The 56,429-nt window shown below is 69.6% G+C and carries 55 protein-coding genes, 1 tRNA gene and 1 other RNA gene (1 of these 57 running past the window's edge); 19 read left to right on the forward strand and 38 right to left on the reverse strand.

The window, feature by feature from the left end; all coding sequences use genetic code 11:
* A protein-coding gene (locus C7H75_RS16805) for a TetR/AcrR family transcriptional regulator (RefSeq protein WP_005518942.1) crosses the window boundary here: on the forward strand, positions 1-412 show its 3' portion. 212 nt of this gene lie to the left of the window's left edge; 412 of the gene's 624 nt are visible here — the last part of the coding sequence; the start codon falls outside the window, past its left edge; its stop codon occupies positions 410-412.
* A gap of 9 nt (positions 413-421) precedes the next feature.
* Positions 422-1,231: an META domain-containing protein gene (locus C7H75_RS16810; RefSeq protein ID WP_069856596.1), complete on the forward strand. Its 810-nt coding sequence runs from the start codon at positions 422-424 to the stop codon at positions 1,229-1,231.
* A 10-nt stretch (positions 1,232-1,241) separates the two neighbouring features.
* Here the strand turns inward: C7H75_RS16810 and C7H75_RS16815 are convergent, their stop codons facing one another.
* From C7H75_RS16815 to C7H75_RS16865, 11 genes are all read right to left on the reverse strand, one after another.
* Positions 1,242-2,075: an NmrA family NAD(P)-binding protein gene (locus C7H75_RS16815; protein ID WP_013416649.1), complete on the reverse strand. Its 834-nt coding sequence runs from the start codon at positions 2,073-2,075 to the stop codon at positions 1,242-1,244.
* A 4-nt stretch (positions 2,076-2,079) separates the two neighbouring features.
* The gene (locus tag C7H75_RS16820; protein ID WP_081120569.1) at positions 2,080-4,035 is read right to left on the reverse strand and encodes a hydantoinase B/oxoprolinase family protein; all 1,956 of its coding nucleotides are present in this window, start codon (positions 4,033-4,035) and stop codon (positions 2,080-2,082) included.
* Entirely contained in the window at positions 4,032-6,134 is a 2,103-nt protein-coding gene (locus C7H75_RS16825; RefSeq protein ID WP_013416651.1) for a hydantoinase/oxoprolinase family protein, read from the reverse strand. The genes C7H75_RS16820 and C7H75_RS16825 overlap by 4 nt, the downstream gene beginning before the upstream one ends.
* A 188-nt stretch (positions 6,135-6,322) precedes the next feature.
* The gene (locus tag C7H75_RS16830) at positions 6,323-7,003 is read right to left on the reverse strand and encodes an SRPBCC family protein (RefSeq protein WP_081120570.1); all 681 of its coding nucleotides are present in this window, start codon (positions 7,001-7,003) and stop codon (positions 6,323-6,325) included.
* Positions 7,000-9,504 carry an aerobic carbon-monoxide dehydrogenase large subunit gene (cutA, locus tag C7H75_RS16835; RefSeq protein WP_106851617.1) on the reverse strand — a complete coding sequence of 835 codons (2,505 nt, stop codon included), beginning with the start codon at positions 9,502-9,504 and terminating at the stop codon, positions 7,000-7,002. Before cutA ends, C7H75_RS16830 begins: the two co-directional genes overlap by 4 nt.
* Positions 9,501-10,145, reverse strand: coding sequence for a (2Fe-2S)-binding protein (locus C7H75_RS16840; protein ID WP_106851618.1), 645 nt, complete (start codon positions 10,143-10,145; stop codon positions 9,501-9,503). Before C7H75_RS16840 ends, cutA begins: the two co-directional genes overlap by 4 nt.
* 2 nt (positions 10,146-10,147) lie before the next feature.
* On the reverse strand, positions 10,148-11,059 hold the full coding sequence (locus C7H75_RS16845; RefSeq protein ID WP_106851619.1) for an FAD binding domain-containing protein: 912 nt from the start codon (positions 11,057-11,059) through the stop codon (positions 10,148-10,150).
* 87 nt (positions 11,060-11,146) lie between these two features.
* The gene (locus C7H75_RS16850) at positions 11,147-12,577 is read right to left on the reverse strand and encodes a uracil-xanthine permease family protein (protein ID WP_106851620.1); all 1,431 of its coding nucleotides are present in this window, start codon (positions 12,575-12,577) and stop codon (positions 11,147-11,149) included.
* A 178-nt stretch (positions 12,578-12,755) separates the two neighbouring features.
* Positions 12,756-14,393 carry a helix-turn-helix domain-containing protein gene (locus C7H75_RS16855; RefSeq protein WP_084866581.1) on the reverse strand — a complete coding sequence of 546 codons (1,638 nt, stop codon included), beginning with the start codon at positions 14,391-14,393 and terminating at the stop codon, positions 12,756-12,758.
* 99 nt (positions 14,394-14,492) lie between these two features.
* Positions 14,493-15,605 carry an XdhC family protein gene (locus tag C7H75_RS16860; protein ID WP_013416656.1) on the reverse strand — a complete coding sequence of 371 codons (1,113 nt, stop codon included), beginning with the start codon at positions 15,603-15,605 and terminating at the stop codon, positions 14,493-14,495.
* Positions 15,590-17,017 (reverse strand): amidase, encoded by a 1,428-nt coding sequence (locus tag C7H75_RS16865; RefSeq protein ID WP_106852030.1) that lies wholly within the window; start codon positions 17,015-17,017, stop codon positions 15,590-15,592. Before C7H75_RS16865 ends, C7H75_RS16860 begins: the two co-directional genes overlap by 16 nt.
* Positions 17,018-17,160: 143 nt before the next feature.
* Here C7H75_RS16865 and C7H75_RS16870 point away from each other — a divergent pair, with 143 nt between their 5' ends.
* Together C7H75_RS16870 and C7H75_RS16875 are read left to right on the forward strand one after the other, a co-directional pair.
* Positions 17,161-18,363 carry an MFS transporter gene (locus tag C7H75_RS16870; protein ID WP_013416658.1) on the forward strand — a complete coding sequence of 401 codons (1,203 nt, stop codon included), beginning with the start codon at positions 17,161-17,163 and terminating at the stop codon, positions 18,361-18,363.
* Positions 18,360-18,983 (forward strand): nucleotidyltransferase family protein, encoded by a 624-nt coding sequence (locus tag C7H75_RS16875; protein ID WP_175280043.1) that lies wholly within the window; start codon positions 18,360-18,362, stop codon positions 18,981-18,983. Before C7H75_RS16870 ends, C7H75_RS16875 begins: the two co-directional genes overlap by 4 nt.
* On the opposite strand, the gene C7H75_RS16880 is transcribed toward C7H75_RS16875, so the two are convergent.
* Positions 18,980-19,543, reverse strand: coding sequence for a nucleosidase (locus C7H75_RS16880; protein WP_022597003.1), 564 nt, complete (start codon positions 19,541-19,543; stop codon positions 18,980-18,982). The two genes, C7H75_RS16875 and C7H75_RS16880, sit on opposite strands and share 4 nt — an antisense overlap.
* 104 nt (positions 19,544-19,647) lie before the next feature.
* Between C7H75_RS16880 and nadE the strand changes: the two genes are divergently transcribed.
* Both nadE and C7H75_RS16890 read left to right on the forward strand, forming a co-directional pair.
* Complete coding sequence (gene nadE / locus C7H75_RS16885; RefSeq protein WP_005518910.1) at positions 19,648-20,493, forward strand: NAD(+) synthase; 846 nt, start codon at positions 19,648-19,650, stop codon at positions 20,491-20,493.
* A gap of 39 nt (positions 20,494-20,532) precedes the next feature.
* On the forward strand, positions 20,533-21,300 hold the full coding sequence (locus C7H75_RS16890; protein ID WP_069856599.1) for an SDR family oxidoreductase: 768 nt from the start codon (positions 20,533-20,535) through the stop codon (positions 21,298-21,300).
* A gap of 7 nt (positions 21,301-21,307) precedes the next feature.
* On the opposite strand, the gene C7H75_RS16895 is transcribed toward C7H75_RS16890, so the two are convergent.
* On the reverse strand, positions 21,308-21,589 hold the full coding sequence (locus C7H75_RS16895) for a MoaD/ThiS family protein (RefSeq protein WP_022597005.1): 282 nt from the start codon (positions 21,587-21,589) through the stop codon (positions 21,308-21,310).
* Positions 21,582-22,661: a GTP 3',8-cyclase MoaA gene (gene moaA, locus C7H75_RS16900; protein WP_064078339.1), complete on the reverse strand. Its 1,080-nt coding sequence runs from the start codon at positions 22,659-22,661 to the stop codon at positions 21,582-21,584. Before moaA ends, C7H75_RS16895 begins: the two co-directional genes overlap by 8 nt.
* Positions 22,662-22,724: 63 nt before the next feature.
* Here moaA and C7H75_RS16905 point away from each other — a divergent pair, with 63 nt between their 5' ends.
* From C7H75_RS16905 to C7H75_RS16920, 4 genes are all read left to right on the forward strand, one after another.
* Positions 22,725-23,921: a molybdopterin molybdotransferase MoeA gene (locus C7H75_RS16905; RefSeq protein ID WP_106851621.1), complete on the forward strand. Its 1,197-nt coding sequence runs from the start codon at positions 22,725-22,727 to the stop codon at positions 23,919-23,921.
* Between the two features lie 14 nt (positions 23,922-23,935).
* Complete coding sequence (gene moaCB / locus C7H75_RS16910) at positions 23,936-24,931, forward strand: bifunctional molybdenum cofactor biosynthesis protein MoaC/MoaB (RefSeq protein WP_064059308.1); 996 nt, start codon at positions 23,936-23,938, stop codon at positions 24,929-24,931.
* Positions 24,924-25,337 (forward strand): molybdenum cofactor biosynthesis protein MoaE, encoded by a 414-nt coding sequence (locus tag C7H75_RS16915; protein ID WP_013416665.1) that lies wholly within the window; start codon positions 24,924-24,926, stop codon positions 25,335-25,337. Before moaCB ends, C7H75_RS16915 begins: the two co-directional genes overlap by 8 nt.
* A gap of 234 nt (positions 25,338-25,571) precedes the next feature.
* The gene (locus tag C7H75_RS16920) at positions 25,572-27,074 is read left to right on the forward strand and encodes a DEAD/DEAH box helicase (protein ID WP_005518900.1); all 1,503 of its coding nucleotides are present in this window, start codon (positions 25,572-25,574) and stop codon (positions 27,072-27,074) included.
* A gap of 16 nt (positions 27,075-27,090) precedes the next feature.
* Here C7H75_RS16920 and bluB read toward each other — a convergent pair whose 3' ends face one another.
* Complete coding sequence (gene bluB, locus C7H75_RS16925; protein WP_005518899.1) at positions 27,091-27,720, reverse strand: 5,6-dimethylbenzimidazole synthase; 630 nt, start codon at positions 27,718-27,720, stop codon at positions 27,091-27,093.
* Positions 27,721-27,765: 45 nt separating this feature from the next.
* Complete coding sequence (locus C7H75_RS16930) at positions 27,766-28,839, reverse strand: CobW family GTP-binding protein (RefSeq protein WP_106851622.1); 1,074 nt, start codon at positions 28,837-28,839, stop codon at positions 27,766-27,768.
* A gap of 157 nt (positions 28,840-28,996) precedes the next feature.
* On the opposite strand from C7H75_RS16930, the gene C7H75_RS16935 reads away from it, so the two are divergent.
* From C7H75_RS16935 to C7H75_RS26345, 4 genes are all read left to right on the forward strand, one after another.
* Positions 28,997-29,455, forward strand: a complete 459-nt coding sequence (locus C7H75_RS16935; protein ID WP_013416668.1) for a rhodanese-like domain-containing protein — start codon at positions 28,997-28,999, stop codon at positions 29,453-29,455.
* A gap of 78 nt (positions 29,456-29,533) precedes the next feature.
* The gene (locus tag C7H75_RS16940; protein ID WP_106851623.1) at positions 29,534-30,274 is read left to right on the forward strand and encodes a (2Fe-2S)-binding protein; all 741 of its coding nucleotides are present in this window, start codon (positions 29,534-29,536) and stop codon (positions 30,272-30,274) included.
* 186 nt (positions 30,275-30,460) lie between these two features.
* The gene (locus C7H75_RS16945; protein WP_022597016.1) at positions 30,461-30,757 is read left to right on the forward strand and encodes an antibiotic biosynthesis monooxygenase family protein; all 297 of its coding nucleotides are present in this window, start codon (positions 30,461-30,463) and stop codon (positions 30,755-30,757) included.
* A gap of 176 nt (positions 30,758-30,933) precedes the next feature.
* A complete protein-coding gene (locus C7H75_RS26345) occupies positions 30,934-31,062 on the forward strand; it encodes a hypothetical protein (RefSeq protein ID WP_005518890.1) in 129 nt (42 codons plus the stop codon).
* A gap of 142 nt (positions 31,063-31,204) precedes the next feature.
* On the opposite strand, the gene C7H75_RS16950 is transcribed toward C7H75_RS26345, so the two are convergent.
* From C7H75_RS16950 to ssrA, 11 genes are all read right to left on the reverse strand, one after another.
* Positions 31,205-31,277, reverse strand: a tRNA-Ala gene (locus C7H75_RS16950).
* A 147-nt stretch (positions 31,278-31,424) separates the two neighbouring features.
* Positions 31,425-32,174, reverse strand: coding sequence for a DsbA family protein (locus C7H75_RS16955; RefSeq protein WP_081186815.1), 750 nt, complete (start codon positions 32,172-32,174; stop codon positions 31,425-31,427).
* Positions 32,175-32,261: 87 nt separating this feature from the next.
* Positions 32,262-32,750, reverse strand: a complete 489-nt coding sequence (locus tag C7H75_RS16960) for a MauE/DoxX family redox-associated membrane protein (RefSeq protein ID WP_005518888.1) — start codon at positions 32,748-32,750, stop codon at positions 32,262-32,264.
* A 146-nt stretch (positions 32,751-32,896) separates the two neighbouring features.
* Positions 32,897-34,231, reverse strand: a complete 1,335-nt coding sequence (locus tag C7H75_RS16965) for an MFS transporter (RefSeq protein ID WP_081186816.1) — start codon at positions 34,229-34,231, stop codon at positions 32,897-32,899.
* Positions 34,232-34,266: 35 nt separating this feature from the next.
* Positions 34,267-35,904, reverse strand: coding sequence for a phosphoglucomutase (alpha-D-glucose-1,6-bisphosphate-dependent) (gene pgm, locus C7H75_RS16970; protein WP_106851624.1), 1,638 nt, complete (start codon positions 35,902-35,904; stop codon positions 34,267-34,269).
* Between the two features lie 69 nt (positions 35,905-35,973).
* Positions 35,974-36,345, reverse strand: coding sequence for a fluoride efflux transporter CrcB (crcB, locus tag C7H75_RS16975; RefSeq protein WP_022597019.1), 372 nt, complete (start codon positions 36,343-36,345; stop codon positions 35,974-35,976).
* Positions 36,315-36,677 (reverse strand): fluoride efflux transporter FluC, encoded by a 363-nt coding sequence (locus C7H75_RS16980; RefSeq protein WP_022597021.1) that lies wholly within the window; start codon positions 36,675-36,677, stop codon positions 36,315-36,317. The genes crcB and C7H75_RS16980 overlap by 31 nt, the downstream gene beginning before the upstream one ends.
* A 26-nt stretch (positions 36,678-36,703) precedes the next feature.
* A complete protein-coding gene (locus C7H75_RS16985; protein ID WP_080668417.1) occupies positions 36,704-37,474 on the reverse strand; it encodes a DUF1365 domain-containing protein in 771 nt (256 codons plus the stop codon).
* Between the two features lie 33 nt (positions 37,475-37,507).
* The gene (locus C7H75_RS16990) at positions 37,508-38,137 is read right to left on the reverse strand and encodes an alpha/beta hydrolase (protein WP_005518880.1); all 630 of its coding nucleotides are present in this window, start codon (positions 38,135-38,137) and stop codon (positions 37,508-37,510) included.
* A gap of 44 nt (positions 38,138-38,181) precedes the next feature.
* Positions 38,182-39,180, reverse strand: a complete 999-nt coding sequence (gene pip, locus C7H75_RS16995; RefSeq protein ID WP_084984988.1) for a prolyl aminopeptidase — start codon at positions 39,178-39,180, stop codon at positions 38,182-38,184.
* Between the two features lie 98 nt (positions 39,181-39,278).
* Positions 39,279-39,650, reverse strand: a transfer-messenger RNA (tmRNA) gene (gene ssrA / locus C7H75_RS17000).
* A gap of 213 nt (positions 39,651-39,863) precedes the next feature.
* Between ssrA and C7H75_RS17005 the strand changes: the two genes are divergently transcribed.
* Together C7H75_RS17005 and C7H75_RS17010 are read left to right on the forward strand one after the other, a co-directional pair.
* Positions 39,864-41,069 carry a lipase family protein gene (locus tag C7H75_RS17005; protein ID WP_106851625.1) on the forward strand — a complete coding sequence of 402 codons (1,206 nt, stop codon included), beginning with the start codon at positions 39,864-39,866 and terminating at the stop codon, positions 41,067-41,069.
* A 133-nt stretch (positions 41,070-41,202) separates the two neighbouring features.
* Complete coding sequence (locus C7H75_RS17010) at positions 41,203-43,269, forward strand: amidohydrolase family protein (protein ID WP_106851626.1); 2,067 nt, start codon at positions 41,203-41,205, stop codon at positions 43,267-43,269.
* A 77-nt stretch (positions 43,270-43,346) separates the two neighbouring features.
* Here C7H75_RS17010 and smpB read toward each other — a convergent pair whose 3' ends face one another.
* The 6 genes from smpB to prfB all read right to left on the reverse strand — a co-directional run bounded on the left by smpB (position 43,347) and on the right by prfB (position 48,145).
* Positions 43,347-43,820: an SsrA-binding protein SmpB gene (gene smpB / locus C7H75_RS17015; protein ID WP_005518873.1), complete on the reverse strand. Its 474-nt coding sequence runs from the start codon at positions 43,818-43,820 to the stop codon at positions 43,347-43,349.
* A gap of 101 nt (positions 43,821-43,921) precedes the next feature.
* A complete protein-coding gene (ftsX, locus tag C7H75_RS17020; protein WP_013416680.1) occupies positions 43,922-44,827 on the reverse strand; it encodes a permease-like cell division protein FtsX in 906 nt (301 codons plus the stop codon).
* 60 nt (positions 44,828-44,887) lie between these two features.
* Positions 44,888-45,577 (reverse strand): cell division ATP-binding protein FtsE, encoded by a 690-nt coding sequence (ftsE, locus tag C7H75_RS17025; RefSeq protein WP_005518870.1) that lies wholly within the window; start codon positions 45,575-45,577, stop codon positions 44,888-44,890.
* Between the two features lie 68 nt (positions 45,578-45,645).
* Positions 45,646-46,134: an Rv3103c transmembrane domain-containing protein gene (locus tag C7H75_RS17030; RefSeq protein WP_013416681.1), complete on the reverse strand. Its 489-nt coding sequence runs from the start codon at positions 46,132-46,134 to the stop codon at positions 45,646-45,648.
* Complete coding sequence (locus C7H75_RS17035) at positions 46,131-47,036, reverse strand: mechanosensitive ion channel family protein (protein ID WP_005518867.1); 906 nt, start codon at positions 47,034-47,036, stop codon at positions 46,131-46,133. Before C7H75_RS17035 ends, C7H75_RS17030 begins: the two co-directional genes overlap by 4 nt.
* A gap of 5 nt (positions 47,037-47,041) precedes the next feature.
* Entirely contained in the window at positions 47,042-48,145 is a 1,104-nt protein-coding gene (gene prfB / locus C7H75_RS17040; RefSeq protein WP_005518866.1) for a peptide chain release factor 2, read from the reverse strand.
* A 118-nt stretch (positions 48,146-48,263) separates the two neighbouring features.
* Between prfB and hisN the strand changes: the two genes are divergently transcribed.
* The 3 genes from hisN (at position 48,264) to C7H75_RS17055 (ending at position 51,079) form a co-directional block, all read left to right on the forward strand.
* Positions 48,264-49,040, forward strand: a complete 777-nt coding sequence (hisN, locus tag C7H75_RS17045) for a histidinol-phosphatase (protein WP_081120587.1) — start codon at positions 48,264-48,266, stop codon at positions 49,038-49,040.
* A gap of 149 nt (positions 49,041-49,189) precedes the next feature.
* Entirely contained in the window at positions 49,190-50,728 is a 1,539-nt protein-coding gene (locus C7H75_RS17050) for a multicopper oxidase family protein (RefSeq protein WP_081206176.1), read from the forward strand.
* Positions 50,729-50,749: 21 nt separating this feature from the next.
* A complete protein-coding gene (locus tag C7H75_RS17055; protein WP_081182400.1) occupies positions 50,750-51,079 on the forward strand; it encodes a hypothetical protein in 330 nt (109 codons plus the stop codon).
* Here the strand turns inward: C7H75_RS17055 and C7H75_RS17060 are convergent.
* The 5 genes from C7H75_RS17060 to C7H75_RS17080 form a co-directional block, all read right to left on the reverse strand.
* On the reverse strand, positions 51,076-52,587 hold the full coding sequence (locus C7H75_RS17060) for a DUF4153 domain-containing protein (RefSeq protein WP_233281785.1): 1,512 nt from the start codon (positions 52,585-52,587) through the stop codon (positions 51,076-51,078). The genes C7H75_RS17055 and C7H75_RS17060 overlap by 4 nt on opposite strands.
* A gap of 96 nt (positions 52,588-52,683) precedes the next feature.
* Positions 52,684-53,679: a HAMP domain-containing sensor histidine kinase gene (locus tag C7H75_RS17065; RefSeq protein ID WP_081206177.1), complete on the reverse strand. Its 996-nt coding sequence runs from the start codon at positions 53,677-53,679 to the stop codon at positions 52,684-52,686.
* Entirely contained in the window at positions 53,676-54,365 is a 690-nt protein-coding gene (locus C7H75_RS17070) for a response regulator (RefSeq protein WP_081120592.1), read from the reverse strand. Before C7H75_RS17070 ends, C7H75_RS17065 begins: the two co-directional genes overlap by 4 nt.
* Positions 54,366-54,454: 89 nt before the next feature.
* Positions 54,455-55,093: a response regulator gene (locus C7H75_RS17075; RefSeq protein WP_081182408.1), complete on the reverse strand. Its 639-nt coding sequence runs from the start codon at positions 55,091-55,093 to the stop codon at positions 54,455-54,457.
* Positions 55,090-56,280, reverse strand: coding sequence for a sensor histidine kinase (locus C7H75_RS17080; RefSeq protein WP_317047792.1), 1,191 nt, complete (start codon positions 56,278-56,280; stop codon positions 55,090-55,092). Before C7H75_RS17080 ends, C7H75_RS17075 begins: the two co-directional genes overlap by 4 nt.
* Positions 56,281-56,429 lie beyond the last annotated feature (149 nt).

Raw genomic sequence — 56,429 nt, forward strand, 5'->3', positions numbered from 1 at the left:
GATGAACGCACTGCTCGACCACACCGAGCGCGAACTGCAGCACGCGTTCATGTTCGGTCCCGCGCCGCTCGGGCCCGACGCTCCCCCACTGGACCGTCTCATCGCCTTCGGCCGCGCCCGCCTCGACATGGTGACCGTGCAGGGCGACGTGCTGCGCGCCGCCGAGGGGTCACCCGACGTGCGCTTCGGCGGTCCGGCCCGTGCGGTGAGCCTGCGCCACGTCGTCACGCTGCTCGCAGACGCGGGCGTCGACGGTGACGTGGAACTGCTCGCCGTCGCTCTCCTCGCCACGCTCGAAGCCGGCCTCGTGCTGCACCAGATCCGGGTGCTCGGAATATCGCCCGCACGCATCGCGAACAACTGGGAAGACCTGGCCCGCCGAATAACTCGAATCGGACCCGATCTCGCCTAGGGTGTGCCCATGCGCACGCCGATCGTCCTCCTCGCACTTCTCGCCGTCGCGACCTCCGGCGGGTGTGGCAGCGCCGACGGCGACAGCGGCGCGTCCACCACCACGTCCGCATCGGCTGCGTCCCCGGGCGACGCCCTGTGGGGCAGGACGTTCGTGTCGACCTCCGTGACGGGCCCGGCGATTCCCGGCGGCGGCCCGCTCGAGGTGGCCTTCCCGGAGCGGAACTCGATCGCGATGAGCGCGGGCTGCAACCGGGGCGTGAGCAGCGTCGATCTCGCCGACGGCATCGTGCGGACGGGCGCGATCGCGACCACCATGATGGCGTGCCCGGGAGAACTCGCGGGTGCCGACAAGTGGATGACCGACCTGTTCGAGGCGCGGCCGACCTGGGAGCTGGACGGCGCGATCCTCACGCTGACGGCCCCCGGCGCCGCCGTCACGCTCACCGACAAGAAGACCGCGAACCCGGATCGCCCGGTCGTCGGCACCACGTGGGTGGTCGACACGCTCGTCACTCCGCAGGCCGTCAGCACGTCGGCCGCGCTCGAGGCGTCGGCCCCCACGCTGACGATCGACGACGCCGGCCAGGTCACCGGCTCGACCGGATGCAACCGCTTCAACGGCCCGGCGACCATCGCGGGCGACACCATCACGTTCGGACCGTTGGCGACGACGAGGATGGCGTGCCCCGCCGACGTCGCCGACGTCGAGCGTTCGGTTCTGCACGTGCTGGACGGCCCGGTCACCTACGAGGTGGAGGGGCCCACGATGCGACTGACGAAGGACGACGGCACGGGCCTGGGCCTGCGCGGCGCGTAAGCCCGCTCGATCAGCGGCCCGCCGGCGCGCGACCGGGAGCGGGACGGCCGGGCGGCCGGGCGAGCAATGCCTCCCACCCGGTGCTGCGGGCCACGAACCCGTGCCGATCGTAGAAGTCGAACATCGCGATCAGGCGATCGCGCGCGTCGCGCGGCAGATCACCGCCGTACCTGTCGGCCCACTCGTCGACGCGGATGCGGCGCACCGTGACCTCGTGCGGGAGGGCTCGAGCCCACTGCCCGATGCTCGACACCTCGGCGGCCCCGAGTTCGTAGGTGACGCCGTGATGGACGTCGGCGCCCTCGTCGAGCACCCGGGCGGCCGCCGCGGCGACGTCCGGGAGGCGCACGAACGTGAAGGGCGCGTCGGGGTTGTACGGCACCTCGAGCGCCGTGGCGGTGCCGTCGAGCAGCGTCGGGAAGTTCTCGGCGTACGCACACGGCTGCAGGATCGTCCACTGCACGCCCCCGTGGGTGCGCAGCATGTCCTCACACACCGCCTTGTCGAGATGGTGCGGCATCGCGGGGGTGTGCGGCCACGCCACCGAGTGGTAGACGACGTGGTGCACGCCGGCCCGGGCTGCCGCGTCGAGCGTGCGGCGCAGCAGCCCCGGCTCGTCGGGATGCACGTTGGGTGCGATGAAGTACACCCCCCGGCAGCCCGTCAGGGCGGCCTCGAGCCCCTCCCCCGTCTCGAGGTCGACGCGGCGATCACCGGCGCGCCGGGCGGTATGGACCACCCGGCGCACCGGCCGCCCCGCGAGTGCGCGAACGACTGCCGCTCCGGTCTTGCCGGCGGCGCCGATGACGGCGAGTTCGCCGCCGCGGGGCTGGAAGCGATCCATCAGGTCAGCTCCCGACGAAGTCGTACTCGGCGAACTTCGCCCCGCCGGAGAGTCGTTCGTAGCCGGGGCCGCGGTCGAAGAACGGTTCGCCGTCACTGCGCTCGGTCCGCATCCGTTCCCGCAGGTGCGTCGTCGCGGCGATATCCACGACCGGCTCGTCGGTCGTCGATTCCGGCGCCAGCACCACGCCGTAATCGTTGCGGGCGCCGTCCGGAGACACCTTGCGCCACAACACGTCCCGGACGACCTCCTCGACGGGCCGGTCCAACGGATCGCCCCAGCCGCCACCGCCGGTGGTCCGGATCCGGACCACTTCCCCGGCCTTGATCGGTTCCGCGTCGGTGAGGGCGTCGAACTCACGCTCGTTCGGCCCGCCGGGATCGAGGACCACCGAGAAGGGCCGTCCGGCCTTGCCGCCCTTGACTCCCCAGCAGGACAGGATCGAGCGGTCGGCGATCGACATGAAGTGCGCGTCCTTGAGCATGCGGATGTGCTTTTCGTACCCGAGTCCGCCGCGGTAGCGGCCGGCGCCTCCGGAATCGATGGCCAGGCCCAGCTTCTCGACGACGAAGGGGAAGCGGCTCTCGGTGAACTCGGTCGGCAGGTTCCGGGAATCGGGGACCACGTGGATCGTGTCCTCCCCGTCGGCGTAGTGCCGGCCGCCGGAGCCGCCACCGAGGACCTCACGCATGAGGTAGGAGTGCCCCTCGAAGTCCTCGCCGTAGACGCCGGTGTAGCGGATCGTCTCCTGGTCGGCCGGCATGTTCCCGTCGACGGCCTTGGCGACCACACCTGCCAGAACGCCGAGCAGACGCAGGATCACGAAGGTGCGCGCGTTCGTCGGGGCCGGGAAGATCGGAGTGATCAGGGTGCCCTTCTCGGGGAACTTCATCTCGATCAGCGGCACCACGCCCTCGTTGACGTCCAGTTCCGCCATGCGCTCGGGGGTGTCCGCGAGATTGCGCAGAATCGGCGCCAGCCACTTGACGAGGAAGTTTCCGTCCGCGTAGTCGCCGCAGTGGTTGATCGGCCCCTTCGCCTGCGGACCGGTGCCGGTGAAGTCGAGAATGAGCCGCTCGCCGCCCGCGTCCTCCGGGCCGGTCTTGGTCAGGGTGATCCGCTGCGTGTGCAACTTCGGTTCGTCGACGCCGTCGTGTTCGGCGTAGTCCTCCCACGTGTACTCGCCCACCGGGATCTTGCTGAGGATCTCCCGCCGGTAGGTCTCCGTGGTGGCATCCATCATCGCGTCGAAGCACGCCTCGACCGTCTCGACGCCGTAGCGCTCGAACAGTTCGGTCAGGCGCCGAGCCCCCATCAGGCAGGCGGAGCACTCCGCGTCGAGGTCCGCCGCGAGCGCGTCGGGCATCCGCGAGTTGCGGGTCATGATGCGCAACGCCGCCTCGTTGGGCACACCGCGGTCCCACAGCTTGATCGGCGGCACCATGAGCCCCTCCTCGTACACCGTGGTCGCGCCGGACGGCATCGACCCCGGGCAGCAGCCACCGATGTCGTCGTGGTGACCGAAGGCCTGGACGAAGGCGACGACGGACGGCTCGGTGTCGCCGGGCCGGGTGGCGAAGACGGGCACCGTCACGCAGAGATCAGGGAGGTGGCCGATGCCGCCCTCGGAGAGGTAGACGTCGTTGTGGAAGTACACGTCTCCGGGGTTCATCGTCTCCAGCGGGAAGTCCCGTGCGACCGGGTGGACGAGCGCCGAGTACGAGCGGCCCGTGAGCTTGCGCAGGTTCCGGTCGTGGATGCCGGCGCGGAAGTCGTGTGCGTCGCGGATCATCGGCGACCGCGAGGTCCTCGAGATCGACGTCTCGACCTCCATCTCCACGCTGGCGAGGTAGCCGGCGACGATCTCCACGAGGACCGGATCGGGCGCTGCCCCGTCCAGGGGGCTCAACCGGTACGGCTTGCTCGCCTGCACGGCAGCGGGCTCGGTGATGGCAGTCATCGGTTCACTCCGTTCGAGTCGGACGTCTTGGCGATGCGGATGTTCCCGAACGCGTCGATGCGTGCCCGGAATCCGGGATGGACGGGAATGGTGGAGCTGAACTCCTCGATCACCGCCGGACCGTCGAGTTCGTCACCTGCCCCGAGCTTCGTGCGGTCGTAGACCGCGGTGGTGACCCACTCGTCGAAGTAGGCCGGGCGCGTGCCGGTGACGGCGCTCTCCGCTCCCTGCCCGGCGGGGATCTCGGTGAGCTCGGGGCGTTTGATCGGTCCGATACCGCTCACGCGGAGATTCACCCACTCCACGTGCTGGTGGGGATCTCCCCGGAAGTCGTAGCCGTACAGCTCGCGGTGGGCCTGATGGAATCGCTCGGCCGCCTCGTCCATGAGGGTCCGGGTGACGGGACCGTCGCCGATGGGGACGCGCACCTCGAACGCCTGGCCGAGGTAGCGAAGGTCGGCCGAGCGCGCATAGCGGCGCTGATCCGACGCGAATCCCTCGTCGGCGAGCGCGCGCTCCGCTTCCGCGGCGAGAGCGTCGAACTCGGATTGCAGCGCGTCGGCCTTCAACCGGTCGTGCCTGGAGACGTGGGTCTGTACGTAGTCGTTGCGCACGTCGACCGTGAGCAGACCGAACGCGGAGACATTGCCCGGATTCGGCGGGATCAGGACATCGCGGAGTCCGAGGATGTCGACGAGCCGGCACGCGAGCAGCGAGCCGGATCCACCGAAGGTCACCAGCGTGAAGTCGCGCACGTCGAGCCCGCGCTTGACGGTGATCTGGCGCAGCGCGTTGGCCTGGTTCCAGGCCGAGACCTCGAGGATGCCCGTCGCGCACGCTTCGAAGTCGAGGCCCAACGTGCGGGCCAGTTCCTCGACGCCCTTGCGGGCGAGTTCGGTGTCGAGCGGGATCTCGCCGCCGAGCAGGTGCGGAGGGATACGGCCGAGCAGCACGTGCGCGTCCGTGATCGTCGGCTCGCTGCCGCCCTTGCCGTAGCACAGGGGGCCCGGGTCGGCGCCCGCCGACTGCGGACCGACGCGCAGCGTCCCCTCGGGCGTCATCCACGCGATCGAGCCGCCGCCGGCGCCGACCGTGACCACGTCGATCATCGGGATCTTCGACGGGTACACGCCCACTCGCCCCTCGGTGGTGAGTGCGGGCTCACCACGGACGACGACGGTCACGTCCGTGGAGGTGCCGCCACCGTCGCAGGTGAGCACCTGATCCACGCCGGCCACACTGGCGATGAGTGCCGCGCCGAGGGCGCCCGCCGCCGGCCCGGACAGGACCGTCGTGATCGGCTGGTGGACAACCTCTTTGGCGGACAGCACGCCTCCGTTCGACTTCATCACGTAGAACGGAATGTCGCGCCGCTCCCCCTCGACGGACGAGAACTCCCGCAGGCGTGTCGCGATGTTGTTGACGTAGTTCCGGATGTTCGGCTTCACCGCGGCATCGACGAGAGTGGTGATCGACCGCTCGTACTCGCGATACTCGCGCAGCACCTCGCTCGAGATGCTCACGGTCGCGTCGGGGAATTCCTCGAGCAGGATGTCCCGGACACGCCGCTCGTGGCTGGGGTCGGCGTAGGAGTGCATCAGGCACACGCCGATCGTCCGAATGTCACGGTCCGCGAAGAAACGGGCCGCCGAACGCACGTCGTCCTCGTTCAGCGGGCGGATCTCGTTGCCGTCGAACGCAAGCCTGCCGCGGACGGTGCGTACGCGGTCGGCCGGGACGATCCGATCGGGCTTGACCCAGAAGTACGAGTTGCCGTAACCGTCCGGGACGGACTGGCGGGCGATCTCGAGCACGTGCTCGTAGCCCTCGGTGGTGATGAAGCCGAGGTTCCCCACCTTTCCTTCGAGCAGCTTGTTCGTCGCGACCGTGGTGCCGTGGCTGACGGCACCGATCGCATCACCGGTCTCCCCCAGTTGCGCGAGCACCTTCTCGATCCCCGCGAGGAACCCGAGCGCCGGATCCGCGGGCGTGGACGGGGTCTTCGTCGTGACGACGGCCCCGGACTCCTCGTCCACTGCCACGACGTCGGTGAATGTGCCGCCGGTGTCGATGCCGACCCGGATCTTCCTGGATTCCACGCTGCCTCCTGGCTGGTCTCGCCCGTTCCTACCTGCGTGCTCCCATTCCACCCGCTCGATCGCGCGGATTCTTTGTCACAATTCGCCGAACCCGACGGTGCCCGTTGGGGGTTGACGACACTGCTGCACAGACGACGGCGCCCCGGGCCGTAGCCCGGGGCGCCTGCTCCCGCCGTCCGCTCGAACGGCTACCTTCGTGCGCCGCCGCGCGCGAGGATCCCGCCGACCACGACGCCGGTGAGGGCCAACGCGGCCCCCACCGCCGCCGAAGCGAACAGTGCCGGGGCGGAGACGGACTCGCCGCTCCGAGCGGGGACGGCCGACGCCCCGACCGCGCGCGCCGCGGACGCCACGGGCGCGGCCGGCGAGGCACCCGCGACGATCTCGGCTGCTTCGACGACGTCGGCCGGGGCGTCGGCCACCGGGATGCCGTCGACGATCACACCGTCGATGCCCTTGAAGAAGACGCCCGCCATCTTCTTGGCCACACCGGTGATCATGCGCTGGCCGACGCCACCGACCATGCCGCCGACCACGGCATCGGCGTCGTAGCTCAGCAGAGTGCCGCCGCCCTCGCACTCTTCGAGCCGCACCGTGACGTCGGCCTTCACGGTGCCCGGGGCGCCCGAGCCGGATGCGGTGAGCACGAAGGACTCCGGCCGATTCTGTTGCGACAGAATCACTTCACCGTCGTAGGTGCCCTTGATGGAGGCGACGCCCGCCGTGATCGACAACTTGTAGTGATTGTCGGCGAGCTGCTCGAGCGACTGCACGCCCGGGATCGTGGCGGCAAGCACACGCCCGTCCTGCAGGTTGTCGTACACGACCTCGGGCGGAGCCAACAGCTGCGCGGTGCCGGCGATTCTCATTCGTTCTCCTCGCTCTGGGACGCTGCGTGCGTCAGACGCAGCTCGAACAACTCGGAAGGTGATATCGGCATGGACCGGATCGGGATGCCCTCGGCATCCTCGATCGCGGCGGCGATGACCGCCGACGTCGGGATCACGCCCGCCTCGCCGGCGCCCTTCATGCCGAGCGGGTTGAGACCGGACGGGGTGACGGTGTGGTCCATGTCGAGGGAGTCGGGCATCTCGGTGACGAAGGGCATCAGGAAATCCATGTACGACGCGTTGAGCATCTGCCCGTGCTCGTCGTAGACGATCCTCTCGTACAACGCGCCGCCGATCCCCTGCGCGACGGCGCCCTGGACCTGCCCTTCGACGATCCGGGGATTGATGACGTTGCCGCAGTCGTGCACCACCGCGTACTTCCGCACGTGGATCTCGGCGGTGACCGGGTCGGTCTCGACGATCGCGGCGTGCACACCGGACGCGAAGGTCGACGTCGGCGGCGAGTAGTAGCCGGTGGCCTCCAGGCCCGGCTGCTCGCCTTCCCGGACCGGGGGCACGGTCATGTCCGTCTCGGTGGACGCGAACCCCGTCGCCAGCCGCGACGACTCGTCGAACGCGTACCGCAGCGGATTCGACAGCACCGCGACCACACCGAGCGGAATCGACGTGCCGGCGGCACCGGGTTCCGTGCCCTTCCGGCAGACGTGCCCGCCGCGCAGTTCCAGATCGTCCGGATCCAGGTGCAGGTGCTCACCGGCGATCTTCCGTGCCTTCTCCGCGACCATCTGCGCCGCGACGTGGAAGGCGGAACCCGACATGACCGCACCGCGTGACGCGAACGTGCCGACGGCGTACCCGAACCGTCGGGTGTCGCCCGTGACGATCTCGACGTCGGAGACGGGCACCCCCAGATCGTCGGCGACGATCTGCGCGAAGGACGTCTGGTGTCCCTGGCCCTGCGTGGTCAGACCCGTTGCGGCCTTGACCTTCCCGGAGGTCTCGACGAGGACGTGGGCGCCCTCGTACGGTCCCGGCCCGGTGCCCTCGACGTAAGCGCCGACCCCGATACCGACGGTGCGACCCTGCGCCTCGGCTCGCCGCTTGTACTCGGGGAAGCCGTCCCAGTCGATCAGCTCCTTCAGCTTGTCGATTCCGGCCTGGTAGTCCCCGGTGTCGTAGATGAGCGGCCGCCCGTCCTGGAACATCAGACCGAAGTCGTACGGCATCTCCTCCGGCCGAATGAGATTGGCCTCCCGGACCACGAGGACGTCCTTGCCGAGGTACTGGGCGATGGCATCCATCGAGCGTTCCATCGCGAACACGGCCTGGGGGCGCCCCGCACCCCGGTAGGGCGTCACCAGCACGGTGTTGGTGTACAGCGAGTACGCGTCCACCCGGAAGGATCTCGGCTTGTACGGCCCGAGCACCTGCGTGGAGGTGTTCAGCATGACGATGATGCCGTAGGGCAGGTACGCGCCGTTGTCGTGCCAGAACGTGAAGTCGAAGGCCAGCAGCCTGCCTTCGTCGTCGAATCCGACCGTGACCTGCTGGAGCTGGCCGCGCTCGTGAGCGCTCGACACGAAATGTTCGCGGCGGTCCTCCACCCACTTGACCTCACTGGAGATTCCCGCGCGGCCGAGTTGGCGTGCGGCCCACGTGACCATCACCTCCTCCGGCCAGGGGTGCACGATCTTCACGCCGAAACCGCCACCGACGTCGGGCGCGATGCAGTGCACCTTGTTGTGCGCCATGTTCAGTCGCGCCGCGATGGCGGCGCGCGCCGAGGTCGACGTCTGTGTGGAGGTCCAGAAGGTGAGGGTCTGCTCGTCGTCGTCCCACCGCGCGTAGACGCCCTTGCCTTCCATCGGCATCGAGGCGGACCGCTCGATCTCGAGGTCCAACGTCAGCCGGTGTGGGGCCGAGGCCAACTCGGCGTCGACGTCACCGAAGCCGTGCTGCAGGTGCGCGGCGACGTTGTCGGGGACATCGGCGTGGACGGCATTCTCGGCGCGGCGCGCCACGTCGATACCGACGACGGGCGGCAGCATCTCGTAGCCCACCTCGATCAGCGCGCAGGCGTCCTCGGCGATGTACCGGTTGTCCGCGACGACCATCGCGATGGCCTCGCCGACGTGGTTGACCTCGTCCTTGGCCAGCGGATACCCGTTGCGGGGTGCCGTGATCGCGGGGTGCGGGATCAGGAGCGGCAGGTTCTCCGCCATACCGGCCGAGTCCGCCTCGAGGTCCTCGTAGGTGTAGATCGCGTGCACCCCGGCCAGCTCCGACGCGGCATCGGTGTCGATCCCGGTGATCCGCGCGTGCGCGTGCGGTGAGCGTACGAAGGCCGCGATCAGCGCATTGTGACCGAGGTCGTCGAGGTACCGCCCGTTGCCGCTGAGCAGGCGCGCGTCCTCACTCCGGGGAATCGGCTTGCCGAAGTACCGGTCCGGCTCGGACGCCACCTCGGACGCCGTGTCCGTGGTGGGGCGCTCGGCGTGCTGGGGTTTGGTGACGCTCATGCCCGTCCCGCCTTTCCGCCCACCGGCGCGGTGGTGCCGCGGACCTTGCCCTCGAGGGAGGCCCGGGCGGCCGTGTCGTCGGGCCCCAGGGGCGAGTCACCTGCACGCTCGCGCGTGATCTCCGCCGCCCGCAGGACCGCCGCCCGAATGTTCTGGTACCCGGTGCACCGGCACAGGTTCCCGGCAATCGCCTCGGTCGCCTCCTCCCGGGTGGGGGACGGATTCTCCTCGAGGAAGGCCGCGATCGTCGTCACGAATCCCGGTGTGCAGAAACCGCACTGGAGACCGTGACAGTCGACGAATGCCTGCTGGACGGGATGCAGCGTCCCGTCGGGCTCGACTAGGCCCTCCACCGTCGTGACGGACCTGCCCTCCAGACTCGCTGCGAGCACCAGGCACGATCGCACCGGCTTGCCGTCGAGCAGCACCGTGCACGCGCCGCATACGCCGTGCTCGCATCCCACGTGGGTTCCGGTCCGCCGGAGGTGATGCCGGATCGCGTCCGACGCGAGCGTCCTCGACGGCAGGATCACCGTCTGGGTCACCGAGTTCAGGGTGAAGGTCACCGCCACGTGCTGTTCGCCGGTCTCCTCCTGCAGGTCGGCGAGCTGCTCGTCGATGCCCCGTGTCGTCTTCGTCATCCTCACACTCCTCCCACCGAAGCCAGTTCGTTCACGCGGACACTCGTCGCGTCCTGCGCCGCGGCAAACCCGACCCGTGCGGTAAGGGCGGCAACCAGCTGCGAGCGGTACCCGGCCGTGGCGTGGATGTCGGCCTCGGTCTCGATCTTCTCGCGCGCCTTCTCGGACAGCGCCTGCCACAGCGGATCCCGGGCGTCGCTCGCGGACGCGCCGCCGAGAACGTCGGTGTAGTCGACGACGTCGCCGAGTTCGCCCGCGGACACGTACGTCATGCGGGCCGACGTGACGACACCGCCCTCGACGCGGACCTGCGCGGCCACCCCGACGAGCGCGTAGTCACCGTGCCTGCGGGCGATCTCGTCGATCGCGGTACCGACGCCGGGGCGCACGGCCGGCACCGTCACACTCGTGGCGATCTCGTCCGGCTCGAGCGCCGATTCGAGCGGTCCGACGAACAGTTCCGCCGCGGGGATCTCGCGGGTGCCCCGGACGGACCGCGCCGTCACCGTCCCGCCGAGCAACGCCACCACCGCCGGCATCTCCGCCGACGGGTCGGCGTGCACGATGGAACCGACGGTCGTGCCGCGGTTGCGAATCGTCGGGTGCGCGACGAGCCGGAGTGCGCGGCCGAGCAACGGTTGCACGCGGGCCGCGGCCGGGTCGGCCTCGAGGGCCGAGTGGCGGGTGAGCGCCCCGAATCTGACACCCGACTGCTCGGAGGTGGTGACGGCGTCCAGATCGGGGAGGGCACCGATGTCCACGAGGTGCGCAGGCGCCGCGAGCCGCATCGACAACAGCGGAATCAGCGACTGCCCGCCCGCGAGTACCTTGCCCTCGTGCGCTACCTGCGCCAATACCGTGCACGCCTCGTCGATCGACCCGGGCCGGTGGTAAGTCAGTGGCGACGGTTTCATCTCTCAAATCCTGCCTGCATCCAGAGCGCGACGTTTCGTGAAAATGTGACAAGCCTGACAGTTCGACGATGGCAGATGTATTCCAGGTCACACCGAGGGGGCCGGGACACGCGCGCCGTCGTCGGGTTCGGTATCCGGTTGGGGCGGCACGACCGCCGGCCGAGCCGGCTCGGTATCGGTGTCCTTGGGCGCGATCGCGCGGCACAGGTGGTACATCACGATGACGACGATCGTGCCGAGTGCGATGCCGCTGAGCGAGAAGGTGTCGGTGAACCTCAGCGTGGTGTCCCCGATCGCGATGATGAGACCGGCGGCGACCGGCATCAGGTTGAGGGGGTTTCCGAAGTCGACACCGTTCTCCTTCCAGATCTTGGCGCCGAGCAGGCCGATGATGCCGTACAGGACGACGGTGATGCCGCCGAGGACACCTCCCGGGGTCGCGGAGATGACGGCTCCGAACTTCGGCGAGAACCCCAGCAGCATCGCGATCACCCCGGCCGCGGCGTACGCCGCGGTGGAGTACACCTTGGTGGCCGCCATGACGCCGATGTTCTCCGCGTACGTGGTGGTGGGCGAGCCGCCGACGCCGGTGGCGATGGCGGTCGCGAAACCGTCTGCGGCCAGCGCGCGTCCCATCATCGGATCGAGATTCGTCCCGGTGATCTCGGCGACGGCCTTCACGTGGCCGGCGTTCTCGGCGATCAGGGCGATGACTCCGGGCAGGACCAGGACGATGAACGTGAGGCTGAACGACGGGGCATGGATGCCCACGACGCCGTTGGCCTCGTCCGAGAAGGGCGGCAATCCGAGCCAGGGTGCGGAGGCGACACCGTCCCAGTTGACGCGGAAGTGCTCGGTGACCTCGCCGGCCGTCGGATCGTAGGACGTGACCGGCCCGAATCGGTCCAGCACCCAGGACAGTCCGTACCCGAACAGCAGTGACAGGAAGATCGCGACCCGACCCAGAAATCCTCGGAGCACCACGCTCGACACCACCAGCACGACCATCACGATCAACGCCACCCACTGGTCCTGCGGCCAGTAGGTGCCGGCGACGACCGGCGCCAGGTTGAAGCCGATCAGCATGACCACCGCACCGGTGACGACGGGGGGAAGGATCTTGAACACGACACCGCCGCCGAGGAAGTGGACGATCACACCGATCGCGGCGAGCACCAGGCCGGACACCATGATCGCACCGGTCACCTGGGCCGAGGTACCGCCCTGCGCGCGGATGGCTGCGATACCGCCGACGAACGCAGCCGACGTGCCGAGGTAACTCGGGATCCGTCCCTTCACAACCAGCAGGAAGAACAGCGTGCAGAATCCCGACAACATCACTGCCAGTTGCGGATTGAGTCCCATGATGATCGGGAACACGAACGTGGCTCCGAACATGGAGACGACGTGCTGTCCGCCGAGCCCGATCGTGCGGCCCCAGGTCAATCGTTCGTCGGGCGCGACCACTTGTCCCGGTTCGATGGTCTTACCGTCTCCGTGCAACGTCCATATGGGCATACTCGGGCCTTTCGAACGAAGGGCGGTGCCTGCTGCGACCACGGGCCGGGGCCGACACACCCGTCCACGGTGTGCTGCAGCTCACAGTTGCACCTCGATAGGAGGGCAACGCTAGTACAGCGCTATCGCGGCGGCGTGAGAGCAATGTGCCAGTGCGGAACGGAAGATATTGGCAATGTTAGGAATTGATGCCACGCATGGCGATGATCTTCAGCGCGAGTGAGAGATCGAGGCGCAGAGCGGGGTGCGCGGTGAAGGGCCCGAGCATCTTCTCCAGCTTCACGACCCGATAGCGCAAAGTGTTGTAGTGAAAGTGCAACTGCCGCGCGGTTTCCGCGATGTTGATGTTCGTCGCCAGAAGGACCTCGAGGGTGCGGCGCATGTCCTGTGCCTCGGCGGTGTCCTCGGTGAGTTCCCGCAACGTCTCACGCGCGAAGGACTCGAGCTCCTCGGGTTCGTCGACGAGGCTGAGCAATCGGTACACCCCCAGCTCGTCGAAGTGCGTCACGGCCCACTCCCCGGAGATTCGCCGACCCACCTCGAGCGCGGTCCGCGCCTGGCTGTAGAGCGCGGGAAGGTCGTCCACGGAGGCCGAGACACGCGACACGCCCACACCGAACGGCCGACGGCCCCCGCCGCCGGCGCCGCGCACGTGGGCGACGAGTTCGTGGACGAGGGTCATCGTGTCGGCGCCCTCCCCCATCAGGACCACGGTTTCCGTCGAGAGCGCGGTCACCACCGCCCCGGGATCACGCGCCGCGACGGCGCCGGAGAACGCTCGCGCCTGCCTCTCGACGACCGGCATCCGGTTCGGGGCCGCGGCGGCGTCCGTGTCGACGGGGTCCGGTTCGATCGCGAGGACGACGATCGGGCGCGACAGATCCCACCCGAACGTCCTGGCGTGCGCCACCACCCGGTCGGGGTCGCCGCCGCGCCCACGCAGCAGGTCGCGGACGAAGTTCGCCCGATGCTTCTCCTCGACGGCCGCGACCGCGAGTTCGCGGGTGACCACCAGCGCGCACACCTCCGCGGCCCGCTCGACGAGGTACAACTCCTCGTCGGCCAGTGGGCGGGACGCCGTGAAGAACGCGAGCCGTCCGTGATCGATGCCGTTCGCGGAGACCGCGGAGACGGCGATGAACCCGTCGCCGAGCTCACGCCGCCCCAGCCCGCCCTCCACGGAGTCCGTTCGCAGCCGGCCCGTCGCGTCGAGCGCACTACTGGTCGCCAGCCGGCACAGATCGGCGTCCTCCCCGGCCCGGCTGATCTGTCGGCCGTCCGGGGTCGTGACGAGCACCGCGCCACCGAGCGCCCGCGCGAGCGCCGCGGCGAGCTCTCGGTGACCACCGCCCGCCATCACCACGGACAGCAGCTCGTGCCGCACGTGGTCGGCGGCCAGTACCGCGTCGATCTGGCGGGCGGCCATGCGGTCGAGCGACCGGGAGATCTCGTGCCCGGAACAGCAGGCTGCCGTGAACGTCACGACGGGCATTCCGGCTTCGGTGGCGGCGTCCGCCAACTCGCGCGGAAGGTCGGGTCCGGTGTCGAGCCGCACCGCGAGAGCGGCGACACCGCGTCGGTCGAGCCGGGCGACGAAGTCGGACACCGACGCCAGCCGCGCCAGGACGCTGCCGGACGTGACGAGCAGCTGGTCGCGGCGAAGCCACGGCCCGACGTCCGGTACTGCCATCACGGCGACGTTCGTGATCGCCCCCGCGGCGGCGGGACGTTCGGTGACCAGCGCCGCTCCGGGCAGGAGTCCGGATGCCAGCAGGGTGTCGAGCGGAACCGGTGCGAACGTGTTCGACGCCGTCACCGCACCACCCTGCTCCTCTGATCTGCGCGCCCCCGAAACTCGGCAGCGCGCCAAACGGACTTCGAGATCATCTCTCCCGAGGGCGGTGAAGTCCAGCGCTCAAGCCGGGCAGTCCGCGGGGCGGACATCGCTCCGCCGGTCCCGGTGGATCGGGCCGTCGAGATCACGCAGTTCGAGTGCCGTTGCCGAGCGTGCCACCTTCATCATCTCCGCGAGGATCGACACCGCGGTCTCCTCGGGAGTTCGCGCGCCGAGGTCGAGACCGATCGGCGAGTGCAGTCGGCCCAGTTCGTCGTCGGTCAGGCCCCTCTCCCGCAGCAGGGCGACGCGGCGCTCGTGGGTGGCCCGACTGCCCATGGCCCCCACGTACGAGGCGTCCGAGCGGAGCGCGCGTTCGAGCAGTGGAATGTCGAACTTCTCGTCGTGCGTGAGAACGGCCATCACCGTGTGCGCGTCGACGGGAGCGGTCTCGAGGAATCGGTGCGGCCACATCACGACCACCTCGTCCGCGCCGGGGAACCGGGCCCGGGTGGCGAACACCGGGCGGGCGTCCACGACGGTCACGTGGTAGCCCGCGAAGGAGCCGAGCGTGCACATCGCCGCCGCGAAGTCGACCGCGCCGAACACGTACATCCGCGGCCGCGGCGCAAACACCTCGACCATGGCCGACGCGCACGACCCTGTCGCCGGTTCGAACGCGTAGACCGTCGACGTGCCTGCCGCCGAGCGCGAGCGGATGTCGGCGACTTCCGACTCGGCCACCTCCACCGCCCCCCGCGAGGAGGCCGCGGTGACCACGGTGTGGCGAGCCGGCCGCCCCGAATCCGTGGCGGTCACCACCGCGACGGGCTCACCCTCGCGGACGAGACGTGCCACCTCGGCGAACTGCGGGTACGCGGCACGGTCGACCCGTTGGACGAACACCTCGATCGTCCCGCCGCACGTCAGCCCCACCCCGATGGCATCGTCGTCGGCCACGCAGAACACCTCCGTCCGGCTGCATCCGTCGGCGAGGACCTCGAGTGCCGACTCGTACACGGCGCTCTCGACGCATCCCCCGGACACGCTGCCGAGGACCTCACCGGCCGCGGACACCGCCATCGCCGCGCCGGGCGTGCGTGGTGACGACTTCCACGTGCGCACGACCGTCGCGAGCGCGAACGCTTCGCCCCGGTCGAACCACGCCGTGAGTTCCGTCAGGATGTCGCGCATCGCGAAGCCTCCTCGTGTGGTGATCGGTAGGAACTGGTCCGGCGGACACGGTGCGCCACAGCGAGTGCGACGTGCTCCTGCCAAGGCCGCGCGATCACCTGGACGCCGATCGGCAACCCGTCGGCCGCCGTCGCGACCGGGACGACGACGGACGGAAGCCCGGTGACGCTGATCGCCCGACAGCACGCGAGCGCATCCTGCCAGGTCAGCGAGTGGCCGTCGACCGTGAACGTGTCGAGCCCGAGCGGTGGCGCGGTGATCGAGGCGACCGGGAGCACGAGGACGTCTCCCATCTCGTCGAGCAGCCCGGCGGTGAGGCGCGCTCGCTGCGCCCACAACTCCTCGACGTCGCGGTGGCTTCGTCGTTCCGACGCCGCCGCCAGCACAGCCCGGATGTTCGCCCCGAAGTCGGACGGTGCGCCGTACGCCTCGATGTCCGCCGCGGTCTCGGTGGCGCGCAGTCGTCCGAACAGGTCGTTCGCCCGTGCGAGGGCCGAACCGGCGTACCGTCGGGCCCCGAGTCCGCCGGCCGTCTCCGCAACCGCGGCAACGATTCCCGCTTCGACGGGAACGGTGCCCTCCCCACCCGCCCAGGTGATGTCGAGCCCGTCCACCTCCACGTCCGCCGGATCGGCCCACCGGAACCGACGAGACGACACGACCCGCAGGACCAGCGCGGCGTCGTCGAGGGTCCGTGCCAGCGGGCCGATCGTCTGCACGACGCCGTGCACGGTCGCGGGGTTGGCCAGCACCCGGTCGCCGGCGGCCACTCCCGGGTACTGGCCGTCCGCGCTCACCCGGCCCGACGTCGGGCGAATGGAACTGAGGCCGGTGCAGTGTGCGGGCCAGCGGACGGAGCCGCCGAAGTCGGTCCCGAGGCCCACCGCGCTCATCCCCGCCGCGAGAGCCGCCGCCTCCCCGCCGCTCGACCCGCCCGGAGAGCGCGGGTCCGCTTCGGTGCCCAGCGGGTTGCGGGTGTAGCCGAACAGGTCGTTGTGCGTCAGACCGCTCGCCCCGAACTCCGGGGTGTTGGTCTTGCCCACCAGGATTGCGCCGGCGCGCTTCATCGCCGCCACCGCCGGGGCATCGGCCGCGGGCACGTTCCCCGCGAGCGCCCGCGACCCCGCCGTCGTGCGGACCCCGGCGGTGGCGATCAGATCCTTGACGGTGAACGGCACACCGGCGAGCGGGCCGACCGGGTCACCGTGGGCCAGCCGGCGATCGAGGCGGTCCGCCGCCGCCAACGCCTGCTCCGCCGGCACCGTGACCACCGCGTTCCACCGGGCGTTGCAGTTCCCGATGTGGTCCAGGTGCTCCTCGATCACGGCCCGCGCCGATACCTCGCGTCCGGTTATTGCGCGAGCGATGTCACGCGCGGTCGATCCGATCCGACCGCCTCCGAATCCTGCCACGGCGCCTCCTCCGGCATCGTCGTGCAGCACACGGTAGGGCTGCCGAAAACCGGTGCGAAACGGCCAGGATCCACAGCAAGTCGACACCCGAGCTGTGAACAGTTGATACTCCACCCCCTCCCCGCCTCTGCGAGGATCGGACCATGCCTGCCCCGTGGTTGCGTCTCGCCGTCGCCCTGTTCGCGGTGAGCTGGGGAGCCAACCAGTTCGCACCGATGCAGCTCGTCTACAGCCGGCACCTGGGGCTCACGAGCGGATCGTTCACCGCGATGCTCGGCGCCTACGTGCTCGGCCTCGTTCCCGCGCTGCTGTACTTCGGTCGCGTCGCCGATCGTGCGGGACGCCGGGTGGTCATCCGCTCGATGATCCCCGTCTCGGTGGTCTCCTCCCTCGTCCTTCTGCTCGGTCCCCTCAGTCCCGAACTGCTCTACGTCGGGCGGGTGCTCGCCGGAGTCGCGTCCGGCATGGCGTTCGGTGCGGGCACCGCGTGGATGAAGGAACTCAGTGCCCGGGCGCCCGTCGGCGCAGGCGCGCGCCGGGCCGCGGTGTCCCTGTCCGCGGGCTTCGGATGCGGCGCGCTGTTCGCCGGCGTGGTGGCGCAGTGGCTGCCCGCACCTCAGGTGTCGCCGTACGTTGTCCACATCGCGCTGATGATCGCCGCCCTGGCGCTGGTGTGGCCGGTGCCCGAGACTCGTACCGTCCGAACGGCTCCGGCGGCCACCCGGGTGACGGCGCTGTCGAAGGCGCCCTTCCTACGGGGCGTGGTTCCCTGGACACCGTGGGTGTTCGGCACCGCGACCATCGCCTTCGCGACGCTCCCGCCACGCGTCGAGCAGTCACTGGGTGCGGTATCGATCGCGTTCACCGGAACGATCGCGGCGCTCACCATGATCACCGGAGCGGTGATCCAGCCGTGGGCCCGGCGGTTTCTGGAGCACCGCGAGGAGTGGGGGGCACCGGCGGGAGCGGTACTCGGTGTGCTGGGACTCGGTGCAGCCGGCGTCGTCGTCCACACCGACGGCGCCGTCGCGGTCGTCGCAGTCTTCGGGGCGGCGCTTCTGCTCGGTTCGTGCTACGGAGTGCTCCTGATCTCCGGCCTGGTCGCGGTCGAACGACTCGCGCCGGAGGACGAACTCGCACAGTCGGTCGCGGTCTACTACTGCCTGATCTACCTGGGATTCGCGCTGCCGTTCCTCGTCTCCGTCCTGGCGCCGCGGATCGGGTACGGGACGTGCTTCGCTGCGATCGCCGTCCTGATGATCGCGTCAGTCCTGGTCGCGAGGACCGCACCCGCTCCCCGCGCCCGTCCCGCACGCCGCGACGACGTCTCGCCGGTCGGCCGATGAGCGACGGCGGCGGCACCGCGGTGCCGGGGACCGGCGTGGGCGCCGTCCCCGGAGCCCGGACGGACCACGTCGTCGGACTGCTGCTGGCCGCGGGAGCCGGGCGTCGCTACGGCTACCCGAAAGTGCTTGCCCACGAGGGCGGGTGGCTCCGCACTGCGGTCCACGCCCTGCGGTCCGGCGGGTGCGGCCGCGTGCTCGTCGTGCTGGGCGCCGCCCGCGCCGCGCTGCCGTCCGGGGCCGAGGCGGTGTACGCACCGCGCTGGGCCGAGGGCATGGGAGAGTCGCTGCGCGCCGGACTCGATGCGGTCGCCGAGGACCCGGACGCGGACTACGTCGCCGTCCATCTCGTCGACCTGCCGGACGTCGGGCCCGACGTCGTCGCCCGCACCATCGACGCCGCCACGAGCACACCGAGCGGGATGGCCCGCGCGTACTTCGGTGTCACGCCCGGGCACCCCGTCGTCCTCGGGCGGCGACACTGGGGGCCGATCGCGGCCCGCGCCGCCGGCGACGCGGGCGCGCGGGAGTATCTGCGGACGCACCGCGCCGCGGTGGCCGCCGTCCCGTGCGGCGACCTGGCCACCGGCCGGGACCGGGACCGTCCCGACGAGCCCGGTTAGCGCGGTCCGAACGTCCGGGTCAGCCAGTCCGCGAGCACGCGTGCGCTGGCGTCCACCTGCGCGGGCCAGTCCATCGCGGAGTCGTCCGCGTGATCGCTCACGTGCTTGACCAGCCGGCAGCGGGCGCCCAGCCGATCGCACGCGAACGCGACCGCGAACCCCTCCATGTCGACCAGGTCGGCGCGCGCGGCGAGAGCGTCGCGGACCGCGGCGTCGGAGACGAAGGTGTCGCCCGTCGCGAGGACCGTCCCATCTCCGTCGGCGAGGTCGATCGCGTCGCGCACCGGGTGGCCCAACGAGCGCAGTACCTCGGCGCTGATGTCGTGGTTCAGCACCGCCGACGGCACGTACAGCCCCGCGTGATGGCCGTGCAGCGCACCGGCAGTGCCGATGTTGACCACCAGGGGCAGGCGGTCCGGGGCATAGCCGGCGAGAGCCTGCGTCACGGCGACGGCGGCCGCGACCTTGCCGATCCCCGTGACGACGACGTCGATGCCGTCGGGCACGTGGGCCGCTTCCTCCCGCGTGGCGCTCACCACGAGGATGCCGGTGCTACTCATCAGGCTCTCCCGAGTTCCGTGACGCCGCCGGTGACGTCGGGCCACATCCTGCCGTGCCGGTTCGCAGGGCTGCACACCCGACCCGTGCTCGCTACAGTTCTGCCATGGCTATCTCGCGTGCACGGATCATCGCGGAACTCGGTGTGGAGCCGACGATCGATCCGGAGGCCCAGATCCGCAGTCGGGTGCAGTTCATGAAGGAGTACCTGCTCTCCACTCCGGCGAAGGGTTTCGTCCTCGGTATCAGCGGCGGGCAGGACAGCACCCTCGCCGGCCGGCTGGCACAACTGGCGGCGGAGGAACTGCGTGCGGAGGGGCACACCGCCGAATTCGTCGCCGTCCGGTTGCCGTACGGCGCGCAGGTCGACGAGGAGGACGCCCAGGTCGCGTTGAAGTTCATCGCGCCGGACCGGTCCCTCGCGGTGAACGTCAAGCCCGGTACCGACGCGACAGCGGGCGAGGCGTCGGGCGCGCTGCGCGAGATCCTCGGCGACGGGGGACAGCTGCGGGACTTCGTGCGCGGCAACATCAAAGCCCGTGAGCGGATGATGATCCAGTACGCGATCGCGGGTGAGCTCGGCTACCTCGTGGTGGGTACCGACCATGCCGCGGAGGCGCTGACCGGATTCTTCACCAAGTTCGGCGACGGAGGCGCGGACCTCACCCCGCTCACCGGACTCACCAAGCGTCAAGGCGCCGCGCTCCTGCAGGAGATGGGCGCGCCGGACTCGACGTGGCGGAAGGTGCCCACCGCCGACCTGGAGGACGACCGGCCGTCGCTGCCGGACGAGGTGGCGCTCGGCGTCACCTACCAGCAGATCGACGACTTCCTCGAGGGCCGGGACGTCGCCGACGACGTGGCCCTCGAGCTCGAACGCATGTACCTGAACACCCGCCACAAGCGAACGGTGCCGGTGACGCCTCTCGACACGTGGTGGCGCGAGGACTGACGGAGGGCCGAGCCGGAGAGCGGACGACAGGGGGCGGTGGTGACGACGTATCTGGTGGCGGGCGGCACCGGGGTGGCGGGCCGGTCGGTGGTGGCCGAACTGGTGCGGCGCGGGGAGACGGTTCGGGTGCTGAGCCGCCGCGGCGGGGCACTGGGAGCCGGCGTCGAACAGGCCGCGGGCGATCTGCTCACGGGCGCCGGACTCGCGCAGGCTCTCGACGGTGTCGACATCGTCATCGACACGACCGACGGCAAGACCCGCCGCACTCGACCGGTCCTGACGACCGGGGCGGGGAATCTGCTGTCGGCGGCACGCGAGGCGGGGGTCTCGCGCGCCGTGCTGCTGTCGATCGTGAACGTCGACCGCAGCACGTTCGGGTACTACCGCGCCAAGACCGAGCAGGAACATCGGTACGCGGCGTCGCCGCTGCCGACGCAGGTGGTGCGGGCGACACAGTTCCACGAGTTCGTGCCGATGCTGTGCGCCCCCACATCGAAGCTGGGCCTGATCCCGGCGTTCACCGGTGCCCGCTTCCAGTCGATCGACACCGCGGACGTCGCACGCGCCCTCGTCGACGCCGCACAGACGCCGTCGGTGACGGCCGATCCGGTGGTCGTCGCGGGACCGCAGATCCTCACGATGCGCGAGATGGCGCAGGCGTGGAAGGCGGCCACGGGTGCCCGCGGACGGGTGACGGACCTGCCGATGCCGGGCGCGATGGGCTCGTTCTGGCGAAACGGCTCGAACCTGGTGCCCGACAACCACTTCGGGACGGTGACCTTCGATCAATGGTTGGCGGCGCAGTAGCGGGTGGTCAGCCGCCCGCGAACGGCGGGAGCACGTCCACCTGCGCGCCCACCCCGCTGCTCGGGTCGCGCGTGAGCTCGGAGTCGACGAGATACGCGGCGACCCCGAGGACCTTCGCCATCTGTTCGCCGTAGCGTTCGGCGAGTACCACCCGCAGGTGCGCCAGATCCGCGCCGACGGGCACCGTCAGCGTCTCCTCGGTTCTGCCCGCGGCCTCCGCCGCCGCCGCGAAGTACCGCACCTGCACCGTGCGCACCGTCTCGAGGGTCCCGAAGTCCGTCTCAGCCACCGATCGCTCCCATGCTCCGCCTCGGCGGGACGAAACCCGCCGCGTTGATGCCGTGTCCGGCCCACTTGTCCCACATCGCGGCCCGCCACATCTCGGCCAGGGTCTCGTCGTCGGCGCCGGAGCGCAGGGCGTCCCGCAGGTCCACCTCGCGGTCGCTGAACAAGCACGAACGCACGGTCCCCTCCGCGGTGAGCCTGGTGCGGTCGCACTCCTCGCAGAACGATCGGGTGACCGACGCGATGATTCCGACCGTCGCCGGGCCCCCGTTCACGAGCCATTCCTCGGCGGGCGCGGACGGATCCTCGCGCCCCACCTCCCGTAGGTCGAAGCGCTCGCCGAGAACCCCGAGCAGGGTCTGCGCGTCCACCATGTTCCCCCGTGCCCACTCGTGGTCCGCGTCGAGCGGCATCTCCTCGATGAAACGTAGCGCACACCCCGCGTCGAGGCACCACTGCAGTAGATCGGCTGCACCGTCCAGCGTTTCGGCCATCAGCACCGCATTGATCTTGAGCGGCGCAAGCCCGGCTTCCTGTGCTGCGCGGATTCCCGTCAGCACCGACTCGAGGCGGTCGCGTCGGGTCAGTTCAGCGAAGTGCCGGCGGTCGATCGTGTCCAGCGAGACGTTGACGCGCGAGAGTCCGGCGCGGGCGAGGCCGACAGCGCGGTGCTCGAGACCGACCGCATTGGTCGTCATCGACAGCGGAATCCCGGGTACCAGCTCGCTGCACCCGGCGACGATCACCTCGAGGTCACGGCGCATCAGCGGTTCGCCACCGGTGAACCGCACCTCGCGGATCCCGAGGCGGTGCACCGCCACTCCGACAAGCCGGATGATCTCGTCGGCGGTGAGCAGGTCTCGGGCCGGGATCGCGGGCAGCCCCTCTGCGGGCATGCAGTACGTACACCGCAGCGAGCACTTCTCGGTGATCGACACCCGCAGGTCCCGCGCGACCCGCCCGAAACCGTCCAGCAGTTCGGGCACGTCAGGTCGCCCGTCCGTCGACGGCGCCGCCGACCGCACGGTGGGGATTCCCACGTTCACCGCCGTCGCCGTCCGCGCCGCTGTCACCATGTCCCCCAGTATGCCGCCGACACCGCCCGCGGGCGCGACGACGGATGCCTAGGATTGGCTCTCATGGCACAACGTCCGGGTGCGCGATCCGTCGAAGACCATGCCGCCGACGTGGCCGAACTCCTCGCGCCGATGCTCACGCGGCCCACCGAGACCGTCCGGCTGGCGGACGCCCTCGGTCGGGTGCTGTCCCACGACGTCTGCTCCCCTGTCGATCTGCCGCTGTTCCGCAATTCCCAGATGGACGGCTTCGCGGTGGACGCCGCGTCGATCGCCACCGTCCCGGCGACGCTGCCGATCGTGGCGACGGTGCCGGCCGGCCCGGCCGAGCCGGCCCGGCACGTGCCGGGCACCGCGGTGCGGATCATGACGGGGGCGGTACTCCCGGAGGGCACGGAAGCCGTTGTCCCCGTGGAGGACACCGAGGTGTCCGACGGCAAGGTCACGGTTCACCGTTCGCGCGCCGTCGGCGATTTCGTGCGCGAACGCGGAAGCGACGTCCGCACCGGCATGCTGCTGCTCTCCGCCGGAACCCTGCTCGAACCCCGTCATCTCGGCGTGCTGGCCGCGGTGGGCCTGGCGGCGGTGGCCGTGCGCACCCGGCCGCGCGTCGCGGTGATCACGACGGGGGCGGAATTGGTGGACGCGGGTGCCGCCCCGGAGCCGGGGCAGATCTTCGACTCCAACGGCGCGGCACTGTCGGCGAGCCTGCGCGCGAACGGCGCCGAGGTGTCGGTGACGGACCGCAGCAGCGACGACCCGGACGTCTTCCGGACCTGCCTGCGCCGCGCGATCGCCCGCGCCGAACTCGTGATCACGTCGGGCGGCGTCTCGATGGGCGACTACGAGGTCGTCAAGGACGTACTCGCCGAACTGGGCGCCCGCTTCGGGCCGGTGGCGATGCAACCCGGCGGGCCGCAGGGTCTGGCCCTGGTCGACGAGGTTCCGGTGCTGACGTTCCCGGGTAACCCGGTGAGCACGATGGTTTCTTTCGAAGTGTTCGTGCGCCCGCTGCTGCGCCGGGCCGCCGGGCTGCCCGAGGTGCCGCGGGAGAACGCGCCCCTCGCGCACGCCGTGACCTCGGTCGCCGGGAAACGCCAGTTCCTGCGCGGCCGTCGCACCGGCTCGGGTGTGGAGGTGGTGTCCGGTCCCGGGTCCCATCTCGTGGCGGCACTCGCGTGGGCCGACGTGTTGATCGATGTTCCAGCCGACGCGGTGTCCCTCGCCGCGGGCGACCGAGTGAAGGTGTGGCCCCTGTAGTGAGCGAGCAGAACATGACCGAGCTGAGCCATCTCGACGGCGAGGGCCGTGCCCGGATGGTGGATGTGAGCGCGAAGGCGGACACGACCCGGATCGCGGTCGCCGCCGGCGAACTCGTGACGACACCCGAGGTGGTCGCGTTGGTGCGCGCCGACGACATGCCGAAGGCCGACGTCCTGTCGACGGCACGCATCGCCGGCATCTCGGGCGCGAAGAAGACGTCGGAGCTGATCCCGCTGTGCCACCAGCTGGCGCTGTCGTCGGTGAAGGTCGAGTTCGGGTACACCGACTCGTCCATCACCATCGAGGCGACCGCGAAGACCAAGGGCCCCACCGGGGTCGAGATGGAAGCGTTGACCGCGGTCGCGGTTGCCGGTCTCACCCTGCACGACATGGTCAAGGCAGTGGACCCGGCCGCGAGACTCGACGGTGTCCGGCTCCTGACGAAGGAGGGCGGCAAGCGCGGGAGCTGGCGACGCGACGAGCGCGGCGGCGACACCGCCGCACCGGCGCCGGCACGGCCCGAGGTGCGCCCCGATTCGGCGACGGTGCTGGTGGCCTCCACCGGCGGTGCGCGCGGCACCCGGCCCGATACGACTGGCCCGGCGATCGCCGAATGGCTCACCGACCGCGGGTACACGGTGCGCGGTCCCCTCGTGTACGCCGACGCCGACATCGCGGCCGGCCTCGCCGACGCCCTCGCCGACGCCCCGGCCCTCGTCCTCACCACCGGCGGGACCGGCGCCTCCCCCACCGACGCGACCCCCGAAGCCACCCGTGCGGTGCTCGATCGGGAGTTGCCGGGCGTCGCCGAGGAGATGCGGCGGGTCGGCACGCAGGTGACACCGCACGCGTCGCTCAGCCGCGGCCTCGTCGGACTCGCGGGCCGGACCTTGATCGTGAACCTGCCGGGCTCGCCCGGCGGCGTGAAGGACGGCCTCGAGGTGCTGGATCCGATCCTCGAACACCTGCTGGCCCAGATCGCGGGCGGAGGTGCACACGATGAGTGACGTGTTCGCCCGCATCTCCGAGCAGCCCCTCGACCCTGCCGTCGTGGACGCGGCCGTCGCCGGACCGGAGCACGGCGCGGTCGTGGCATTCACCGGCGTCGTCCGGGACCACGACGGCGGGCGCTCGGTGTCCGCCCTCGAGTACCAGGCGCACCCCGACGCCGAACGCTTCCTGCGCCGATGCTGCGAGGAGGTCGCCGAACGCACAGGTCTGCCGGTCGCGGCCGCGCACCGCGTGGGATCGCTGGTGATCGGTGATCTGGCGCTGGTCGCCGCGGTGGCCGCGCCCCACCGCGCCGAGGCATTCGCGGCTTGCGCCGAACTGGTGGAGCGGATCAAGGCGGAGGTGCCGATCTGGAAGCGTCAGACGTTCGCGACCGGAACGTCCGAGTGGGTGGGCCTGTAGCCCGCCGGGTGATCGCCCCGACACCCCCTCGATCGCCGCAACCCGGTATGGTGGCGGGTACTGGACGTCCGCTTGCCGGGCGTCCAGCGTCGTAGAACGCTTCCTTCGCGCCGGATCCGCGCATTTGCTCGCGTGCACCAGCACAAGCATTTCTTGCGGCGATCGATCTTGCCTCCCGGCAATGTCGCCACCTTGTGCAGGCCGTGCACCGGGATCCCCCGGCCGTAGGCGTGCATGACGAATGCCCGAAAGGCACCGACGAACTTGTCCACCAGCGTCACCACCCCGTCCGACGAATCCGCCACGGCCTCCTTCGAATCGCTCGGCGTCCCCGCTCCGATCGTCTCGGCCCTCGCGGACGGCGGCATCACCGCGCCGTTCCCCATCCAGGTCGACACTCTCCCCGACACGCTCGCCGGGCGTGACGTTCTCGGCCGCGGCAAGACCGGCAGCGGCAAGACCCTCGCGTTCTCGATCCCGCTCGCGGCACGCCTCGCAGGCGGCAAGCGCCGTCCCGGCAAGCCGCGCGGTCTCGTCCTGGCCCCCACCCGCGAACTAGCGACGCAGATCACCGCGACGCTCGAGCCGCTCGCCGGCGCGCTGGGGTTGCGCGTCACCACGATCTTCGGCGGCGTCTCGCAGCACCGTCAGGTCAAGGCTCTCGAGTCGGGCGTCGACATCGTCGTCGCCTGCCCGGGCCGCCTCGAAGACCTGATGAAGCAGCGGTTCGTCACACTCGACGCCGTCGAGATGACGATCCTCGACGAGGCCGATCACATGGCCGACCTCGGCTTCCTGCCCGGCGTCACGCGCATCCTCACCGCGACGCCCTCCGGCGGGCAGCGCCTGCTGTTCTCGGCGACGCTCGACAACGGTGTCGACAAGCTGGTCAAGCGCTTCCTGCAGAACGAGGTGCTGCACTCGGTCGACGAGGCGAACTCGCCCGTTGCCGCCATGACCCACCACGTGTACGACGTTGCCGGCGTGGAGGCGAAGAAGGCGCTCGTGCACAAGCTGGCGTCGGGGCAGGGCCGTCGCATCCTGTTCATGCGCACCAAGCACCAGGCGCGCAAGCTCGCCCGCCAGCTGACCGAGTCGGGCATCCCGTCGGTGGACCTGCACGGCAACCTGTCGCAGAACGCTCGCGACCGGAATCTGGCCGCATTCTCGGAAGGCACCGCCCGCGTGCTGGTCGCCACGGACGTCGCAGCCCGCGGTGTGCACGTCGACGAGGTGGAGCTCGTTGTGCACGTCGATCCGCCGGCCGAACACAAGGCGTACCTGCACCGTTCGGGCCGCACCGCGCGTGCCGGAAGTGCCGGTGACGTCGTGACCATCGTTCTGCCCGAACAGCGTAAAGACCTCTCGGCCCTGATGCGCAAGGCATCGATCAAGGTGACGCCGGTGCAGGTCACGGCCGACTCCGAGCACGTGGTCACGCTGGTCGGCGAACCGGCACCGCACGTGGCACCCGCGCCCAAGACGGACAAGCCCGCGGGCGACGGTCGTCGTCAGGGACAGGGTCAGCGTTCCGGCCGACGGGGCGGCGGCGCCCAGAACGGCCAGGGTGGGCGCAGCCGCGGTCCCCGCACCGAGGGTGCCGGTGGCGCCGGCGGCCAGGGCGGCGGCGGACGCCGACGCTCGGGTGGACGCTCGGGCGCTACCGGCGGTTCCGCCTCGGGTTCGGGCGGGGGCGGACAGGCGGCGGGCGGCGGCTCGCGCCGCCGGCGCGGCTGAAACCGCGTCTACCCGCTCAGAAACGTTCCCAGTGGATCGCGTCGGACAGGTCCCGACGCGTCCGCCAGCCGAAGCGTTCCAGATCCGGAACCTCCTGGAACTGGTCCACCTTGCCGACGCACAGCCACGCGATGGGGCGGACCGGTGCGGGAATGCCCAGCAGGTCCGTGAGGTACTCCTCGTCGTAGAACGACACCCAGCCGACACCGATGTTCTCGGCGGCCGCCGCCAACCACAGGTTCTGGATGGCGAGCACCGCCGAGAACAGGCCGGTGTCGTCGATCGTGTGTCGGCCCAGAATGTTCTGTCCGCCGCGGGACGGGTCGTACGTGACCACGATGCCGGTTCCGCTCTCCCGGATCCCCTCGATCTTGATGGGGTCGAACGTCTTTCGCCGGTCCTCCGGTAGCGAGTCGGCGAACGCCCGGCGACGTCCGGCAACGTGCTCGGCGAAGGTGTCGAGCGTGTCCTGGTTGCGGACCACGATGAAGTCCCACGGCTGGGTGTTGCCGACGCTCGGGGCCGCGTGCGCCGCACCGAGCACCCGCTGCAACGTCTCGTCGGGGATCAGCTCGCCACTGAACTCGGCGCGGACGTCACGGCGTCGGCGGATGGCTTCGTACACGGAAACGAGAGATTCGGTCACGCCTCCACGGTAGCCGCCGCACCACCGGCCTCTCCCGCGGTCGGGTCAGACTTCGACGGTGTACCGGTGCACGCCCATCATGGTGTCGCTCTCGAGGTAGTCGGCCTCGGGTTCGACGCACGCGTCGAGCAGTGCATCCACCGCGTCCGGATCGAGGTCCATCCCGATCACGACGAGTTCGGTGCGCCGGTCCTCCCCCGCCACCCAGCGCTGCGGGGTGAACCGGATGTGGTCGCCCACCACCTGCAACAGGTACTTCTGCTGGTATCCGGGCACACCGAAGTAGACGAAGCCCTTGATCCGGTAGACGCCGGCGGGTTGCTTCTCGAGGAATCGGATCAACCGACGCGGGTGCATCGGCAGATCGGACGTGAACGTGACGCTGTCGTACATCGCGTGGATGTGCGGATCGTGATCCCCGCCGCACTCACCGCACTGCTCCGACGGCTCGTCGAGACCGAGGAGCAGGTCGTCGAACGACAACTGCTGACCGGGGCGGGCGGTCGGGCGCGGTGTCCGATCGAACAGCAGATCCGGGTCGACTCTGCCCTGCACGGTGGACAGCACCGCGGCGCGGGGGTTGATCCGGCATACGTCCGCGAGCAGCGCGTCGTGCGCGTCGGCGTCGATGCGGTCGGTCTTGTTGAGGACCACCAGGTCCGCGATCGCGACGTGCTGATCCAGTTCCGGATGCCGCTGCCGGCTGCTCTGGTACTCGGCGCCGTCCACCAGCATCACCAGGCCCCCGTACGTGATGTACGGGTTCTCACTGCCGAGCACGAGCCGAATCATGTTGCGGGGTTCCGCGAGCCCGCTCGCCTCGACGACGATGACGTCGATCTCCGACCGGCGATGCGCGAGCCTGTTCAGCATCTCGTCCATGTCGCTGACGTCCACCGCGCAGCACAGGCAGCCGTTGCTCAGCGCCATCATCGAATCGACCTGTCCGGCAACCATCATCGCGTCGACGTTGACCGAGCCGAAGTCGTTGACGATGACGCCGATCCGGGTGCCACCGTTGTTGTGCAGGAGATGGTTGAGCAGGGTCGTCTTCCCCGATCCGAGGAACCCGGCGACGATCACGACGGGGATCGACCGTGGAGCCCGCTTCTTCGCCACCCCGACCCTCCCAGTTACCGACGACACCAACCGGTCATCGTACTAGTGCGCCGGCCGGGCAGACGCGGGCGTGAACCGACCACCGGCCCCACACACCCCCCGGGGTATTCTTCCCCAAAGTGCCGGCCACGGCACTCGAGCGATGGAGGCTATGGACATGCGCCGCACTCTGCCCGGCAACCGGTTTCCCGGACGCCTGTTTCCCGGCCGCCTGGCCGCAGCAGCGGCGTGCGCAGGTATAGGTGCGACGCTCCTCGCCGGTTGCGGCACCGACGGTGGCGACGCGCCCGCTACCTCTCCTCGACTCGTCGACGTCCGGGAGTTCGCCGACATCGCGGCGTCCGACGACACATTCGTCCTCAACGTGCACGTCCCCGACGAGGGCACGATCGCCGGAACGGACGGTGCGATCCCGTTCGACGCCCTGGCCGCCGAGGCGGCGGCACTGCCGTCGGATCACGGCACCACGATCGCGGTGTACTGCATGTCGGGCAACATGAGCGCCACCGCCGTGCAGGATCTCGCCGACCTCGGCTACACCGACGTGGTCGAACTCGACGGCGGCATGATGGCTTGGATGGCCGACGGGCGCGAATTGCTTCCTCCGGCAGCCTGATCCGTCCCCCACCGTTTTCGGCGGACACCGATCGCGTGCGACAATGCCCCGGTCAGACGAGGACGACAGGAGACGCGGGTGCGAGCCGAGGTGACCGCCGCGTCCCGCTGCGCCGTCACAGCGACCCTGGCGACCCTCGCGGGCCTCGGCCCGTACTTCACCGCCACGACGGGTGATCCCGGGCCGGGCGACTGGCGTCCGGTGCGCGACCTGTACGACGACGCCCACGCGCTCGCCGGCGTCGCGGGGCACGTGGGCGCGCGGATCGGCAGCACCGAGTACCGGGTGGCGGCGTCGACGTTGTTCCTCGGGTACGCGGCCCGACTGTGGTCGCTCACGCTCGGCGGCATCGTCCGCGCCGGCATCCTGCCCGACGCCGACCGCCTGCTGTGGCGCGACACGGACGGCCGCATCGACCTGCATCTGGCCGAGCCGGTCGGCTGGGGAGGCACCGGCCTGGTCGACGTCGCGCGGCAGATGGTCCTCGACCGCCACCTGACGCCGCTCGTCGCCGCGATCCGCACCGTCGAGCCGATGTCGGACCGCCTGCTGTGGGGCAACGCCGCGTCGGCACTGATCGGGGCCGCCCGCATGCTCGACGGTGCGAGCGACACGGCGGCAATGCGCGTCGCCGAGACGATGCTGCGGGACTCTCGACTGATCGATACCGTCGACCGGCAGGGCGACGGTTATCGACGTCGTAGCTGCTGTCTCTTCTATCGCACGCCGGTCTCCGGCTACTGCGGGGACTGCGCGCTCATCCCTCCGCACGCACCCGAGCCCGGGGAGGGGTCCGACCCAGCGAAAATAGGTCATTAGACCGAGGCGGCGTGCCCCGCACCACAAATTGCACTAGAGTACAAAAATGTTGCCCCTCCCCCCTGGGCAGCAACGGGGCTCGTCCGGCTTTCCCCCCCTGTCCGGACGAGCCGTCGGGTGGTGGCGCGTGAGAGTACTCCGCGCCACCACCTGGCACCGTCTCCGCGCAGCTGACAGGATGCGCGGATGATCCTCGAACACGCTCCCTTACAGGTGAAACCGGGCCACGCCGACGAGTTCGAAGCGGCGTTCGCACAGGCGCGAACGATCGTCTCCGCAATGCCGGGGTTCCGCCGGCTCTCGTTGTCCCGCTGTGTCGAACGCCCGGACGCGTACCTCCTGCTCGTCGAGTGGGACACTCTCGAGCACCACACCGAGGGATTTCGTGGCTCCGACGAGTACCAGCAGTGGCGGCACCTGCTACACCACTTCTACGACCCGTTCCCCACCGTCGAGCACTACGAGCCCGTGGACCGCGCCTGAACGCCCGAGCCCCACCGGACGCGTTACCACGGACGTTCCGCACAGTGGACCGTTCGACGAGACAGCCGCCACAATCTGGTTTACGGTCGATCCGCCTCCCAGTCAACCGAAAGGTTGTTTGGTTGCGGCTATCGACAACCGGACACCGTGCCGGCGTACACACCAGAGGAGTAAAAATGGGTTCGTCTGACGCAGATCTCGCGCTGATCAAGCAGATTCAGCCGGTCGTGAGCGGCATCGGCACCGTCATCGGTGGCCTCGGCGCCATCCTGAGCCTCATCGGCGCGGTGGCTGCTTTCAGCTGATTCGTCAGCCACAGGCTCGAAACCCCCGACCCGTCCCCGGACGGATCGGGGGTTTCCTCGTTCGGGGGGAACCTCGCGGCGGGAGCTCGAACACGAAGAAGACCGGGCCACGATCGCAATGATCGTGGCCCGGTCTTCGGAGTGGAGCTAAGGGGACTCGAACCCCTGACCCCCACACTGCCAGTGTGGTGCGCTACCAGCTGCGCCATAGCCCCGTATCGAGTTGTTCTCTGCGCTTCGGGAGTGACTCCCTCGTGCTGAAAGAAAGTTACACCACCGCCGACTCGGACAACAAATCGGCTGGTCAGAGGCGATAAGCCGGTCGGTGGCCGGTCCGCTGCGGACCGGCCACCGGGCAGCTTCTACTGCGAAACCTGCGAGACCCAGTCCGGATCGCTCAGGGCGTCGATCACCTGGCCGTTGTGGACGACGGCCGGGGTGCCGGTGGCACCGGACGCGGCGAGGGCCTGACGGCCCGTCTCGGCGTCCGCGGCGGCCTGCTGCATGCGCTCACCGCTCGTGATGCAGTTGACGGCCGCCTCGTCGGCGCCGGCGTCCTCGGCGAGGGTCGCGAGCTGTTCGTTGGACAGATCGGACTTGCCGTTCTCGGCGGGCTGGTTCGTCGGCGAGAACAGCTCGGCGTGGAACTTCGAGTACGCGATGGCGTCACCGGTCTGCGCGACGCACTGCGACGCGGCCACGGCGCGCGTCGAGTAGTCCCCGCTGGCCGAGAGCCGGTTGAGGAAGTTGAGGATGTGGTAGTTGACCGCGACCTTGCCCTCGTCGATGGCCTGCGCCACTTCCTGGCCGTGCTTCTCCTCGAGCTGCGCGCAGTACGGGCACATGGGGTCCTCGAACACGTCGATGGTGTTCGTGACATCCGGCAGGCCCAGACGGACGACGCCCGCCTCCCCCATCGTCACCTGGACGGCGGAGTTCTGCACCGCTCCGTATCCCTCGTTGCGCGGCTTGTTGCTGTCGCGCGTGAGGAGAATGCCGCCGATCACCAGCGCAGCGATCACGACGACCGCGATGCCGCCGACGATGTACGTGGCCTTGCTGGAGGTCGGTTGCGGGTTGTACTTCGCCGACTTCGGTTTCTTCGAACTCACTTCGCGTCCTTCGTCATGGTTGTGAGATCCGTGCGGAACTTGACCGGAGTGCCTGCCGCGGGGCCGCGTGCAGGCACTACTCGGGACCTACTCTGCCACCGCTGCCTGAGCGGGCACTGAGAACGACCCGCGCGAGCGCGGCCCGAGAGCGAACGGACTACGCGGGAAGACGACGAGCCACACCGCCAGCGCCAGGAACCCGACGTCCCGGGCGATCTCCCGGGCGTAGTCCCAGCCGTCCACGTCCGCGGCCCCACCGCCACCGAAGCAGCCGCAGTCGATCGACAGCCCGCGCGCCCACACCGAGATGATGACGCCGATGAGCACCAGCAGGGCCGCGGCGGACACGATCGCCGTGAGCCGCACACCGAGTCCGATCACCAGGAACAGGCCGAGCGCGATCTCGAGCATCGGCATCGTGTACGCCACCGGGCGCACCAGGTCCTCCGGCAGAAGCTGGTAGGCCCGGACCGCCACGACCGTCTGCGTCGGGTCGATGAACTTGATCCACCCGGAGATCAGCCACACCGCGGCCAGACCGAGGCGCGCGAGGAGGCTCACAATGCGTATCCACACGTCTCACACGCTACCGAACAGGCATGCCCGCGCTTTCTGGATCATCGCCCGTTTCCGCAGCTGGATTCGGTCGTAGGGACGACTGCGTGCCCCGTCCCGAGAAGCTTCGAGTCGCTGTTCGCCGGCTCGCGGGCGGCGGCGCGGGCCTACTGCTCGCGGGAGGGCTCGCCGCGTCTTTCCCCGCCGAGCTCCGTGGGACCCTGCGGCAACTGATGTTCGGTGCGTTCGCGGTCGGTGCCACGTACGTCGTCGGTGCGCTCGTCGGGCTCGGGGCCGGCTGATCCCGGACGGATCCCCTTGGGCACCACCACCCACAGCAGGATCGGCAGGAGCATGATCGCGCCCGTCACCGCCCATGCCGCCTCGAAGGAGAGCTTCTCCGCGAGGCTTCCCGCCACGAGGGGCCCGGCGAAGCCGCCGATGTCGCTGGTCATCTGGAACGCAGCCAGCAGCGGCCCCCCGCGCCGACCGGAGCCGACGACGTCGGCCACCGCGGCCTGCTGCGCCGGGCCCATGATGCCCGAGCCGATGCCGGAGATCGCGGTCGCGACGTAGAAGATCACGAGGTCGTCGGTCAGACCCATCGTCATCGTCGACAGTCCACAGATCAGCAGTCCGGCGATCACGAACGGCTTCCGCCCCATGCGGTCCGACAACCGTCCCGAGCGCAACAGGACCAAGGCGTTGCCGACCGCGAACACCGTGAGCGCGACGGCGGTGGCCGCGGTGTCCCCCTCCAGAGCGGTCACGACGAACAACGGGACGAGCGCGATCCTCACACCGAAGATGACCCAGCCGGTGGCGAGATTCGACGCGAGTGCCGCCCGGAACATCGGTGCGCGCAAACCCTCCCGCAGGGTCATGGTCTGCAGACCGCTGTCCGTCTCGGGTGCGGCGAGGCGCGAGTTGCGGAGTGCGACGAACACGACCGCGGCCGCGACCACCAGCGCGACCGTGTAGATCGCGAACGGCACCCGCAGACCGAAGCGGGCGAACACGCCGCCGAACAGCGGGCCGGTGATGGTGCCGATCAGGAACGACGCGGTGTAGATCCCGGACACCCGGCCGCGGCCCTGCGGCGGCGACATCCGGATCAGCAGGCCGAGCGCGGACACCGTGAACATCGTCGATCCGATGCCGCCGAGGGCCCGGAAGACGAGCAACTGCCAGTACTCGGACGCGACCGTGCAGGCGCCCATCGACGCCGCCGTGATGAGCAGCCCGGACATGTAGGTGGGGCGCTCACCGAGTTTCTGGACGAGCCGCCCGCTCATCGGTGCGAACAGCAGACGCATCAGCGCGAACACGCTGATGACCGCGCTGGCCGCGGTGAGGCCCACCCCGAAGCTGCTCGCGAACTGCGGCAGCGCCGGCGCCACGATCCCGTAGCCGAGAGCGACGATGAACGCCGACACGACGAGGACCCAGATCTCCTTGGGCAGTTTCGTGTCGGCGCCCGCCGCCGCGTCAGTGTTACTCATTGCCGATGAATCTATCGGCGAGGGTGAACGGCCGTTCAGCCCAGTCCCAGTGCGCGGGAAACGACGTCTTGAGCGGCGGCCTGTACCTGCGTGAGATGTTCGGGGCCACGGAAGGATTCGGCGTAGATCTTGTACACGTCCTCGGTCCCGGACGGGCGGGCGGCGAACCACGCGTTCTCCGTGGTGACCTTGAGGCCGCCGATGGCCGCACCGTTGCCGGGCGCGGCGGTGAGCGTCGCGGTCACCGGTTCGCCGGCCAGTTCGGTCGCGGTGACCTGTTCCGGCGACAGCCTCGCCAGCACCGCCTTCTGTTCGCGGGTCGCCGGCGCATCGATGCGGGCGTACGCGGGATCGCCGTGCTGCCGGGTGAGTTCGCGGTACCGGGCCGACGGGCTCTGCCCGGTGACGGCAGTGATCTCGGCGGCCAACAGCGCCAGCAGGATCCCGTCCTTGTCGGTGGTCCACACGGTGCCGTCGTGGCGCAGGAAGGATGCGCCGGCGCTCTCCTCACCGCCGAAGCCGAGTGAGCCGTCGAGCAGTCCCGGCACGAACCACTTGAAACCGACCGGCACCTCCACGACGGGGCGTCCCAGTCCACCGGCGACGCGGTCGATCATCGACGAACTGACGAGCGTCTTGCCGACCTTCGTCGTCGGCGACCACCCGGCGCGGTAGGTGTAGAGGTAGTCGATCGCGACCGCGAGGTAGTGGTTGGGATTCATGAGGCCGCCGTCGGGAGTGACGATGCCGTGCCGGTCGGCGTCGGCATCGTTCCCGGTCGCGAGGTCGAATCGGTCGCGGGCCGCGATGAGCGAGGCCATCGCGTGCGGCGACGAGCAGTCCATCCGGATCTTGCCGTCACCGTCGAGTGTCATGAACCGCCACGTGGCGTCGACGAGGGGGTTGACGACGGTGAGGTCGAGGCGGTGCCGCTCGGCGATGGCCCCCCAGTAGTCGACGGAGGCACCACCCAGCGGGTCGGCCCCGATTCGCAGACCGGATGCCCGGATCGCGTCGAGGTCGAGGACGCCCGGCAGGTCGTCGACGTACTCGGACAGATAGTCGTACCGCCCGGCCTCCGCGAGGGCCCGCGCCAGCGGCACCCGGGCGATCCCCGACAGGCCCGCGCGGAGCAGTTCGTTGGCGCGGTCCGCGATCGCCGTCGTGGCGTCGCTGTCGGCCGGGCCGCCGTGCGGCGGGTTGTACTTGAAGCCGCCGTCGCGCGGCGGATTGTGCGAAGGGGTGACGACGATACCGTCGGCGCGCGCCGCCGGGCCGGAGGCGTTGTGCCGCAGAACGGCGTGGCTCACCGCCGGCGTCGGGGTGTAACCGTCGCGCGAATCGATCACCACCGCAACGCCGCCCGCGACCAGCACCTCGAGGGCGGTCGCCCACGCCGGCTCCGAGAGCGCGTGCGTGTCGCGGCCGAGGAACAGTGGGCCGGTGATGCCCTGGCCGCTGCGGTACTCCACGATCGCCTGCGTCGTCGCGAGGATGTGCGCCTCGTTGAACGCGGAGTCGAGGCTCGAGCCGCGGTGGCCGGACGTGCCGAACATCACCTGCTGCAACGGATCAGCCGGGTCGGGGGTGCGCGTGTAGTACGCGGACACCAGGTGCGCCAGATCCTCCAGATCCTCCGGCAACGCCACCTGACCCGCTCGTTCGTGCACCATCGACCCCTCCGAAACCTCGAACTGGAAACTCGGTTCCCATCGTGCCAGGGCCGGGGGTTCCCGGCGCGTTCAAGCGGTGATTCGAAACCCCAACCAGGCGAATCCGATACCGATCGCGATGCTGGACGCGACATACACGACGGAGGTGCCGGTTCGCCGCACACGTGCGAGACCCACAGTTTCGGTGGCGAACGTCGAGTAGGTGGTCAGGCCACCGCAGAAGCCGGTGCCCAGCAACGCGAACACCGCGGGCGGCAACGTGGCGCCCGAGAGCAGGCCGAGGACGAAACAGCCGACGACGTTGACGACGAACGTGGGCACCGGGAAGCTCCCGTACGACGTGAGGTGGCGGCCGGTGAGGTAGCGAACCCCCGCGCCCACGCCACCACCGAGCGCGACCCACAGCACCGTCACGCTTGCGCCCGCCGCCGGGAGTGCCATTCGTCACCGAGCGCCATCCCGATGCGTGCCGCGAGCAGTGCCGGCAGGAGGGTCGCGAGGATGTACACGACCGCCGAGCCGGGGTGCTGCACGACGTCGACGGCGAACGTCGAGAACGTGGTGAATCCGCCGAGTACACCGACACCGAGGAACAGACGCCACAACCGGTCGGGTCCGAGCACGGCGGCGAGGATGCCCAGCAGCAACGACCCCAGGACGTTGATCACGAGGATGGTCCAGATACCGGGGAACTGCAGTGCGAGCGCGTAGCGGATGCTCGCGCCGACGGCCCCGCCCGCGGCGACCACCGTCAGGGCCCGCGCCTGCGCCATCGCTCCTCCTGTCTGCCGGCCGATACCTACTGTGGCAGACGCGGACGGACCGCCGCATCAGCGACGCGGGGCCGCGGCCGCGGCCGCGGCGACAATCCTCGGGCCCGCAGCCGGATCCCCCGCCACCGGGTGTGCGCGGCCACGCGCAACGGCGCGATCGGGATGGTGAGTGCTGCGGTCAGCACTTCACGCGCGGTCACGTCGCGCCGGTCGCCCACGACTGTCGCGACGAGCGGCCGTTCTCCCGGACGCTCGAGGCAGATCCCGAGCCGGAGCGACGCGTCCGGCGAGGGCACCCGCATTCGGCATTCGTCGCCGGACGGCGAGACGTAGAAGTCCTGCGCCGCGCGCGTACCCCCGTGCGCGGAGGGCCGCAGCAGATAGCACTGCCTGTCGCCGTGGGTGGTGCGCACCTCCGCGATCACACAAGCCGGGCGCCCCTCGACGTCGTGGCACCAGAACACGGTGAGCGGATCGAACACGTACCCGAACACCCGGGCATCGGTGAGCATCAGCACCTTCCCACCGTCGAGGTCGATCGCGTGCGCCGCCAGGAAGGCATCGACGGTTCGCCGCAGGGTCCACGACAGGTCCCCGAGTTCGTCTGCGGACGCGAAGCCGGCCAAGCGTGCGAGCACGCGCGGCAACCTCGGCAGGTTGTCGATGTCCACGAGCCAGCTGTAGCTGCGGTAGCGGAAGGCGTTGTGCAGCGGTGCGGTTCGCACGTGGCTGACCGTCGTGCGATAGATCGCCGGCGTCGACGGCAGCGGTGGTGGTGGTGCGGTCGTCATGCCCACAGCCTCCTCCGTGGCTCTGCTCGTACCCGATGCTCACGAGACGTTCGAAGGCGTACAGCGGCGCGTCTGGTCACGGACGAAATCGACGGCGATCCGATGCCAGCGGCCCGGGTGGCGCAGCATGGTGTGGCCCGTGCCCGCCATACCGATCCATCGGGCGTCCAGGCCCCGCGCCTGAGCCAACGTGGTCTGTCGCCGCGACGCCGCCTGGTCGGTCCAGGTGTCCGCGGTGCCGTGCACGACGACCATCCGCCGGCCGGTCGGCACGCACCCGCCCTCCCCCTCAGGCCACCACGGGGCCAGAGCGAGGACCCCGCACACCAGAGGGTCGTCGGCGACCACTGCCGCCACTCGCGCGCCCATCGAGTGGCCCACCAGAACCACCGGTGTCTGCGCCGGTCGCAGGTCGTCGAGGATCCTGCGGACGTCGTGGACGGGGCTGCGGTCGGCTCCGTTCCAACCCCGGAGCAGGTAGCGGACCTGCCGGACCTCCACCTCCGGGCAGGATCGCCGGAGTGTCCGGGTGAACGACGACATGCGCAGATCGGCGGCCTGCCAGGGCTTCGAGCGGCGACGATCGCTCGCCTTGCCACCCGGCAGCACCAACACGATCAGAGCCGGGGTCCCGCCCTCACCGTTCTGCGTTCGTCTCCGTACCGACATGCCCGGTATTCGGAACCGGTGGGCGTGCGGATGGGTGATCCGCGTCAGCCGCCCGTCGACCCTGATCGCGCGCCCGTAGCAGGCCCGGTCCCCTGCTGCGCGAACGAGTCGACAGCGGCAACGAGATGCTCGGTGAAGCTGCCGCCGCCGTGCCCGGCGTCGTCGACGACGACGAGACGGCTGCCCGGCCACAGCCGGGACAGTTCCCACGCGATGTCGAGAGGACCGGACACGTCGTACCGGCCGTGCACCAGAACAGCCGGGATGCCGGCGAGCCGGTGCATGTTGTCGTGCAGCTCGCTCGGGCGGAGGAAGCAGTCGTTGCCCCAGTAGTGCGTGACGAGGCGCGCGAACACCATCCGGAACGTCGGATCCCGATATCGCGCGTCCGGCGTCCATCCTGGAGTGAGAGAGACATGTGTGTCCTCCCATTCGCACCACCGGACGGCCGCGTGCTCGCGCACCGACGGATCGGGGTGGGCGAGCAGGCGCGCGTACGCGGCGGCAAGGTTGCCGTCCCGCTCCTCCGTCGGGATCGGCTCGACGAAGCTCTCCCATTCACGCGGAAAGATCCGCCGCATGTCCCGGGTGATCCACCGGACGTCGCGACGAGGATCCGACGTGATCGCCCCCAGCGCCATCCCTGTCACGCGGTCCGGATGCGCCTGCGCGTAGGCGAGTGCGAGCGTCACACCCCACGACACCCCCACGACGAGCCACTGTTCGATGCCGAGATGCTCCCGTAGCTGCTCGATGTCCGCCACGAGGTGAGCGGTGGTGTTGGTCGACAAGTCGGCCCCGGGATCGTCCGCGCGGGGCGTACTGCGGCCGCAACCGCGCTGGTCGAACAGCACGGCCCGGAACTTGTCCGGATCGAAGAGCCGCCGCCTGCCGGGCCCGGCCCCGGCACCCGGGCCGCCGTGCAGATAGACCACCGGGAGCCCGTCCGGCTCGCCGACCGTCTCCCAGTACAGACAATTCCCGTCGCCCACGTGCAGCAGACCGGTCTCGTAGGGCTCGGTCGGTGGATAGCGGACAACCATGGGACGAGTGTGCCAGTGGGGCGAGCGGCTCCGGGCAGAAGGACTTCGGGCAAGAAAAAGGGGCCCGATCGGAAAGGTCTTCCGATCGGGCCCCTTCTCAGTGGAGCTGCCGGGAATCGAACCCGGGTCCTCCGCCGCTTTGCCAGGGCTTCTCCGTGTGCAGTTCGCTATGCCTCTACTTGGATCTCCCGGTCCCGCGAACAAGCCGAGATGACGATCCCAGTCGCTGTTGGATGTCCCGTACCACTCCGCGACCGAGTGGAACGGTAGAGCCCTCTAGCTGATGCCAGTACCCGGGCCGAGGGCGAACCCGGACTGACAGACACGCAGTCGCTACTTAGGCAGCGAGGGCGTAGTCGCGCTGATTGGAATCGGCGCTTATTGGTTTGCAGCGACGCTTACGGTGGTCTCTTGCCTGCACCGACACGCTTCCCCTAACTCAACGTACGCAGTCGAAACCGTTCAGCCCCGTACGTCCCCACGTCTTTCATGGGGCTACTTACTCTAACCCGCGGACGGTCGGGAATCATCCCGATTTTCCGCCGAGGCTTCCGGGACCGTCGCCGCTCTCGCGTCACATCCATGCGTTTCACCCTTCGGCACCACTTCATTCCGTTAGTGTCTGGCCCCGGGACGGACTTTCGGTGACATTCGTCACTCGACACTCTCTGGGGGAAACTGGGATGACGTCGTTCGCGCGCCGACTCGTGGGCGCTGCCGTACTCGCTCTCGCCGCCGTGACCGCGGGCACACTCACGGCACCCGCGGCCGGGGCCGCCCCGGCCTATCCGACGCCGTACACCGACCCGTTCTACGCGGCGCCGGCCGACATCGCGACCAAGGCACCCGGCGACGTTCTCGAGGTACGCCGCGCCGACACGTGGCTCGTCCCGGGCAACGAGGTGTGGCAGATCAAGTACCGCTCCACCAACTCGTCGGGCGATCCCATCCCCGCCGTCACCACGGTGATCAAGCCGATCAATTCGCCCACGGACATGCCCGTGCTGTCGTACCAGGCGATCGTCAACTCGCTCGGCCTGAAGTGCGCGCCGTCGGCCGCGCTGTTCACCGGCGAGATCAAGGACGTCTTCGGGTTGCCGCTCGCCCTCGCGCAGGGGTGGGCGGTCGCGATCCCCGACCACCTCGGTCCCGACAGCGCCTACGGGGCCGCCAAGCTCGGCGGCATGATCACGCTGGACGGCGTCCGCGCGCTCAAGCGCCTGCCGGAGCTGCGATTGTCGAACAGTCCTATCGCGCTGGCCGGGTACTCGGGCGGCGGTATGGCCACCGCATGGGCGGCGGCGCTCAACCCGACGTACGCCCCGGACGTGAAGCTCGCGGGCGTCGCCCAGGGCGGCGTACCCGCGAACATCGAGGAGATGGCCGTCGGGCTCGGCCTCGCGGACCGGCACCCCGGGTTCGGACTCGGCTTCGCCGCCGCCGTGGGCCTCGAACGGGAGTATCCGGACCGCCTGCCGATCGGCGACCAGCTGACACCGGCGGGACTGGGGTTGCGCGAGGAGCTCAAGGACGAGTGCCGCACGATCATCATCGCGAAGGGGCTCCTGCACAGCGTGAGCGAGGTCGCGAAGTCCACGAGCCTGCTGCAGGACGAGCGGACCCGGGCCGTGATGCGCGAGAACAGCCTCGTCGACTACCCCGGTATCCCGACTGCGCCTGTGTTCATGTGGCAGGGCTCGACGGACGGCCTGACGCCGTTCGGCTCGGTGGCAGCAACCGCCGACCGCTACTGCAAGGCCGGGGCGACGCTCGTGTTCCGCGGCTACCCCATCGCCGAACACATGACCAATGCGATCGTGGGACTGCCCGAAGCGTTCCTGTATCTCAAGGATCGGTTCGCAGGAGTGCCCGCACCCACGGACTGCTGAACAGCGTTTACGTCGGCAAACAAATCGTATATGTCCATTCCTCGGGATTTGTCCGCGAATCCTCCTGGACGGCCGTTCAGCTTCACCTAACCTCCCCGTCTGAAGACGAGTGCGCTTGTTAGGGGACCACCGAATGTCCGTCCGCTCCACTTTCGTTCGCCGCCGACTGCTCCCTGCGCTCGGCGCCTCGCTGGCGCTGGCGCTCGCCGGGGCGGCGATCGCCGTGTCGGTTCCGCTGTCGCCCGATCCCACCGATCCCGGGCCGCCCACCGACCCCGTCTACGGACTCGCCGGCAACTGCTACACCCTCGCGTCGGAGACGAATCCGGGGTTCCTCGCGCGCGACGGCGACGGATACCGCCTCGCCGACGCCGCCGGCGCCGCCAAGTTCCGGATGCAGGCCGCGCAACTGGGCCGATTCCTGTTCTTCGGTGACGACACCGCCCTGATCGCGGGCGAGTCGGGTCGGGCGTTCGCCTCACCGCAGGCCACCCCCGCCACCGACTGGACACTGACGTTCACCGACGGCGCCTACACCGCGACATCGACCACGAACGGGCAGCAGTTGGGCGTCGACCGAGCCGACGGCCGGCTCACGGTCACCGCACCCGGCGAGGATCCCGAGGCGGGACGCTTCCGGCTCGAACCTGCGGACGGCTGCGCAGACTTCCCGGAGGTGGAGATCGGCGCCCGCGGAGTGCCCCTCACCACGTCTGCAGGTGAGGTGCGCGGGTTCATCGACGCGCACGTGCACATGAACGCCAACGAGTTCATCGGCGGTGAGATCCGCTGCGGCGAGCCCTACTCGCCGCTCGGCGTCACCGTCGCGCTGCAGGACTGCGAGGACCACAAGCCCGACGGCCTGCCCGCGTTGCTCGAGAACGTCCTCTCGCACGGTAGCCCGTTCGAATCGCACGACACCACGATGTGGCCGAGCTTCGCGGACGTCCCGTCGCACGACTCGATGACGCACGAACAGATGTACTACCGCTGGGTCGAGCGCGCGTGGCGTGGCGGGCAGCGGATCATGACGAATCTGCTGGTGTCGAATCGTGTGCTGTGCGAGCTGTATCCACTGCGCAGCAATCCGTGCGACGAGATGGAGACGGTCCGGATCGAAGCCCGGCAGGCCCACGAGATCCAGGACTACGTGGATGCGCAGTACGGGGGACCCGGTCGCGGCTGGTTCCGCATCGTCAGCTCCCCCGCCGATGCCCGTGCGGTCGCGGCGTCGGGCAAGCTCGCCGTCACGCTGGGTATGGAGATCTCGGAGCCGTTCGGCTGCGGCCTGCGAAACGGTGTCCCGCTGTGCACCGAACAGGACATCGACGCCGGGCTCGACGAGCTGTACGCGATGGGCGTGCGGCAGGTGATCCTGACGCACAAGTTCGACAACGCCTTCGGTGGCGTCCGATTCGATCAGGGCGTGACCGGCCTCGCGGTCAACGCCGGCAACTTCCTCGGCACCGGCGAATTCTGGAAGACCGAGCCGTGCAGCGGGGTCGCGAAGGACAACCCGATCGGCAATGTCGACCAGGACACCGCGGAGCTGACGAAGTCACTGCCGCCGGGCGTGACCCTGCCCCTCTACCCCGAGGGAGACGCGTGCAACGCGCGTGGCCTGACCCCGCTGGGTGAGTACGCGATCCGCGCGATGATGCAGCGCGGCATGATCGTCGACATCGACCACATGGGCGTCAAGACCGCCGACGCCGCCCTGAGGATTCTCGAGGAGGCGCAGTACTCGGGGGTCGTGTCGAGCCATGGTTGGACCGACCCGTCGAACTACCCGCGCATCTACGAGCTCGGCGGATTCGTGGCGTCGTACGCGGGACCGTCGGAGAACTTCGTCGAGGAGTGGCGCTCGGCCCGACAGGACCGCGACGAGCGGTACTACTTCGGCTACGGATTCGGCGCGGACACCAACGGATTCGGCGCGCAGCCGGCGCCGCACGAGGACGGTGCGCGGTTCGTCGAGTACCCGTTCACGACGTTCGACGGCGGCACGGTCATGGAGCAGCAGCGCGCGGGGACCCGCACGTTCGACTTCAACACCGACGGGCTGGCGCAGTACGGGATGATTCCCGACTGGATCGAGGACATGCGTGTGTTCGCCGGTCAGGACGGCGCCCAGTTCATCGACGACATGTCCCGCGGCGCCGAGGCGTACCTGCAGATGTGGGAGCGTGTCGCCCGCTAGAAGCTGCGGTGGCCGCCGCGTTCACCCCTCACGCGGCGGCCACCGCTACCACCTCGAACGTTCGACCGGACAGACCGTCAGCGCATGCCCTTGACGCGGCGCCCGAGCTCTCGCGTGACCTCGCGCTCGGCGGTGCGTCGGGCCAGATCCTGACGCTTGTCGTAGTCCTGCTTGCCCTTCGCGAGGGCGAGCTCGACCTTGACCTTGCCGTCCGAGAAGTACATCGACAGCGGCACCAGCGTCTGGTTGCCCTCACGGGTCTTGCCGACGAGGTGCTCGATCTCGCGCTTGTGCAGCAACAGCTTGCGGGTACGGCGCGGCGCGTGGTTGGTCCAGGTGCCCCGCGCGTACTCGGGGATGTGCAGTCCCCGCAGCCACACCTCGCCGTCGTCGACGGTCGCGAACGCGTCCACGAGGGACGCCTTGCCCTCCCGCAGGCTCTTGACCTCGGTTCCGACGAGCGCCACACCGGCCTCGTAGGTGTCGATGATGGTGTAGTTGTGTCGCGCCTTGCGGTTGGTCGCGATGACCTTGCGGCCCTTCTCTTTCACGTGCGGGCCCTCACTGTCGTCGATCCGCTGTCAGTTGTGCTCTGACCTGTCATGGGTACGACTCCAGCATAGGAGGCCCGGCAAGCCGATTACCTATCGCGTCAGTCCCGGACGTACAGGCGGAGCGCGATGTATGCGGTAATCGCCGCCATGCCGGCGCCGACGATCACGATGAACGGCGAGACCAGCAGCACGTCGCTGTTCGAGATTCGCGCCACGATGTTCGCGTCGTAGATCTCGCCGAGGACGTCGTCGATGAACAGATTCTTGGCGGTGAACAGGCCCACGATCGCCAGCCCCGCACCGATGAGCGAGGCGACGACAGCCTCGAGCAGGAACGGCAACTGGGTGTACCAGCGGGTGGCGCCGACCAGGCGCATGATGCCGACCTCGGTGCGGCGGGTGAGCGCGGCCACCTGAACCATGTTGGCGATCAGGAAGATCGCGGCGATCGCCTGGACGATGGCGATCGCGAACGCCGCGTTGCGGATGCCCCCGAGGACGCTGAACAGCCGGTCGACGAGTTCGCGTTGGTTGAGGATGCTGTCGATGCCGGGCCGCACCGCGAACTCGGCGTTGATCGACGCGAACTGGTCCGGATCGCTCATCTTGACCTTGAACGAGGCCGGGAAGCTCTCGGCGCTGACCAGCGACGCCAGTTCCGGGTTGTCCTTGAACACGCGGTCGGTGGCGTCGGCGACGGCGTCGTCCTGGTTGAGGTACTGCACGGCGACCACACCGTCGGTGTTCTCGAGGTCGTTGCGGATCCCGCGGCACAGGTCCTGCGCGCAATCCGGGTCCGACGCCGAGATGTCCTCGGTGAGGAACAGCTGCACCTCGACCCGGTCGAGGAAGATCTGCTGCGTCTTGTCGGCCATCTGCACGACGAGCAGGCCGCCGCCGAACAGGCCCAACGAGATCGCGGTCGTGAGAATCATCGCGACGGTCATCGAGATGTTGCGGCGCAGGCCGGTGAAGACCTCGCTGAAGATGAAGCTGGCACGCATCGGGGAGGGAGTCCTTACGTCGTCTGGTCGAACGGTTCGGCTGGGGTGTGCCGTCTGGCCCTAACGGCCGACTGCGTACACGCCCCGCGCTTCGTCTCGGACCACGCGGCCCAGGTCGAGCTCGACGACGCGTCGGCGCATGGAGTCCACGATGTGGTGGTCGTGCGTGGCCATCAGCACCGTCGTGCCGGTGCGGTTGATCCGCTCGAGCAGCAGCATGATGTCGGCGCTGGTGTCCGGGTCCAGGTTGCCGGTGGGCTCGTCGGCGAGCAGCACCAGCGGACGGTTCACGAACGCCCGGGCGATCGCGACGCGCTGCTGCTCACCTCCGGACAGCTCGTTGGGTAGGCGGTCGGCCTTGCCGGACAGCCCCACCAGGTCGAGCACCTCGGGGACCGTCCGCTCGATGGTCGAACGGGACTTGCCGATCACCTCGAGCGCGAACGCGACGTTCTGCGACACCGTCTTGCTCGGCAGCAGGCGGAAGTCCTGGAACACGTAACCGACGCTCTGCCGCAGCTTCGGCACCTTGCGGCCCGACAGCTTGTTGACGTGGAAGTCCGCGACGTAGATGTCGCCGGAGGTGGGCGTCTCCTCCTTGAGCAACAGCTGCATGAACGTGCTCTTGCCGGATCCCGACGGCCCGATCAGGAACACGAACTCGCCCTTGTCGATCTCGACGTTCACCTTGTCCAGGGCGGGCCTGGTGGAGGCCTTGTAGAACTTGGAGACATCCTTGACGCTGATCACGGGAAGCCAGTCTAGCCGTTATCGAACGGTGACCTTGGGTAGCGACGCGCGGCGATCGACGACCGCGCTCAGCCCTGCGGTGTCGGGGCGGTGGTCGTCACCTCGTCGGATGTTCCCGACTCCGGTTCCTGCGACTGCTGCGGGACCTGAGGCTGCGTGGTGGTCGACTTCGTCGCCGACTCCGACGAGGGCGTGTTGCGGCCCTGGTTCGGTGTCGTGGTCGGGGTGCCGGACTGTTGCCCACTCCGACTCGTCTCCGACGAGGTGGACGACGACGTCGCCGGGTCCTCCGTCTCCGAGGTTCGGGTGGACGTCTCGGGTGAGGTCGATGCCCGTTCGGTCTCCCGCTGGGGAGCCGGCGCGGCCGGAGCCCCGTCGCTCACGGCGGGCGCCGGGTTGGACGTCGCGGTGTCGGCCGGGGGGTTGAGATCGGCGTTGAGCATCGCCAGACCCAGCCACAACAGACACAGCACGACGGTGGTGGTGCGCATCCGGCCGCCGAACACGCGACGCGGGATCCGCTTCCACAGCAGCGACATCTTCTCCTGGGGGCTCATTCGTCGTCACCTCCGCCCACGGGATCGGCTTCGAGTTCCGCCGCGACGGTGATTCCCGCCCGGCGCAGGGCCGTGACGACCCGAACGCGCAGCGCCCGACCCACCTGGAACTGCTTGCCCGGCAGGGTGCGGGCCACCATCCGGACACTGACTTGGTCGACCGCGAGGCTCTCGACACCCATCACGGACGGTGTGTCGAGCAGCAGTGGCCGCAGACTCTTGTCCTCGTACGCGTCCACACCGACGCGGTGCAGGATGTCGTTGACCCTGTTGATGTCGGCGCTGGCCGGGATGGGGACGTCCACGACCGCCCGTGCCCAGTCCTTCGACAGGTTCACGGCCTTGACGATCTGTCCGTTCGGAACCGTGATGACCTCGCCGTCCGCGTTCCGCATGCGGGTCACCCGCAGTGTCACGTCCTCGATCACACCTTCGGCGTCGGTGCCCGAACCGGTGATCGCGATCTGGACGGTGTCACCGAAGCCGTACTGCCTCTCGGTGATGATGAAGAACCCGGCGAGGATGTCCTGCACCACACGCTGCGCGCCGAAGCCGAGCGCGGCGCCCAGCACGGTGGCGGGTGCGACGAGGCTGCCGATCGGCAGCCCCAGCAGATTGAGCACCTTCATGGCGGTGATCACGTAGATGATCGTGATGACCACCCAGGTGATGACCTGTGCCACGGAGTGCCGGTGCTTGGTCGCCTCGGACCGCACCAGCGCATCGCCCTGCTGGTAGTTGTCGTCGATGCGCTGCGTGATCCGACCGCCCGCCCAGTTCACGAAGCGAGCGAGGATCACGGCACCGAGGACCGTCAGCGCAATCGGCAGTCCGGTGACTTTCAGCCAATCGAGGAGACGGTCGTACGGGGTGAACGTCAGGGCGAGGTGTGTGGTCTGCATTCGTCCTAGGCTTGGTTTTCGCTCATCCGCCAGCGGATGCCGGCCTCGATGAATCCGTCGATCTCACCGTCGAGGACGGCGGACGGGTTGTTGACTTCGTACTCGGTCCGCAGGTCCTTGACCATCTGGTACGGGTGCAGGACGTACGAACGCATCTGGTTGCCCCACGAGCTGCCGCCGTCACCCTTGAGGGCGTCCATCTCGGCGCGCTCCTCCTGACGCTTGCGCTCGAGCAGCTTGGCCTGCAGAACCCGCATCGCGGACACCTTGTTCTGCAGCTGCGACTTCTCGTTCTGACAGGTGACGACGATGCCGGTGGGCACGTGCGTCAGTCGGACCGCCGAGTCGGTGGTGTTGACCGACTGGCCACCCGGACCGGAGGAGCGGTAGACGTCGACGCGGACGTCGTTCTCGTCGATGTCGATGTGGTCGGTGGTCTCCACCACGGGCAGCACCTCGACCTCGGCGAACGAGGTCTGGCGGCGGCCCTGGTTGTCGAACGGGCTGATCCGCACGAGACGGTGGGTGCCCATCTCGATCGACAGGGTGCCGTAGCTGTAGGGCGCCTTGACCGCGAAGGTGGCGCTCTTGATGCCGGCCTCTTCCGCGTAGGACGTGTCGTAGACCTCGACGCCGTAGCCGCGCTTCTCGGCCCAGCGGATGTACATGCGCATGAGCATCTCGGCCCAGTCCGCGGCATCGACGCCACCGGCGCCGGCGCGGATGTTGACGAGCGCGTCACGCTGGTCGTACTCGCCCGACAGCATCGTCTTGACTTCCATCGCCTCGATGTCCGTGCGCAGCTGCGCGCGCTCGGCGTGGGCGTCGGCGACCGCTTCGGGCCCCTCCTCCTCGGCGAGCTCGTAGAGCACCGCCATGTCGTCGAGGCGCGAGCGCAGTTCCTCCACGCGACGCAGTTCGGACTGCGCGTGCGAAAGCTGGCTGGTGACCTGCTGCGCGTGCTCCTGGTCGTTCCACAGCTCCGGATCGGACGCCTGGTGTTCGAGTTCGTCGATGCGGCGGCGCAGCTCCTCGACATCGAGAACCTTCTCGACCGTGGTCAGAGTGGTGTCGAGCTCGTTGAGGTCAGCGGAAACGTCAGGATGCACAGTTATCCAGGCTACCGGGTGAATCGCCGGGTCCGACGTTGCACCGGCCACACACCGGTCGGCGCCTCGCGATCGTCGTCGACCGAGGGCCTCTCCCCCGTGCAGTAGCGTCGGACCGGTGACCGACCTCGAACTCGCCCTGCGCCTCGCCGACGAAGCCGACACCATCACCCGCGCCCGCTTCGGCGCGCTGGATCTGCGAGTCGACTCCAAGCCCGACCTCACGCCGGTGTCCGACGCCGACCTCGCGGTCGAGCGCGCGCTGCGAGCCGTGCTTGCCCTCGAGCGTCCCGGCGACGACGTGCTCGGCGAGGAGTTCGGCGGCGATGCGAAGTTCGCGGGTCGGCAGTGGGTCATCGACCCGATCGACGGCACCAAGAACTTCGTCCGCGGCGTCCCGGTGTGGGCGAGCCTCATCGCGCTGCTCGAGGACGGCGTCCCCGTCGTCGGTGTCGTCAGCGCCCCCGCGCTCCGCCGCCGCTGGTGGGCGTCGGCCGGCGAGGGCGCGTGGGCGTCGTTCGACGGCGGCGATCCGCGCCGCCTGTCCGTGTCCGAGGTCGGCGACCTCGGGTCGTCGAGCCTGGCGTTCTCCTCGCTGTCCGGGTGGAAGGACCGCGGCATTCGCGACCAGTTCGTCGATCTCACCGACGACGTGTGGCGAATCCGCGGCTACGGCGACTTCTTCTCCTACTGTCTGCTCGCGGAGGGCACGCTCGAGATCGCCGCCGAACCCGAGGTGTCGCTGTGGGACCTGGCGCCGCTGGACCTGCTGGTCCGCGAGGCCGGTGGCCGCTTCACGAGCCTCGAGGGCTCCGACGGCCCGCACGGCGGAAGTGCGGTCGCCACCAACGGTCTGCTGCACGACGAGGTCCTCGCGCGTTTGCGGTCGCGGTAACGCTCGGATAGCACGGCGCCGCGGCCCGCACAAGGCCCACGGGGAGGACTCTCCGGTCGCGCTCACCGGCCCGAGGGCGGGGGTGTGGCCGTCGCTCACCGCGAAGACTGGATCGAGGCAGCAATTCGCCGCAGTCTTCGAGGAGCACAGTGACGCACATTTCCCGCCGGTCCTTTTTGATCGGCCTCGCCGCCGTCCCGCTGGCCGCGTCCGCCGGATGCGTGGTGGCGCAGTCGAGTCCCCCCGCACCGGGCACCGCACCGACCGGTAAGTTCACGCGTTCCCTCCCGATCCCGCCGCTCGCGGCATCGACGGTGGACGCTGCGGGCACCCGGCACTTCGTACTCACGGCCGGAACGGGGCACTCCGAGGTGCTGGCCGGGAAGAGCACGGCGACATGGGGTTTCAACGGATCGATGCTGGGGCCGACGATCCGGGCCCGACGCGGTGAGGCCGTCGCTTTCACGATCGACAACGCACTGCCCGAGCCGACCAGCGTGCACTGGCACGGCATGCACGTGCCGGCCCGGTTCGACGGCGGCCCGCACCAGGCCATCGAGCCGGGCGCGAGGTGGGAGCCCACGTGGACGGTGAACCAGCCCGGCGCAACGCTCTGGTACCACCCGCATCCGCACGGCTCCACCGAGAAGCACGTCTACCGGGGATTGGCGGGACTGTTCCTCGTCGACGACGACGTCACCGATGCGATCGATCTCCCGAAGGACTACGGGGTGGACGACATCCCGCTGATCATTCAGGACAAGCGCTTCACCGCCGACGGCACGCTGGACGAGTCCGACCCCACCGACGTCGGGTTGCTGGGCGACACCATCGTCACCAACGGAATCGCGGGCGCCTACCTGCCGGTGACCACCGAACTGGTCCGGTTGCGCATCCTCAACGGTTCCGGGGGCCGCACCTACAATCTCGCATTCTCCGACGACCGTGAGTTCCAACTGGTCGCAACCGACGGCGGCCTGCTGTCGGCGCCCACTGCGCTGCGACGGCTGCAGCTCAGCCCGGGTGAACGCGCCGAGATCGTGGTCGCGATGCGCGGCGGCTCCGACGTGGTGCTGCGGTCGGTTCCCGCCGACGACCGCGGCGGGCTGGACCGCGCGGCCGCCGCGCAGTTCGGGTTCACCGACACCTTCGACATCGTCGAGTTGCGCCCCGAACGCACCCTCGGCCCGTCGCCCGCCGTCCCGTCGGCCCTCGCGCCGATCGCCCGGCTCGACCCGTCGACGGCCGTCGCCGAGCGTGATTTCGAGCTGCAGTGGTTCATGATCAACGGCGCGCGGATGGACATGAACCGCATCGACTTCTCCCCCACCGTCTACACCACCGAGATCTGGACGGTGCGTAACGCCGACAACTGGCCGCACAACTTCCACGTCCACGACGTCCAGTTCCAGGTCCTCGACATCGACGGATCGCCGCCGCCCGCGCACCTGGCCGGCTGGAAGGACACCGTCTACGCCCCGCCGGGGCGGCGGATCCGGCTGGCGCTGCGTTTCACCGAGTACACCGACCCGGCCGTCCCCTACATGTTCCACTGCCATCTGTTGCTGCACGAGGATCAAGGCATGATGGGGCAGTTCCTGGTTCTGGAACCCGGCGCGACACCGCGCCCGATGCAGATGGGTACGAGCGCGCCCACGACCGCAGGCCACGGCGGTCACGGCGGGTAGTCAGTCGAGAGGTACATGTAGATGACGGATCCGAACGAGGTCGACTTCGCCCACACGGATGCCGCCGACCGGAAGCGGCGCGAGAAGGCGACCGGGCTGGCCCGGTACATCTGGGAGCGCGCCATCAGCGGCGCCGAACTCCTCGACCTGCCGGACGCGCAGCTGCGCAAGCTGGCGCGGGAGGCGGGCGTCAATCCACCCAGCACGCGCGAGACCTGGACGGTCGTCGCGGAACTGCTCGACGAGAAGTCGCGCTGGGCGGACGCGCATCCCGGGCACCCGCAGGCCACCCCCGCGCACGCGGACGAGAAGATCATGTGGGTCAAGCGGCCGATCCAGCCCTGGACCTAGTTTCCGCCGGGAGTCGAGCCGAACCCGAAACTGCACGGACCCACCGGCCTCGCCCGCAGAATCTCCTGGGCCCGCGACCGGGCGGCGTTGTACTCGAACCACGCCGGCTCGTCGTCGACGACGATGCTCCACAGTGCGCACGAGCGCGCGGGTTCGGGCAGCTGGTCGAGCGCGGGCACGGCGTCGACGGACAGGCCGCGCAGATACTGGACGTCGATGTCGCCGGTGTCGGCGTATCGCTGCACGTTTCGCTCCGCGATATAGCCGTCCGGATTGATCGCGGCGAATCCGAGCAACCCGACGGCGGCCGACACCAGCACTGCCCGCGGCAGCCACCGCGCCGACATGCGAATCCCGGCCGCAATCAGCAGCACGAACACCACGCCCAACCACAGCTCCGCCGCCATCACGGCCAGCCGTAGCCTGGTGAATCCGAACTCGCTCTCGTACAGAGACACTCGATGAACGGCCGACGCGACGATCACGAGCGTCAGTACGCACAGCATCCCCAGCAGCAGGCGTGCCGACACTCGGTCCCCCACGCTGCCGCGGTCCACTTTGCGTACAGCGACGGCGACGACGAGCAGCGTCAGGACGGTCACCGCCGCGAGCTGCCAGAAACCCTGGCGCGCATAGTTCGCGTACGTGAGACCGTCGGTGTCCTGGACGTGTCGGTCGCCGCCGAACAGCACCCGCACCTGGACCGCGACGAAGCCGGCGAAGAGCGTGTCGAGCAGCGCCAGGGGTACCGCCCACTCCCATCGCGCGGCCGGGCGGCCGGGCCGCGGCGCGAGGGCGTCGAAGGTCGGGGGCCGCCGCCGCAGGTAGGCGGCCGCGAGTGCGGCCACCGCGACGAAGCAGCCGACGAGCAGCCGGCCGAGCGGGTTGCTCACCCGCACATCAGGAACCACGGATTCGAACAACCGCCCGAACTCGGGGTCCGCGCTCACGAACAGTGAACCGAACAGCGCCACCAGCGCCACACTGATCGCCGTCACGGCGATCACCCGCCCCGGCTTCACACCGGTGCCGATGCTCAGCCTGTTTCGGCCCCGCTCCACCCAGCCGACCAACCGTACCGGTGTGAGCCAGAGCGCGACGGATGCCAGCGCGAGCCCGGTCCACGTCCAGCCCCCGACCAGAGCAACGGATCCCACCACCCAGCTCGCCACCACACACAGCGCGACCAGCCATTCGGCTCCGCGGACGGCCGCCACCGCGAGCAGGGCGAGCGCGCCGGCGACAGTCGCGAGCTGGAACGCCGTCGGGCGCGGACGCACGTTTGCGAAGGCAGTGACCGCCACCGCAGCCCCGGTCAGCAGGTACGCGATGCTCACCACCGATGTCTGCAGGATCAGGGTCGCGATCACGCCCGCCCCGAGCGCTGCCACCAGCGTCGCTCGCGGGACCATCGACGTCCGATCACGGCGCCACACGTCGCGGCGCCAATGCCACAGGCCGTCGTCCGAAGCAGTCTTCGGTGGACTCGTCGTCGGTGCGGTCATCATGGGTCTCCTCCTCCACGCCGGCCTTCGATGGGCAGGCGTCATCGCGGGGCCGACCGCGATGGTCCGGTCCCGAAGGGATGTCGATCGTGAGCGGGTCTAGCTCTGCGGCAATGCCACTCGGATGCAGCAGCCGCCGGACGTGTCGAGAACTTCGATCCGGCCGTCGTGCAGTTCCACGGCCCAGCGGGCGATCGCGAGCCCGAGTCCGGTCCCCCCGTCCTGTGCGCCGCCCCGCGCGAAACGTTCGAACACCCGCGAGCGGTCGGCGTCGGGTATGCCCGGTCCGTCGTCGTGCACGTCCAGGATCAAGTCGCCGGAATGCGGGTCGGCGCGCACGCGGATCCGGATCCGCACGGGCGAGTCCTGCGATCCGTGCCGTGCCGCGTTGTCGACGAGATTCGTGATCACCTGATGCAGTCGCGCGGTGTCCGCCACTGCGCGCAGCCCCGCCGGGGCGACGTCCACGTCCACCCGCAGCGACCGGCCGGGACCCGACGCCTGCGCGATCACCTCGCCCAGGAACGGCTCGATCTCGAAAGTGGCTCGCCGCAGCGGAACCGCACCTCCCTCGAGCCTGGACAGATCCAGCAGATCCGCGACCAGGCCGCCCAGTCGCTCGGTCTGTGCGAGCGCCGACATCATCGTCGACCGGTCGGCGACCGCGACGCCGTCGACCACGTTCTCGAGCACCGCTTGCAACGCCGCGATGGGTGTGCGCAGTTCGTGGGAGACGTTGCCGATCAGCTCGCGGCGGTAGCGATCCTCGGCCTCGAGATCCTCGGCCATCTGGTTGAACGCCGTGGCCAACTGGCCGATCTCGTCCCGCGCCGTCGAGCGCACCCGGCGCGAATAGTCCCCTGTCGCCATCGCTTTCGCTGCCGCGGTCATCTCCCGCAGCGGCGAGGTCATCCCGTGCGCGAGCACCTGCGTCACCACCAGCGCCGCAACGAGCGCAGACAGGAGTGCGAACCGGAACTGCCACTGCGAGGTGAGCCAGAACGTCAGCGACGCGAGCAGCAGCGACGCGGCCACCAGCAGCCCGGTCTTGACCTTGAAGGAACGGAACGGGTCGAGGGGACGCGGCCAGCTCATCTCGGCACCTCCAACGCGTAGCCGACACCGTGCACCGTGCGGATCAGTTCCCCACCGAGCTTGCGACGCAACGCTTTCACGTGAGAGTCCACGGTTCGACTACTGGCCGCGTCACCCCAGCCCCACACCTGCTCTAGCAGGGTTTCCCGCGCGATCGCCGCACGCGGCCGGGACGCGAGGTGCACCAACAGGTCGAACTCGGTGCGGGTGAGATGGACCTCGGCTCCCGCGACCCGGACCAGGCGGGCGCTCACATCGACGGACACCTCGCCGAGAACCAGCAGATCGGCGTCCACGGCGCGGTCGGCGCGGCGTAGCAACGCCGAGACCCGGGCGACCAGAACCCGCATACTGAACGGCTTGCTCAGGTAGTCGTCGGCGCCCACCCCGAGCCCGATCACCATGTCCGTCTCGTCGGCCCGCGCGGTCAACATCAGCACCGGGACGGGGCGGGACGCCTGGATGCGCCTGCACACCTCGAGTCCGTCGAAGCCGGGCAGCATCACGTCCAGCACGACCAGGTCGGCGCCGAACGCCTCACATTCCGAGACGGCGGTCGGTCCGTCGAACGCGACCCGCACGTCGTACCCCTCGGCGCGCAGCCGCGCGGCGATGGACTCGGAGATCGTGCGTTCGTCGTCGACGACGAGAACTCGGCGCTGGCTGACTCGATCGGGCTTGGTCACGCACTCGACTGTATGGGGCGGTTATGGGGATGCCCGGCAGGAGTTGTGAAGGTTGTGTGCACGTTTCGACTCCCCACCGATGAGACGCCTCAACCGCGTTTGTGCGAGTAGACCGCGAGCCGAACCCGGTTACCGCAGCCGGTCTTGTCCATCAGATTCGCAACGTGCGTCTTGACGGTGGTCACGCCCAGGTGCAGGCGGTCGGCGATCTCCTTGTTGCCCAGGCCCTCGCCTACGAGCGCCAGCACCTCCTGCTCGCGGGCGGTGAGGGGCACCGCGTCGGCGGGGGCCACCTCGCCGCCGGGACCCGACGCCACCGCCCGGTCGACGAGACGTCGCAGGAGGGCAGGTGAGAAGAGCATGTCGCCGTCGAGGGTCCGGCGGATCGCGTTCAACAGGTCGGTGGGGGCGGTGTCCTTGACCAGGAAGCCCGTGGCCCCCGCAGCCAGCGCGGGATAGAGATGATCGTCGTCGTCGAAAGTGGTGAGCACCAGCACCTTCGCGCCGGAACCCGACCCGGCGATCCGGCGGGTCGCCTCGATGCCGTCCAGGCCCGGCATCCGCAGGTCCATGAGGATGACGTCCGGTGAGAGTTCGGCAGCCTGACGGATCGCCTGTTCGCCGTCGGCGGCCTCACCGACCACCTCGAGGTCGTCGGTCGACTCGCACAGCATCCGCAGACCCGCGCGCACGAGTCGTTGATCGTCGACGATCAGAAGCCGAATCATCGGTCACCGTCCTCGCTCGTCGATCCCGGTTCGGGGCGGGGTTCGGGGATCCAGGCGTCGACGACCCATCCCCGGCCGGTCGCGCCGGCCTCGAGTCGACCGCCGACGAGCTCCACCCGCTCCGCCATCCCGATGATGCCGTGCCCGGTCGAACCGGAACCGTTGCCGTAACCGGCGCTCTCGATCCGCACTCTGACGCCGTCGCCGCCGCGCTCGACGGTCACCCCGGTGTGGCCGCGGGGATCACCGTGCTTCATCACGTTGGTCAGCGACTCCTGGACCACCCGCAGAAGCGTCAGCCGACCGATCGTGTCGAGTCCGTCCAGATTCGGGTCGACGTCGGCGGTGACGTCGAATCCGGCCGCACGAGTCCGCTCGATCGCGGAAACGATCTCGATCGGCACCGCATCCGACTCGACGAGGGCGACCTCCCCGAGCGCCGGATCGCGCAGCGCGACCAGTAGTCGACGGATGTCGGTCAGCGCGTCGGAGGCCGTCCGGTGCACGTCGTCGAGCACCTCCAGCACGCGCGGGTCGGCGTCCGCCGTCACGTGCCGGGCAACGCCAATCCGCAACACGATGGACGCCATGTGATGGGCGACGAGGTCGTGCAGCTCACGCGCCACGACGCTGCGTTCGGCCGCTCTGGTCTGCAACTCGGCTGCAGCCCTGCGGGATTCGGCTTCGGCGGCCCGCGCCCGGTACGTCGCCGCGAGATCTCGCTGCGCGCGCAGGTAGAGCCCGAGCAGCAGCGGCAGACCCACATAGGCCACCGTCGAGACCAGCGTCGCGGCCCGCCAGAAGCTCTCGGAGGTCTCGAACCACACTCCCACCAGCACCGCCCCGGCCCAGCACAGAGCTGCCACCACGATCGCCGCAGTGCGGTGGGTGCGCATCGCCAACTCGGCGAGCGTGACCGCACCGAGGTACGGCACCGATCCGGACAGGCCCCACGCATCGGCGGCGAACATCGGGACCGCCAACGCCGACGTCGCAATCGACGCGGCAAACGGCCGGCGGTCGGCCACCACGAATACCGCCGCGGCGGTCATCGCCAGCACCCAGTAGCCCAGCGCCACGTGGTACCTACCGGGGAAGGTGCTCGCGACGAGCATCAACGGCACCAGAACCACCGGCGCCCAGCGCACCAGCCTTCCCACGTCGACGCGCGAGCGGATATCGATCACAGCCCCAACGGTAGGCGGGCCCCCGCGCCGCCACCTCCTCCCCGAGGAGGAGACCGCCCCTCTCGCGTTTTGCGCACTTATCGCGCTCCGCGCGCCTCGAATCGCGCGACAAGTGCGCAAAACGCGGGAGCGGGATGTCCGTATCGTGA

Source organism: Rhodococcus (subgen. Prescottella) equi (assembly GCF_003013675.1).
GTDB classification, from domain to species: Bacteria; Actinomycetota; Actinomycetes; order Mycobacteriales; family Mycobacteriaceae; genus Prescottella; species Prescottella equi.

What these genes read in the sequence shown, in the direction of transcription:
- moaCB (WP_064059308.1), top strand. Translation starts at nt 23,936, where the DNA reads ATGACCGAGCTGAGCCATCTCGACGGCGAGGGCCGTGCCCGGATGGTG.
- C7H75_RS16880 (WP_022597003.1), bottom strand. Translation starts at nt 19,543, where the DNA reads ATGAGTAGCACCGGCATCCTCGTGGTGAGCGCCACGCGGGAGGAAGCG.
- C7H75_RS16920 (WP_005518900.1), top strand. Translation starts at nt 25,572, where the DNA reads ATGACGAATGCCCGAAAGGCACCGACGAACTTGTCCACCAGCGTCACC.
- C7H75_RS17075 (WP_081182408.1), bottom strand. Translation starts at nt 55,093, where the DNA reads ATGATTCGGCTTCTGATCGTCGACGATCAACGACTCGTGCGCGCGGGT.
- C7H75_RS16870 (WP_013416658.1), top strand. Translation starts at nt 17,161, where the DNA reads ATGCCTGCCCCGTGGTTGCGTCTCGCCGTCGCCCTGTTCGCGGTGAGC.
- C7H75_RS16830 (WP_081120570.1), bottom strand. Translation starts at nt 7,003, where the DNA reads ATGAGAATCGCCGGCACCGCGCAGCTGTTGGCTCCGCCCGAGGTCGTG.
- pgm (WP_106851624.1), bottom strand. Translation starts at nt 35,904, where the DNA reads ATGGTGCACGAACGAGCGGGTCAGGTGGCGTTGCCGGAGGATCTGGAG.
- C7H75_RS16980 (WP_022597021.1), bottom strand. Translation starts at nt 36,677, where the DNA reads ATGGCGCAGGCGCGGGCCCTGACGGTGGTCGCCGCGGGCGGGGCCGTC.
- C7H75_RS17065 (WP_081206177.1), bottom strand. Translation starts at nt 53,679, where the DNA reads ATGAGCTGGCCGCGTCCCCTCGACCCGTTCCGTTCCTTCAAGGTCAAG.
- C7H75_RS17035 (WP_005518867.1), bottom strand. Translation starts at nt 47,036, where the DNA reads ATGCAGACCACACACCTCGCCCTGACGTTCACCCCGTACGACCGTCTC.
- nadE (WP_005518910.1), top strand. Translation starts at nt 19,648, where the DNA reads ATGGCTATCTCGCGTGCACGGATCATCGCGGAACTCGGTGTGGAGCCG.
- ftsX (WP_013416680.1), bottom strand. Translation starts at nt 44,827, where the DNA reads ATGCGTGCCAGCTTCATCTTCAGCGAGGTCTTCACCGGCCTGCGCCGC.
- C7H75_RS16905 (WP_106851621.1), top strand. Translation starts at nt 22,725, where the DNA reads ATGGCACAACGTCCGGGTGCGCGATCCGTCGAAGACCATGCCGCCGAC.
- C7H75_RS16935 (WP_013416668.1), top strand. Translation starts at nt 28,997, where the DNA reads ATGCGCCGCACTCTGCCCGGCAACCGGTTTCCCGGACGCCTGTTTCCC.
- C7H75_RS16820 (WP_081120569.1), bottom strand. Translation starts at nt 4,035, where the DNA reads ATGACTGCCATCACCGAGCCCGCTGCCGTGCAGGCGAGCAAGCCGTAC.
- moaA (WP_064078339.1), bottom strand. Translation starts at nt 22,661, where the DNA reads ATGGTGACAGCGGCGCGGACGGCGACGGCGGTGAACGTGGGAATCCCC.
- C7H75_RS17005 (WP_106851625.1), top strand. Translation starts at nt 39,864, where the DNA reads ATGACGTCGTTCGCGCGCCGACTCGTGGGCGCTGCCGTACTCGCTCTC.
- C7H75_RS17060 (WP_233281785.1), bottom strand. Translation starts at nt 52,587, where the DNA reads ATGATGACCGCACCGACGACGAGTCCACCGAAGACTGCTTCGGACGAC.
- C7H75_RS16840 (WP_106851618.1), bottom strand. Translation starts at nt 10,145, where the DNA reads ATGACGAAGACGACACGGGGCATCGACGAGCAGCTCGCCGACCTGCAG.
- crcB (WP_022597019.1), bottom strand. Translation starts at nt 36,345, where the DNA reads ATGGCACTCCCGGCGGCGGGCGCAAGCGTGACGGTGCTGTGGGTCGCG.
- C7H75_RS16845 (WP_106851619.1), bottom strand. Translation starts at nt 11,059, where the DNA reads ATGAAACCGTCGCCACTGACTTACCACCGGCCCGGGTCGATCGACGAG.
- pip (WP_084984988.1), bottom strand. Translation starts at nt 39,180, where the DNA reads ATGGTTGTCCGCTATCCACCGACCGAGCCCTACGAGACCGGTCTGCTG.
- C7H75_RS16965 (WP_081186816.1), bottom strand. Translation starts at nt 34,231, where the DNA reads ATGAGTAACACTGACGCGGCGGCGGGCGCCGACACGAAACTGCCCAAG.
- cutA (WP_106851617.1), bottom strand. Translation starts at nt 9,504, where the DNA reads ATGAGCGTCACCAAACCCCAGCACGCCGAGCGCCCCACCACGGACACG.
- C7H75_RS26345 (WP_005518890.1), top strand. Translation starts at nt 30,934, where the DNA reads ATGGGTTCGTCTGACGCAGATCTCGCGCTGATCAAGCAGATTCAGCCG.
- C7H75_RS16915 (WP_013416665.1), top strand. Translation starts at nt 24,924, where the DNA reads ATGAGTGACGTGTTCGCCCGCATCTCCGAGCAGCCCCTCGACCCTGCC.
- C7H75_RS16875 (WP_175280043.1), top strand. Translation starts at nt 18,360, where the DNA reads ATGAGCGACGGCGGCGGCACCGCGGTGCCGGGGACCGGCGTGGGCGCC.
- C7H75_RS17030 (WP_013416681.1), bottom strand. Translation starts at nt 46,134, where the DNA reads ATGAGCCCCCAGGAGAAGATGTCGCTGCTGTGGAAGCGGATCCCGCGT.
- C7H75_RS17010 (WP_106851626.1), top strand. Translation starts at nt 41,203, where the DNA reads ATGTCCGTCCGCTCCACTTTCGTTCGCCGCCGACTGCTCCCTGCGCTC.
- C7H75_RS17055 (WP_081182400.1), top strand. Translation starts at nt 50,750, where the DNA reads ATGACGGATCCGAACGAGGTCGACTTCGCCCACACGGATGCCGCCGAC.
- C7H75_RS16815 (WP_013416649.1), bottom strand. Translation starts at nt 2,075, where the DNA reads ATGGATCGCTTCCAGCCCCGCGGCGGCGAACTCGCCGTCATCGGCGCC.
- C7H75_RS16810 (WP_069856596.1), top strand. Translation starts at nt 422, where the DNA reads ATGCGCACGCCGATCGTCCTCCTCGCACTTCTCGCCGTCGCGACCTCC.
- C7H75_RS16850 (WP_106851620.1), bottom strand. Translation starts at nt 12,577, where the DNA reads ATGCCCATATGGACGTTGCACGGAGACGGTAAGACCATCGAACCGGGA.
- C7H75_RS16945 (WP_022597016.1), top strand. Translation starts at nt 30,461, where the DNA reads ATGATCCTCGAACACGCTCCCTTACAGGTGAAACCGGGCCACGCCGAC.
- C7H75_RS16990 (WP_005518880.1), bottom strand. Translation starts at nt 38,137, where the DNA reads ATGTCGGTACGGAGACGAACGCAGAACGGTGAGGGCGGGACCCCGGCT.
- C7H75_RS16860 (WP_013416656.1), bottom strand. Translation starts at nt 15,605, where the DNA reads ATGCGCGACATCCTGACGGAACTCACGGCGTGGTTCGACCGGGGCGAA.